The sequence below is a fragment of the Streptomyces sp. col6 genome, from assembly GCF_008042035.1.
Taxonomy (GTDB): Bacteria; Actinomycetota; Actinomycetes; order Streptomycetales; family Streptomycetaceae; genus Streptomyces.
The window spans coordinates 924,574-980,085 of the sequence record NZ_RDBL01000013.1 but is presented as its reverse complement, the minus strand read 5'-3'; the positions used below and the strand labels follow the sequence as shown (position 1 = coordinate 980,085).

The window sequence follows — 55,512 nt, the reverse complement described above, 5'->3', positions numbered from 1 at the left end:
ACGGTGAGGTTGGCGGCGACGACCGCGTCGGGAGCGCCCGCGAACGGCCCGAGCACCGCCTCGCGTACCGTGTCCGCCCCGGTGCACGGCAGCACCACCCCGTCCGCCACGGACAGGATGTGGCCGGGGTCGACGCCCACGTTGGCCCCGCAGCGGTACGGGGCGGGGTCGGCGTGCAGCAGCACCTGGAACCCCGGGGCCGCCGCCGCCCGGACCGCGCCGGTCACCGCTTCCTGGAGGCTTAGGGCCACCTCGGCGCGCCACCGCAGGGTGGTGTCCGCGAGATCGGCGCCGAGCAGCTTCCCGACCGTGTCCCAGCCGGCGTCCGGAGCACCGGCCCCGGCCCAGACCGGCTCCAGCGCCCGGCGCACGGCAGCACGCAGCTCCTCGGCGTCGAGGCCCTGCCCCGCGTACCCGGCCCGGCATACCGCGCAGAAGCAGAGCGACATCAGATACTGGGCCGCGTCCCCGAGCCCGACGCCCGTCACCTTGTCGTGGGCGTGCAGATGGGCGAAGCCGTACCAGCCGCAGGACTCCAGCTCGGTGCCCCGGGCCCCGTCGCGCACCGCCGCCTCCGCCGCGAGGTCCACCAGATACGCACGGACCTCCGGCCGGGCGACGCAGGGCGCCCACGGGTAGCGGTCCCCGTAGGCGTTGACCACCGAGGTGTCCGGGTGTTCCGCGCCGAGCCGGGAGTTGTGTGCGAGGACCACCCAGCTGTGCACGTCGAGACCGGCCCCGGCCAGTGCGTCGGCCGCCTCGGCGAAGGGGTCGTCCGAGGGCGTCCACGTCTGCGGGTACGGGCGCAGGGCACGCCCCGCCCAGCGCCCGGCGTCCGGTGGGTAGAGCACCGCCGCGTGCTCGGCGGTGACGATGCGGCGGACCGGGTGGCGCGGGGTGAGCGCCCGGGTCGAGTGGTAGGCGGCGGCGAGCGTCACCTGCTGGACGCCCAGGTCCGCGATGCGGGCGGGGGCGTCGGGGTCCCCGACGACGTCCCAGGGGTAGAGGAAGGCGGACGTCCTCATCCGCGCCGCTCCAGCAGCGCGCGGCCGGCGGCGACGATCTCCGTCAGCTCCTTGATGTGCGCGGCCGTCGGCTCGGTGAGCGGGCTGCGCACCTCCCCGACGTCCAGCCCGTGGAGCCGGACCCCCGCCTTGACCAGGGAGACGGCGTAGCCGCGGCCCCGGGAGCGCAGTTCGACGAGCGGCCGGTAGAACGTGTCCAGCAGCGCGTTGACCAGGGCGTCGTCGCCGGACTCCAGAGCCCGGTAGAAGGCGAGCGCGATGTCCGGGGCGAAGGCGAAGACCGCGGAGGAGTACAGCGTGACGCCGATGCCCCGGTAGGCGAGGCCGGTGAGTTCCGCGGTGGGCAGCCCGTTGAAGTAGAGGAAGTCCTCCCCCGGCAGCCCGGTGCGCACCGCGCTGACGATGCGCTGCATCAGGTCCAGGTCGCCGTAGCCGTCCTTGAGGCCGATGATCCCGGGGGTCCGGGCCAGCGCGAGCACGGTCTCGGGCGTGAAGACGGCGTTGTCCCGCTGGTAGACGATCGTCTCCAGGCCGGTGGCCCCCGCCAGCGCCGTGTAGTGCGCGAGCAGCCCCGCCTGGTCGGCGTGGACGAGGTACGGGGGCATGGCCAGCAGGCCGTCAGCGCCGGCCTCCTCGGCGAGTTCCGCGAACCGGACGGCGAGCGCGGTGCCGTATCCGGCGCCCGCGACGACCGGCACCTGTCCGGCGGTCTCCTCCACCGCGGCGGCGACGACGGTCCGGAACTCCTCCGGCGTCAGCGCGTGGAACTCCCCGGTGCCGCAGGCCGCGAACACCGCCGCCGCGCCTGCGTCGATGCCCTGGCGGACGTGCGCCCGGAAGGCGTCCACGTCGACGGAGCCGGCCGCGTCGTACGCGGTGACGGGGAAGAAGAGCGGCCCGGCAACGGCGGTGAGCCGGGCGGCCAGCGGGTCTGAGCTCACGGGCGCCTCCTGAGGCGTGCGCATCTCTGATTGATGTCCATACTTATGAACGCATCCTAAGCTAGGGTGCGGTGCCGCCGGGGTCAAGGCGATGACCACCCGCGCCCGGCGCAGGCCCTTTCCCCTCGATCCACCGAAGGGCCTGCCGCGCGACCCCCTTGACGCCCCCCGAGCCCCCGCATACCTTGTCCACGCATGTGAACTTGATCCAAGAGGAGACCCGCATGCCCGCCGCCACGCCCCGCACCGTCCTGCTCACCGGCGCCGCCGGCGGCCTCGGCACGCTGATGCGCGCACTGCTGCCCGCCCATGGCTACACCCTGCGCCTGTTCGACATGGTGCCGATCGAGGGCGAGCCGGACGCGATCACCGCCGACCTCGGGGACACGGACGCGCTGCGCGAGGCCGTGGCGGGGGTCGACGCGATCATCCACCTCGCGGGCATCTCCCTGGAAGCCCCCTTCGGCAAGATCCTCAGGGCGAACATCGAGGGCACGTACAACCTGTACGAGGCCGCCCGGGAAGCCGGGGTCCGCCGCATCGTGTTCGCCTCGTCCAACCACGCCGTGGGCTTCACCCCGCGCCCGCTCCCCGGCGACCCGCTGATCCCGGTGGACACCCCCCGCCGCCCCGACACCTTCTACGGCCTCTCGAAGTCGTTCGGCGAGGACCTCGCCCAGCTGTACTGGGACCGGCACGGCATGGAGACGGTGTCCGTCCGCATCGGCTCCTGCTTCCCCGAGCCCACATCCGTACGGATGCTGTCGGTGTGGATGAGCCCCGCCGACGGTGCCCGGCTGTTCGACGCCGCGCTGACCGCCGAGAACGTCGGGCACACCGTCGTCAACGGCTCCTCGGACAACACCCGGCTCTGGTGGGACCTGACCTCCGCCCGCGCGCTGGGCTACGAACCGCGGGACGACTCCGAGCCGTACGCGGCGAAGCTCATCGCGGAACAGGGCGAACTGGACCCGGACAACCCGGACCACGCCCACCTCGGCGGCCACTTCTGCACCAACCCGCCGGTCTGGCCGCACTGAGCACGCGAAAAGCCGTCGTCCCCGCGCACACCGGCGCGGCATGATGCGGGCATGGCGAGACCTTCGGGATTCCGGTACGAGCAGCACGGCGACGCGAGCGTCACCGTCACCCATCACGGCCGCCCGGCGGGCACCCTGCGCGGCGGCCGGGCGCAGAAGTTCCTGGCCGAGGTGGAGGCCGGCGACGCCCAGCTGGTGATGGCCCGCTGGACGGGGGCCTACAAGCACGGCAACGAGCGGACGGCACGCAACCACCCCAGAAACCGGTGACCCGGTCCGCTGCACCCGTACGGAACCAGTGCTTCCGCCGTACGGGCGAACCCGCCGAAAGGTAAGGGAACGGCAAAGCCAAGTCGTTCGTTCATCCGGACATGACCGCTATGACACCTGGCTCGAATCTTCCGCTCACCGCCGTCCGCGTGGCGGTGGACGTCGCAGCGCCCGTGCGGCTCGACGTGTCGGGCCTGCTGCTCGCCGCCGACGGCAAGGTGCGCTCCGACGACGACTTCATCTTCTACAACCAGCCCTCGGGCCCCGGTGTGACCTACCGCTCGGGCGGCGGCGGCGCGCCGGACGCCGTCATTGTGGACACCGCGTCGGTGCCCGCCGGCATCGAGAGGATCGTCGTCACGGCGAGCCCGGACGGCGCCGGTCAGACCTTCCAGGGCGTCGAGCCGACCGCCACCGTGCGCAACGCGGACGACAGCAGCGTGCTCGCGTCCTTCACCCCGCCCCGGCTGGGCGCCGAGACCGCGCTCGTGGTCATCGAGGTCTACCGGCGCGGCGGTGCCTGGAAGGTCCGCGCGGTCGGCCAGGGCTATGCGAACGGGCTGGCGGGCATCGCCACCGACTTCGGCGTCACGGTCGACGAGACCCCCGCCGCGCCCGCGCCGGGGCGGATCAACCTCGACAAGGGCCGGGTCAGCCTCCGGAAGAACGAGACCGTCTCGCTGGTCAAGGCGGGCCGCCCGCTGCTCTCCCAGGTCAAGATGGGCCTCGGCTGGGAGCCCGCGTTCCGCGGCAAGGACATCGACCTGGACGCCTCGGTCATTGCCTACGGGCCGCAGCGCAACCACCTGGACAGCTGCTACTTCGGCAAGCTGTCCATCCTGAACGGCGCGATCAAGCACTCCGGGGACAACCTCACCGGCGAGGGCGAGGGCGACGACGAGGTGATCGTCGTGGACCTGGGCCGGATTCCCGCCGAGGCGACCGGTCTGGTGTTCACGGTCAACTCGTTCACGGGCCAGAAGTTCACCGAGGTGGCCAAGGCCTACTGCCGGCTGGTCGACGCGGCCACCGACGAGGAGCTGGTCCGCTTCGACCTGACCGGGGCCGAGCCGCAGACCGGCGTGATGATGGCCAAGCTGATCAAGCAATTCTCCGGGGAGTGGGAGATGACCGCCATCGGCGACTTCGTGAAGTCGCGGACCGTCCGGGGCATGGTCAAGCCCGCCGCCCAGGCCCTGTAGGACCCCGCCGCAGGACCCCGCACATGGCTCAGGGGCCGTCCGCGCGGCCGGCGGACGGCCCCTGTGACGGCCTCAGAGCTTCGTGAGCTTGGAGTAAGGGCTCATGATGCGCCCCTGACGGCCGGCGAAGTCGATGAGCACCGCCTCGTTGTCGCCCTCGACGGCGAGGACGCGGCCGAGACCGAACTGGTCGTGCGAGACCCGGTCGCCCACGTCGAACAATTCGACCGGTGGGGCCGCCTGGGCCGGGCGGTTGAAGGGACTGGACGGCAGGTGGCGCCGGGAGCCGGCTGACTGTTTCATTGAGTCGAGTATGCGCCCCGGGGCGGCCCGACGCCATGCCCCGCAGTTAACGGTTGGGCTGCCGCTTCCACGGACCGGTGATCGCGACCATGATCCCCGGGGTCTGGATGTTGGCGAAGAGCGTCCTGCCGTCCGGCGAGAACGTGACCCCGGTGAACTCGCTGTACTCCGGCTCCTCGGCGCTGCCGATGTTCAGCTCGTTGCGCGCGATCGGGTAGGTGCGGCCGCTCTCGGTCGCCCCGAAGAGGTGCTGGACGCCCTCCCCGTCCTCGGCGATGACCAGGCCTCCGTACGGCGAGACGGTGATGTTGTCCGGGCCGTCGAAGGCGCCGTCCTTCGACGGGTCCGGGTTGACGCCGAGGAGCACCTTCAGGGTCAGCGTGCGGCGCTTCGGGTCGTAGAACCAGACCTGGCCGTCGTGCTGCACGGGGCTCTCGTCACGGGCGAAGGACGACACGACGTACGCGCCGCCGTCGGCCCACCACATGCCCTCCAGCTTGCGGGCGCGGGTGACCTCACCGTCCGCGAACTGCTTGCGCACCGAGACGGACTTCGCGTCGCGGTCCGGCACGTCCACCCAGTCCACGCCGTACACGGTGCCGGTCTTCGTGGCCCGCGAGAGGTCGTCGACGAACGTGCCGTGCTTGTCGAAGCACTTGAAGGCCTGGAGCACGCCCGCGTCGTCGGCGAGGGTGCGCAGCTTGCCGCGGCCGTGCCGGAAGCCGTGCGGCGGCACCCAGCGGTAGAGCAGGCCGTTGGGGCCCGAGGCGTCCTCGGTGAGGTAGGCGTGGCCCTGCTTGGGGTCGATGACGACCGCCTCGTGCGCGTACCGGCCGAAGGCCTTGATCGGGCGCGGGGAGCGGTTGGCGCGCCGGTCGTACGGGTCGACCTCGAAGACGTAGCCGTGGTCCTTCAGGAGGCCGTTCTTGCCGGCCTTGTCCTCGGTCTCCTCGCAGGTGAGCCAGGTGTCCCACGGGGTGGCGCCGCCGGCGCAGTTGGTGGAGGTGCCGGCGATGCCGACCCACTCGGCGGTGCGGCCGTCGCGGCGGGTCTCGACGACGGTGCAGCCGCCGGCCGCGACCGGGTCGTAGACAAGGCCGTCGGTGAGGGGCACGGGGTGCTCCCAGCCCGCCCGGGTGCCGCTCAGCTCGTGGTTGTTCACCAGCAGCGTCACTCCGCGCGGGCCCTCGAAGGCGGCCGTGCCGTCGTGGTTGGAGGGCGTGTACTCGCCGCTGTCCAGCTTGGTGACGCCGCAGTGCGTGATGATCCGGTACGAGAATCCGGCGGGCAGCGCGAGTATGCCCTTGGGGTCGGAGCGCAGCGGGCCGTAGCCCGGCTCGCGGTGGTGTCCGTGGCCGTGGTCGTCGTGGCCGTGTCCGTGGGGGTCCCCGGCGGCGAGGGCGCCGGGCGCGGTGGCCAGCGCGGCGACGGTTCCGGTGAGGGCGATGCCGGCGCCGGTGAGGGCGGACTGTCTGCTGAATTCCCTGCGCGTGAAGGCCATCACGTACTCCTGGTGCTGCGGGGGCGTGCTGTTGACGGGCTCACCGTTCCGTCCGTTCCCCAACACCAGTTGAACCGGCGACGACTTCGCGGCGCTCCTTTCGGTGAACATCGACGACGGGCGGGCGGCCCGTACCCGGCCGCCCGCCCGTCACCCCGCGCCGAAGTGCCTGCTCAGTCGGTGGAACCGGCGCGCGAGCGTGCCTTGAACGCGGCCTTGCGGGCGTCCTTCGCCTGCTTCTTGTCGCTGTGCAGCCGCCCCATCGCCTCCAGGACGTCCGCCGTCGCCGGGTGGTCGACGCGCCATGCCTCGTCGAAGAAGCCGCTGTGCTGGCCGGACAGGCCCTCGACCAGGCCCTGGAGTTCGTCGAGGTCGCCGTCCGCCTCCAGCTGGGCGGCGATCGTGTCGATGGCCAGCCAGAAGATCATCGTCTCCGAGGGCGCGGGGACGTCGCCCGCACCCCGTTCGGCGAGCCAGACCCGGGCCAGGCCGCCCAGCTCGGGGTCGTCGAGCACCGCGCGCACGGCGGGTTCGGCCTCCGCGCCGACCAGGGCGAGCGCCTGCTGGCAGTGCAGCCGGCGCAGCGGGGCCAACGGGTCCTCGCCCCGTGCGGCGTCCAGGAGTTCGGCGGCGGCGCCGTCGGAGCCCCGGCGCTCCAGCCACAGCTGGATCTCGGCGCGGGCGGCGGCCTCGGGGTAGTGGGCGACGCCGCCGAGGAGCACGTCGGCGCCCTTGTCCGTGAGGTCGCCGATCGCCGGGGCGTCCACCCCGGCCTCCAGCATGCGGGCGCGGATGCCGTAGAGGCCGAGAGGGGTCAGCCGGACCATGCCGTAGCGGGTGACGTCCTCCTCGTCGGCGGGCGGGACGTCCTCCTCGCCCTCCTCGACGAGCAACGCCTCGTCCACCGGGTGGTATTCGACGATGCCGATGGGTTCGAGCACCCGGAACTGGTCGTCCAGACGCATCATCGCGTCCGAGACCTGCTCCAGGACGTCGTCGGTGGGCTCGCCCATGTCGTCGGGGACGATCATCGAGGCGGCGAGCGCGGGCAGCGGCACGGGAGCCCCGTCCGCCCCTTCCCCGACGGTGAGCAGGTAGAGGTTGCCGAGGACCCCGTCCAGGAACTCCGTCTCGGTCTCCGGGTCCCAGTCGAGCGCGTCGAAGTCGATCGAGCCGTCCTCACCGACGAGGTCGGCGAAGTCGTCGAAGGCGGGCGCGGTGGCGTCGGCGTGGGCGGCCTCCAGGCCGTCGAGCCAGATCGCCAGGACGTCCGCCGGTGAACCGCCGGTCAGCAACGCGAGGTTCTCGCCCGCGGTGACGGTCCCCAGCGCCTCATCGGCCCCGGCCTCGTCGTCGTCCTCGTCGAAACCGGCCTCCAGGCCGTCGGTCTCCTGGGCCGGGTCCTCGATGTCGACGAGCCCGGTGTCGACGGCGAGCCGCCAGGCCTCACTGGCCTCCGCCGCGCCGTCCTCGTCCGGGGTGAGGCCCAGGTGCTCGGCGGCGGCGGGCAGCTGCGCATCGACGAGTTCGCCGCCGGCTCCGACCCTGGTGTCCGGGCCGGCCCAGCGGGCGAGCCGTGCGGCACGGGCGAGCAGCGGCGCGGCCAGCGCGTCCCGTGCCAGCTCGGCCTCGGTGTGCAGCCGGACCGGCGGCAGGGTCGGGCGCTCTGCGGACATCAGGGGGTCTCCTCGGAACGTACGGGGTTTCGGCCGCCGGGCCGGATACGGGCCGGGCGGCTCAGGACGTGTGCCGCGGGGCCTTGCCGTCCGCCCGGCGCCCGTGGCGGGGCGGGTGGAACATCCGGAACACGCCCTAAGCGTAGACGCATTTCGCCGCGTGCCGACCGGAATGCGGGCACCGCCCCCGGCGCCCCGGTCCGGGGCGGCTCCCCCGCCGCCGCCGTGCCAGAATCCGGGGCGTGACTCTGCGTACCGCCACCCGCTGCGACCTGCCCGCCGTGCTCGCTCTGCTCGCCGACGAGGAGGCGGTGGTGGATCCCGCGTCGCTCGTCGTCGGTGAGGCGCACGAGAAGGCGTTCGCCGACATCACGGCCGACCCGCGCAACGAGATCCTGGTGCTGGAGGACGGCGGGACGGTGGTGGGCTGTCTTCAGGCCACCTACATCCCGGGGCTCGGCAAGGGCGGCGCGGAGCGGGCGCTGATCGAGGCGGTGCGGATCAGGGCGGACCGCCGGGGCGGCGGCCTGGGGCGGCGGCTGATGGAGCAGGCGGTCGAGCGGGCCCGGCAGCGCGGCTGCGGGCTGGTGCAGCTGACCAGCAACCGGAGCCGGACGGACGCGCACCGCTTCTACGCCTCGCTGGGGTTCACCGCGAGCCACGAGGGCTTCAAGCTCGCCCTCTGAGCGCTCGGGCCGCCCGAGCCCCGGCTCCCGGAACACGATTGAGCGTTGCTTCACCTTCACCCGCAGAAGATCTAAGTAGACCTTCACGGTCCGGCGGGCCGACACTTCAGGAATGACGCCTTCCGCACCTTCGCGCCCGCGCCCCTTCGGCCGCGCCCTCTGCGCCATGATCACCCCGTTCACCGCCGACGACGCCCTCGACCGGGAGGCGGCGGCCGCGCACGCCGCCGCCCTGGTCGCGGGCGGCTGCGACGGGCTGGTGCTCAGCGGTACGACCGGCGAGTCCCCGACCACGTCCGACGCGGAGAAGGCGGACCTGCTGCGCGTGGTGCGCGAGGCGGTCGGCCCGGCCGTGCCGCTGGTCGCGGGCGTCGGCACCTCGGACACCCGGCACACGATCGAGCTGGCGCGCCAGGCCGAACGGGCGGGCGCGGACGGGCTCCTGGTGGTGACCCCGTACTACAGCAGGCCCCCGCAGGCGGCCGTGGAGGCGCACTTCCGCCGCATCGCCGACGCGGCGGGCCTGCCCGTGATGCTGTACGACATCCCCGGCCGCACCGGCACCCGCATCGAGCCGGAGACCATGCTGCGGCTGGCGGAGCACCCGCGCATCGTCGCGGTGAAGGACTGCGCGCAGGACCTGCTGGCGGCGACGCGGGTGATCGCGGCCGGCGGGCTCGCCTACTACTCGGGCTGCGAGGAGCTGAACCTGCCGCTGTACGCGCTGGGCGGCGCGGGGTACGTCAGCACGGTCGCCAACGTGGTGCCGGGCCGGATGCGGGCGGTGCTGGACGCCTTCGACGCCGGGGACACCGACGGGGCCGCCCGGCTGAACGCGCGGCTGGCCCCGCTGACCGCGCTGATGATGGCGTCCGGGCTGCCCGGCACGGTCACGGCGAAGGCGCTGCTGGCCGCGGGGCCGGTGCGCGAACCGCTGCAGCCCGCCGGGCGCGAGGCGTCCGACGGGCTGCGTGCGGCGTACGAGGAACTGCTTGTCCCCGCTTAGGGCCTGTCCGGCCTCAGTCGTTGCTGTGCAGGACGTCGTTGAGGCCGTCCCAGACCGCGTTGTTCGGGCGGGCCTCGACGGTGCCGGTGACCGAGTTGCGGCGGAAGAGGATGTTCGAGGCCCCGGAGAGCTCGCGGGCCTTGACCACCTGGCCGTCCGGCATGGTGACGCGCGTGCCGGCGGTGACGTAGAGACCGGCCTCGACGACGCACTCGTCGCCGAGCGCGATGCCGACCCCGGCCTCCGCGCCGACCAGGCAGCGCTCGCCGATCACGATGCGCTCCTTGCCGCCGCCGGAGAGCATGCCCATCGTGGAGGCGCCGCCGCCGATGTCCGAGCCGTCACCGATGACGACGCCGGCGGAGATGCGGCCCTCGACCATGGACGTGCCGAGCGTGCCGGCGTTGAAGTTGACGAAGCCCTCGTGCATGACGGTCGTGCCGGAGGCGAGGTGCGCGCCGAGGCGCACCCGGTCGGCGTCGGCGATCCGCACGCCCTTCGGCGCCACGTAGTCCGTCATGCGCGGGAACTTGTCCACGGAGGTGACCTGGAGGTGCAGGCCCTCGGCGCGGGCGTTGAGCCGCACCTTCTCCAGGTCGTCGACGGCCACCGGGCCGAGCGCGGTCCAGGCGACGTTGGCGAGGTGGCCGAAGATGCCGTCCAGGTTCTGCCCGTGCGGCTGGACCAGGCGGTGCGAGAGCAGGTGCAGGCGCAGGTAGACGTCGTGGGCGTCGAGCGGCTTGTCGTCGAGCGAGGCGATGACCGTGCGCACGGCGACGACCTCGACCCCGCGGCGGGCGTCCACGCCGATGGCCTTGGCGGCGCCCTCGCCGAGCAGGTTGACGGCCTGGTCGGGGTCGAGCCGCTCGGTTCCGGCGGGGCCGGGCTCGGCGGTGAGCTCGGGGGCGGGGAACCAGGTGTCGAGGACGGAACCGTCGCCGGCGATGGTGGCGAGGCCGGCGGCGACGGCGCCGGTGGTGCGGGTGGAAGTCGTGTCGGTCATGACCAGAAACCTAACCGGAGCGGGGCCGCGCGGGCGAACCGGTCTCAGCGTCCGGGCGTCGCGCCGCCGGCACCGGCACGGGGGACACGGGCAGCCGCCGCGCGGCGAGCACCGCGCAGCCCGCCAGACACGCCAGCACCGCACAGGCGGGCCAGAGCAGTGCGGGGGCGGTGGCGTAGAGGGCGCCGCCCAGCGGCGGGGCGAGGACCTGGCCGCTGATGGAGGCGCCCGCGTACAGGCTCTGGAAGCGGCCCTGCGCGTGTGCGGGGGCCTGGTCGGCGACGTACGCCGTGGCGGTGGTCTTGTACAGGATCTCGCCGAGGGTCAGGGAGACCATCATCAGGACGGCGAAGGCGGCCCCGTCCCCGGGGATCAGCAGCGCGTACCCGGCCCCGACCAGCAGCAGCCCGGTACCGACGATGCCCAGCGGCGCACGGGCGCGCAGGGCGTGGGCGGCGGGCAGTTCCAGGCAGAGGATGACCCCGCCGTTGACGGCGATGAGCCAGCCGTAGAAGGCGGTGCCGTGGCCGTGGTCCGCGAGGAAGACCGGCAGGGTGGAGTACTGCTGGCGGTATACGAGGTCCACGCAGACGATCGCGGCGAGCAGCACCGGCACGGCGGGCCTGGCCCGCAGTTCGCGCCACAGCCCCGGCGCGCCGGGCGGCGGGGGCGCGGGGCGGGAGTGCGCGGTGCCCCGGGCGGGGAGGATGCGGGCCGCGTAGCAGGCGAGGAGCAGGGTGCCCACGCCGTCGAGGAGGAACAGCCAGTCGTACGAGAAACGGGCGGCGATCAGGGCGCCCACGGGCGGTCCGACGGTGAAGCCGCCGTTGGAGGCGAAGCGGGTCAGCGCGAAGCTCTGGCGCCGGCCGCCCCCGGGCACGGAGACGGCCACCAGCGCGGAGTTCGCGGCGCGCACCACGCCGGTGGCGTACTGGGCGAGCGGCAGGACCGCGTACAGGGCGGGGAGCGGCAGCACCGGCAGGGCGACGAGCACGGCGCCGCCGGCGCAGGAGCCGAGCAGCAGCATCCGGCGGTGCCCGTAGCGGTCGCCGAACCAGCCGCCGGTGAAGTTGCCCGCGACCAGCCCGATGCCGCCGATGCCGGTGAGCAGCCCGGCCTGGGGGACGGTGAGCCCGCGCGGGCCCGTCAGATAGACGAAGAGGTAGACGAAGGTGAAGCTCACCATCGCGTTGAAGAACGCCCCGAGGGCGAGCAGCCGCACTGTGCGCGGAACGCCCGTCAGCATCCCCATCCGAAGCACCCTCCCCCAGCGGAACCCCGAGTGAGTTCCTTTTGGAAACTGACTATGGCAGCATGCATTCCGCAGGTCAACGTGGCCGATGGAGTTCAATGGCAGCCCCGGACGATCGAGGAGGCCCCATGCCCCAGCGCATCAGCCAGGCCGACGCGGACTGCGCCATCGCGCAGGCGCTCGACGTGGTCGGCGACTGGTGGACCCTGCTGATCGTGCGGGACACCGCACGCGGGGTGCACCGGTTCGACGCGCTCCAGCGGGAACTGGGCGTCTCCCGGAAGGTCCTCACGGAACGGCTGCGGCTGCTGGTCGACGCGGGGGTCCTGACCCGCGAGCCGTACCAGGAGCGGCCGGTGCGGTACGAGTACCGGCTGACCCCGCGCGGCCGCGCCCTGCTGCCGGTACTGATCGCGCTCCAGGACTGGGGCGACGCGTGGGTGATGGGAGACGGGGAGGCGATGGCGACCACGGAGGAGTCCTCACGGGAGGCCGCGCGGGTGCACGCACTGCGCGGCACCCGGGTGCCGGAACTGACCCTGGCCCGGAGCACCGGCGGCAGCCAGGACCCGGTGGCCGGCACCCCGTACACCGTCCTGTACTTCTTCCCCGGGGCCTACGCCCGCCAGGAGTCCTATCCGCCCGGCTGGTCCGGCATCCCCGGAGCCCGCGGCTGCACGCTCGAATCGTGCACCTACCGCGACCGGCTGGCGGACTTCACGGCGGCGGGCGCGAGCGTGCACGGCGTCTCCACGCAACGCCCCGACGAACAGCAGGCGTTCGCCGAGGCCGAGCGGCTGCGCTTCCCGCTCCTGTCGGACGCCGACCTGGAACTGACCGCCGCACTGCGCCTGCCGACGTTCCGCGCCGGCGGAGTCGTCCGCGCCAAGCGGCTGACCCTGGTGGTGGACCGGGAGCGCACGGTCCGCGAGGTGCTGTACCCGGTCACGGACATCGAGGACAGCGTGCGGACCGCCCTGGCGGCGGTGCGGGAGGCCGACGGCCGCTGACCGCGCCGGACGCCCTCAGCCGGCGACTCGGCCCAGCATCTCGCGGGCGTACGCCTCGTCGTACTCGCCGCCGGTGAGGAGCACCTGGAGACAGATGCCGTCCATCAGGGCGACCAGCGCCCGCGCGGTTCCCGGGCCGGTGCGCGGCTGCAGCAGGGCGGCGGTGGCGTCGGTCCACTCGGCGGCGACCGGGCGCAGGGCGGGCCTGCGCAGGGCGGCGAGGTACAGCTCGTACTCCAGCTCGGCCCGGCCGCGGCCGCCGGCGAAGAACCGCCCCAGCAGCCGGGCCAGTTCGGCCGCGAGGTCGGCGTCCGGGTCCGCCAGAGCCCGGCTCCCGCGCAGGACGGCGGCGAAGTTCTCGTTGGTCCGGCGCAGGGCGGCGGTCAGCAGCTCGTCGAGCGAGGCGAAGTGGTACGTCGTCGAGCCGAGCGGCACGTCGGCCTCGGCGGCGACGGAGCGGTGGCTGAGCCCGGCGATGCCCCGCTCGCCGACCACCCGGATCGCCGCGTCGATGATCCGGGAGCGCCGCTCGGGGTCGTACCGCCGTGCCATCAGTGCGCCCCGCCCAGGTTGAGCACCACCACACCGGCGATGACCAGCAGCACCCCCGCCACCTTCAGCGGGCCGGCGGACTCCCCCAGGAACACCATGCCGATGAGGGCGACGGCGGCGGTGCCGACGCCCGCCCAGATCGCGTAGGCGGTGCCCACCGACAGGGTCTTCAGGGTCCGGGCCAGCAGGGAGAAGGCCAGCAGATAGCCGGCGACGGTGATCAGCGAGGGCCACAGCCGGGTGAATCCCTCGCTGTACTTCATGGCGGTCGTCCCCGCCACCTCCGCCGCTATGGCCGCGGCGAGCAGTCCGTATCCCATGTGTACAAGTGTACGCAACGGCTGCCCGCGCACGGCCGGAGTCATCGGAATCCCGGGGCGCTACCGTGGTCCGTCCAGTACATGATCGACGGACCGACGGAGCAGCAGTGACGCAGGACGCAGGGTGGGGCGGCGGGGCCTACGGAGGCACGCCGTACGGGGGACCCGTCCGGGTGGGGCGGCTGGGGCGGCGGCTGGATGGCACCCAAGCCGGGGGTGATACCTCTGGGGCCGCTGGGCGTCGGGGAGATATTCGGCGGCGCGTTCTCCACCCTGGGCCGCTACGGCAAGCAGCTGCTCGCGGTGGGCGCGGCCCTCTACGGCGGGGCGCTGCTCGTGGTGGGCGCGGCGGTCGCCGTCGCGTACTCGGCCGTCTCGGACCATCTGGACCGGCTGTTCGCACTGAACGGGGACGAGGACCCGGCCTCGCGGGACCTGGTCCCGGTGCTCATCGCCTTCGGCGTGGTCGCGCTGCTCGCGATCCTCTCGATGGTGGTGGCCTCGGCCGTGGTCTACTCCGCGGTTCCGGCGGTCCTCCAGGAAGCGGTGCTGGGCCGGCCGACGACGTTCTCCGTGGTCTGGCGGCGGGCCTGGGCGCGAATGCCCGCGGTGGTCGGCGCGCTCCTGCTGACCGGGCTGATCACGATGGTGCCGATGCTGCTGGCCGTCGGCGCTCTCACCGCGGGCATCATCGGCGCGGTCGCCATGGACAGCGACGGCTCGGTGGCCCTGGTCCTGGCGGGCGTGGTCTGCTTCCTCGGCTTCGTCCCGGTGGCCACCTGGCTCTGGGTGAAGTTCTCGCTCGCCCCTTCGGCCGTCGTCCTGGAGGACCAGGGCCCGGTGGCCTCGCTCCGCCGCTCGGCCACGCTGATGCGCGGCGCCTGGTGGCGGGTCTTCGGGGTGACCCTGCTGGCGGGCGTCCTCGCCGCCGTGGCGAGCTACGTCATCCAGATCCCGTTCACCTTCCTCGGCATGTTCACCGGCATGATCGGCTCCGTCGGCCTCGGCGAGGACCCGAGCCCCGCCGCGATCCTCACCGCGATGAGCGGATACCTGGTGCTGATGCTGCTCGGTCAGCTGGTGAGCCAGCTGGTCGTGGCGGTGTTCCCGCCGCTGGTGACCGGCCTGCTCTACGTGGACCGGCGCATCCGCACCGAGAACCTGGGCCCGGTGCTCGCCGAGGCAGCCGCCGTACCGCCGCAGTACACGGCGTAGCGGCCGGGCTCAGTCGGTGAGCGTCTTCTTCGGGCGCAGGACGCAGAACTCGTTGCCCTCGGGGTCGGTCAGTACCACCCAGGTCGCGTCCGGCGTCTGGCCGACATCGGCGCGCCGGGCACCGAGCCCGATCAGACGCTCGACCTCGGCGTCCCGGTCGTCCGGGGAGAGGTCGATGTGCAGCCGGTTCTTGACCGCCTTGTCCTCCGGCACGGACAGGAAGCACATCCCGGGCAGTGCCGTCTCGTCGGCGCCGATGACGATCTCGTCCTCGTCCTCGTAGAGGACCCGCCAGTCCAGGGCCGCACTCCAGAAGCGGGCCTGGGCGGGCAGGTCGTGGGCGTCGACGGTGAGCTGGTAGAAGCGCAGGGTCATGACCCGAGTCTGCCAGGCGACGGCCGCCGGCGGGGCACTACGCCGAACGGCCCCGGCGGATGCCGGGGCCGTTCCTGCGCGTACGGGGTACGCGGACGCTCAGACGTTGAAGCCCAGCGCGCGCAGCTGCTCGCGGCCGTCGTCCGTGATCTTGTCGGGGCCCCACGGGGGCATCCAGACCCAGTTGATCCGGAGTTCGCTGACGATGCCGTCCGTCGCGGACTTCGCCTGGTCCTCGATGACATCGGTCAGCGGACAGGCCGCGGACGTCAGGGTCATGTCGAGGGTGGCGATGTTGGCGTCGTCGATGTGGATGCCGTAGATCAGCCCCAGGTTGACGACGTCGATGCCCAGCTCGGGGTCGACCACGTCGTACAGCGCTTCGCGGACCTCCTCCTCGGAGGCCGGCTTGGTCGTCACGGTCTCGTTGTCGCTCATGCGGTCTTCCCTTCGGACAGCGCCTGCGCCGTCGCGTCCTTCCACGCCATCCAGCTCAGCAGCGCGCACTTGACCCGGGCCGGGTACTTGGAGACACCGGCGAACGCGATCGCGTCCTCCAGCACCTCCTCCATCGCGTCGTCGGGCTCCAGCTGCCCCTTCGACTGCATCAGCTCCAGGAACGCGGCCTGGATCTTCTGCGCCTCGCCCAGTTCCTTGCCGACCAGCAGCTCGTTCAGTACGGAGGCGCTGGCCTGGCTGATGGAGCAGCCCTGGCCCTCGTAGCTCACATCGGCGATGGTCTCGCCCTCGTACCGCACCCGCAACGTGATCTCGTCACCGCACGTCGGATTGACGTGATGCACCTCGGCGTCGCCGTCCCGCAGGCCGCGCCCGTGGGGGTGCTTGTAGTGGTCCAGGATCACTTCCTGGTACATGGAGTCAAGCTTCACGAGTCAATCCCCAGCCGCTCTAACCGAAAAAGTTCCGGACGTGTTCCAGGCCGTCCACCAGGGCGTCGACCTCGGCGGGCGTGGAGTACAGATAGAACGACGCTCGCGTCGTCGCAGGAATTCCGTACCGCAGGCAGACCGGGCGGGCGCAGTGGTGGCCGACCCGGACCGCGATGCCCTGCTCGTCCAGCACCTGCCCCACGTCGTGCGGGTGGATGTCGCCGAGCGTGAAGGAGATCGTCGCGCCGCGGTCCTCCGCGGTGGCCGGGCCGATGATCCTGAGGTCCGGCACCTCCAGGAGCCGCTTCACCGCGTAGGCGGTGATGGCCTGCTCATGGCGGTGGATGTTCTCCATGCCGATCGCCGAGAGGTAGTCCACGGCCGCGCCGAGGCCGACGGCCTGGGCGATCGGGGGCGTACCGGCCTCGAACTTGTGCGGCGCGGGGGCGTAGGTCGAGGAGTGCATCGACACGGTCTCGATCATCTCGCCGCCGCCGAGGAACGGGGGCAGGTCCTCCAGGAGTTCCTGCCGTCCCCAGAGCACGCCGATGCCGGTCGGGCCGACCATCTTGTGACCGGTGAAGGCCACGAAGTCGGCCTGGAGCGCCTGCACGTCGAGCACCATGTGCGGGGCCGCCTGGGAGGCGTCGACGCAGACGAGCGCACCGACCTCCTGGGCGCGGCGGACGATCTGCTCGACCGGGTTGTGGGTGCCCATGATGTTCGAGACCAGCGTGAAGGAGACGATCTTCGTCTTCTCGGTGATGATCTCGTCGATGTTGGACAGGTCCAGCCGGCCGTCGTCGGTGATGCCGAACCACTTCAGCTTCGCGCCCGTGCGCTGCGAGAGCAGCTGCCAGGGAACGATGTTGGAGTGGTGCTCCATCTCCGTGGTGACGATCTCGGTCTCGTGGTCGACCCGGTAGGGCTCGTCGGCCCAGCCGAGCATATTGGCCACAAGGTTGAGCGACTCCGAGGCGTTCTTGGTGAAGATGACCTCGTCGCGGCTGGGCGCGTTGATGAACGCGGCGACCTTGTCACGGGCGCCCTCGTACAGCGCCGTGGCCTCCTCCGCGATCGTGTACACGCCCCGGTGCACGTTGGCGTTGTGCCGCTCGTAGTACGCGTTGAGGGCGTCGAGAACCTGGCGCGGCTTCTGCGAGGTCGCGGCACTGTCCAGGTAGACGATCTTCTTCCCGTCGTGGACCGTGCGGTCCAGCAGGGGGAAGTCCTTGCGGATCGCCTCGGTGTCGAGGAGGCCCGGCAGCTGTGTCACGCGGAAGCGCCACCCTTCACGTATGCCTCGTAGCCCTCGTTCTCCAGCTTGTCGGCCAGCTCGGCGCCACCGGACTCGGCGATCCGGCCGTTGGCGAACACGTGCACGAAGTCGGGCTTGATGTACCGGAGGATCCGGGTGTAGTGCGTGATCAGCAGGGTGCCGACCTCGCCGGTCTCGCGGACCCGGTTGACGCCCTCGGAGACGATGCGCAGCGCGTCGACGTCCAGACCGGAGTCGGTCTCGTCGAGGATGGCGACCTTCGGCTTGAGGAGCTCCAGCTGAAGGATCTCGTGGCGCTTCTTCTCACCGCCGGAGAAGCCCTCGTTGACGTTGCGCTCGGCGAAGGACGGGTCCATCTGGAGGCCGGCCATCGTCTCCTTGACCTCCTTCACCCAGGTACGCAGCTTGGGGGCCTCGCCGCGGACGGCGGTGGCGGAGGTGCGCAGGAAGTTGGAGACCGAGACACCGGGGATCTCGACCGGGTACTGCATGGCGAGGAACAGGCCGGCGCGGGCCCGCTCGTCGACGGACATCTCCAGGACGTCCTCGCCGTCCAGAGTGACCGTGCCACTGGTGATCGTGTACTTGGGGTGGCCTGCGAGGGAGTACGCGAGGGTGGACTTGCCGGACCCGTTGGGGCCCATGATGGCGTGGGTCTCGCCCTGCTTCACGGTCAGGTCGACGCCCTTGAGGATCTCCTTCGTGGCGTTGTCGGCCTCGACGGAAACGTGCAGGTCGCGGATTTCAAGCGTTGCCATGGGTGACTCAGGACTCCTGGGTGACGGAGACGAGCACATCGTCCCCTTCGATCTTGACGGGGTATACGGGGACGGGGCGCGTCGCGGGAAGACCGGACGGCTTGCCGGTGCGGAGGTCGAAGCTGGAACCGTGCAGCCAGCACTCGATCGAGCAGTCCTCGACCTCGCCCTCGGACAGCGAGACGTTCGCGTGCGAGCAGATGTCGTTGATCGCGAACACCTCGCCCTCGGTGCGGACGACGGAGACCGGCGTGCCGTCGAGCTCCACCCGCTTGGGGGTGTCGTCCTCCAGCTCGCTCAGCGCGCAGGCTTTCACGAAGGCCATCAGACCGACGCCTCCAGCTCGGCCTCGATCTTGTCGAGCAGCCGGGCCTCGACGTCGGGCAGACCGATCTGCTGGACCAGCTCGGCGAAGAAGCCGCGCACGACGAGGCGGCGGGCCTCCTCGGCCGGGATGCCGCGCGACTGGAGGTAGAACAGCTGCTCGTCGTCGAAGCGGCCGGTCGCCGAGGCGTGGCCGGCACCGACGATCTCGCCGGTCTCGATCTCCAGGTTCGGCACCGAGTCGACCCGCGCACCGTCGGTCAGGACCAGGTTGCGGTTCATCTCGTAGGTGTCGGTGCCCTCGGCGGCCGCCTGGATGAGCACGTCGCCGATCCACACCGCGTGCGCGTCGTCGCCCTGGAGCGCGCCCTTGTAGGCCACGTTGGACTTGCAGTGCGGGGTGTTGTGGTCGACCAGGAGGCGGTGCTCCTGGTGCTGGCCCTTGTCGGTGAAGTAGAGGCCGAACAGCTCGGCCTCGCCACCGGTGCCCGCGTACGCGATCCGGGGGTGCAGCCGGACCACGTCACCGCCGAAGGTGACGACGACGGACTTGAACGAGGCGTCCCGGCCGACCAGCGCGTTGTGCTGGCCGACGTGGACGGCGCGCTCGTCCCAGTCCTGCACGGAGACGACGGTCAGCTTGGCACCGTCACCCAGGACGTAGTCCACGTTGGCGGCGAGCACCGCGTCACCGGTGTGGTCGATGACGACGACGGCCTCGGCGAAGGCACCCAGCTCCACGACCTGGTGGCCGTAAGCGACACCGCCCTCGCCGTGGACGGCGATCCGGATCGGCTCGGTGAGCACGGCCTCCTTGGGGACCGTGACGACGTGGGCCTGCTCGAAGGACGAGTAGGCCTGCGCGGCCACCCGGTCGACCGGCTTGCCGGCCTTGCCCAGCCGGGCGTCGTCGCGGCCGACGGTCTCGACCACGACGCCCTCGGGGGCCTCGATGGCGACCTTTACACCGCTGCCGGTCGCGGCGGCGGTGCCGTCGTGCAGGCCGCGCAGCCGCGCCAGCGGGGTGAACCGCCACTCCTCCTCGCGGCCGTGCGGGACGGGGAAGTCCGCGACGTCGAAGGACGGGGGTGCGCTCATGCGGGTGGCGACGGTCGACTCCGCGGCCACCGCGATGGAACCGGCGGTGGTGGACCCCGCGGGGATGTTCTGAGCCTCAGCCATGGCTGTCGTAGTGCTCGCTTTCTCAGTCAAGAACTCTTCAGGACGCGTTCGGCGGCGTACTAGCCGACCGAACCCTCCATCTGCAGCTCGATCAGCCGGTTGAGCTCCAGGGCGTACTCCATCGGGAGCTCCTTGGCGATCGGCTCGACGAAGCCGCGCACGATCATCGCCATGGCCTCGAACTCGGTCATGCCGCGGCTCATCAGGTAGAAGAGCTGGTCCTCGGAGACCTTGGAGACGGTCGCCTCGTGGCCCATCGACACGTCGTCCTCGCGGACGTCGACGTACGGGTACGTGTCGGACCGGGAGATCGTGTCGACGAGCAGCGCGTCGCACAGGACGTTGGACTTCGCGCCCGGCGCGCCCTCACCGATCTCGATCAGACCGCGGTAGGAGGTGCGGCCGCCGCCTCGCGCCACCGACTTGGAGACGATGTTGGACGAGGTGTTCGGGGCCATGTGGACCATCTTGGCGCCGGCGTCCTGGTGCTGGCCCTCGCCCGCGAAGGCGATGGACAGGGTCTCGCCCTTGGCGTGCTCGCCCATCAGGTAGACGGCCGGGTACTTCATGGTGACCTTGGAGCCGATGTTGCCGTCGACCCACTCCATGGTCGCGCCCTCGTAGGCCACGGCGCGCTTGGTGACCAGGTTGTAGACGTTGTTCGACCAGTTCTGGATCGTCGTGTAGCGGCAGCGGCCGCCCTTCTTCACGATGATCTCGACGACCGCGGAGTGCAGCGAGTCGGAGGAGTAGATCGGGGCGGTGCAGCCCTCGACGTAGTGGACGTAGGCGTCCTCGTCGACGATGATCAGCGTCCGCTCGAACTGGCCCATGTTCTCCGTGTTGATACGGAAGTAGGCCTGGAGCGGGATGTCCACGTGGACACCCTTGGGCACGTAGATGAAGGACCCGCCGGACCACACGGCCGTGTTCAGCGACGCGAACTTGTTGTCGCCGACCGGGATGACGGTGCCGAAGTACTCCTTGAAGAGCTCCTCGTGCTCCTTCAGCGCGGTGTCGGTGTCGACGAAGATGACGCCCTGCTCCTCCAGGTCCTCGCGGATCTGGTGGTAGACGACCTCGGACTCGTACTGCGCGGCGACACCGGCGACGAGGCGCTGCTTCTCCGCCTCCGGGATGCCGAGCTTGTCGTACGTGTTCTTGATGTCCTCGGGCAGGTCGTCCCAGGAGGCCGCCTGCTTCTCCGTCGAACGCACGAAGTACTTGATGTTGTCGAAGTCGATGCCCGAGAGGTCCGAGCCCCAGTTCGGCATCGGCTTCTTGCCGAAGAGCTTGAGGCCCTTGAGCCGCAGCTTCAGCATCCACTCGGGCTCGTTCTTCTTCTCCGAGATGTCGCGGACGACGGCCTCGGAGAGGCCGCGCTTGGCCGCCGCGCCTGCCGCGTCGGAGTCGGCCCAGCCGAATTCGTACGTGCCCAGGCCCTCGAGCTCAGGGTGGGCAGTCTCCGTGGGGAGCGTCATGCGGGGTTCCTCCCGGCCGTGCTTGCAGATGCTGAATCGGTGGTCTGTGGGGTGGGGTGTCCGCTGCGCGGAATGTACGTCGTGCACACCCCGTCGCCGTGGGCGATGGTGGCCAGACGCTGCACATGGGTCCCCAGGAGGCTGGAGAAGATCTCCGTCTCCGCCTCGCACAGCTGCGGGTACTGCTCGGCGACATGGGCGACCGGGCAGTGGTGCTGGCACAGCTGCTCACCCTGCTGCGGGCCCGGCGCGCTGCGCGCCGTAGCAGCGTACCCGTCGGCGGACAGCGCCTTGGCCAGCGCCTCCGTACGGGCTTCGGGCTCCGCGGCCTCGATCGCCGCGCGGTAGGCCGCCGACTGCTCGGCGGTCCTGGCACGGGCGAACGCCATGACCGCCTCGTCGCCCGCGGTCTCGGCGATCCAGCGCAGGGCGTCGGCGGCAAGCGAGTCGTAGGACTGGTCGAAGGCGTCCCGGCCGCAGTCGGTGAGGGCGAACACCTTGGCCGGACGGCCCCGGGTCCGCGCCCCGTACACCCGCTGGTCGCGGGCCTCGACGACACCGTCGCAGGCGAGGGCGTCGAGATGGCGGCGGACGGCCGCCTGGGTGAGACCCAGGCGCTTCGCCAGGTCGGCGACCGTGGACGGGCCGTGGTCCAGGATGGAGCGCGCGACCCGGTTGCGCGTCGAGCGCTCACCGGTCGCGAGTTCCTCCTGAGGAGCCTCGCCCACGTATTTCACAACGCCATTGTTGCGTAATTCATCCGCCCCTGACAACCACGGTCCGAAACGATCAACGGTGCTTTCCATCACTTAGGGTTACCTAATCAAGCCCCGGGACCGGGGTGCGCCGGACGGCTGCCTACACTCGTTTGCCATGAACAGCGAGCCCCGCCCGGCCGTCCGGATCAGCGGCCTGGTGAAGCGGTACGGCGACAAGACCGCGGTGGACGGCCTCGACCTGGAGATCCCGGCCGGCGCGGTCACCGCCGTCCTCGGCCCCAACGGCGCCGGCAAGACCACCACCATCGAGACCTGCGAGGGCTACCGCCGCCCGGACGGCGGGACGGTCCGGGTCCTGGGCCTCGACCCCGTCGCCGACGCCGCGCGGCTGCGCCCCAGGATCGGCGTGATGCTCCAGTCGGGCGGGATCTACTCCGGCGCCCGCGCCGACGAGATGCTCCGCCACATGGCCAAGCTGCACGCCCACCCGCTGGACGTCGACGCGCTGATCGAACGCCTCGGCCTCGGCTCCTGCGGCCGCACCACCTACCGCAGGCTCTCCGGCGGCCAGCAGCAGCGGCTCGCCCTGGCCATGGCCGTCGTCGGCCGGCCCGAGCTGGTCTTCCTGGACGAGCCCACCGCGGGCCTCGACCCGCAGGCCCGCCGCTCCACCTGGGACCTCGTCCGGGAACTGCGCGCCGACGGTGTGAGCACCGTGCTCACCACCCACTTCATGGACGAGGCCGAGGAGCTGGCCGACGAGGTCGCCGTCATCGACGCCGGCCGGATCGTCGCCCAGGGCTCCCCCGAGGCCCTGTGCCGGGGCGGCGCCGAGAACACCCTGCGCTTCACCGGCCGCCCCGGGCTCGACCTCGGCTCGCTGCTCAAGGCACTTCCCGACGGCACCCTGGCCGACGAGCTGAGCACCGGCGCGTACCGCATCACCGGCGACATCGACCCCCAGCTGCTGGCCACCGTGACCTCCTGGTGCGCGCAGCACGGCGTGATGCCCTCCGGCATCTCCGTGGAGCGCCACACCCTGGAGGACGTCTTCCTCGAACTGACCGGCAAGGAGCTGCGCGCATGAGCGCCGGTACGTACACCCCCCGGCCGGGCGCCGCCCCGCTGCCGCGCATGATCGCCGCGCAGACCGCGCTGGAGACGCGGATGCTGCTGCGCAACGGCGAGCAGCTCCTGCTGACCGTGGTCATCCCGACGCTGCTGCTCGTGCTGTTCAGCTCGGTCGACATCGTGGACACCGGCTCGGGCGAGCCGGTCGACTTCCTGACGCCGGGCGTGCTGGCGCTGGCGGTGATGTCGACGGCCTTCACCGGCCAGGCCATCGCCACCGGTTTCGAGCGGCGCTACGGGGTACTCAAGCGCCTCGGCGCCTCCCCGCTGCCGCGCTGGGGCCTGATGACCGCGAAGACGCTGGCCGTGCTGGTGACCGAGGTCCTCCAGGTGGTCCTGCTGACGGTGATCGCGTTCGCGCTGGGCTGGTCGCCGCAGGGCAGTCCGCTCGCGGTGCTGCTGCTCCTGGTGCTGGGGACGGCCGCGTTCTCCGGGCTCGGGCTGCTGATGGCCGGGACGCTGAAGGCGGAGGCGACGCTGGCCGCCGCCAACCTGGTCTTCCTGCTGCTGCTGGTGGGCGGCGGGGTGATCGTGCCGCTGGAGAAGTTCCCGGACGCGGTGCAGTCGGTGCTGGGGCTGCTGCCGATCGCGGCCCTCTCGGACGGGCTGCGGGACGTGCTCCAGCTCGGGGCCGGGATGCCGTGGGGCGATCTGGGCATCCTCGCGGTATGGGCGGTGCTGGGGCTCGGCGCGGCGGCCCGGTTCTTCCGCTGGGAGTGAGCCGGCGGACGCGTTCCGTTGCCGTTTGGAGCAACTCGTCCCCCTCGTGAAAGCTTGCACAAGCGGCGTCCTACGATGGTGCGCGTGCCCAAGCTGACCCGAGCCGAAGTCGCTCAAGCCCTGCGCAACCCGCTGCTGTACATCGCCGAGCGCTGGACGCCCCAGCCGCGGACGGTGCGCCGCGCGGCCATGTCCGCCGTCGTGATGGCCGTCGTCATCGTCGTGACCGGCGGCGCCGTCCGGCTGACCGGCTCCGGCCTCGGCTGCCCGACCTGGCCCAAGTGCACCGACGAGAGCCTGACGGCGACGAGCGCGATGGGCTTCCACGGCGCCATCGAGTTCGGCAACCGCATGCTCGCGTACGTGCTGTGCGCGGCGGTCGGCTGGGCGATCATCGCGGCCCGGTCCGCGAAGCCCTGGCGGCGCAGCGTCACTCTGCTCGGCTGGGTGCAGTTCTGGATCGTGATGGGCAACGCGGTGCTCGGCGGCATCGTGGTGCTCGTCGGGCTGAACCCGTACACCGTCGCGGCGCACTTCCTGCTGTCCACCGCGCTGCTCACGGTCGCCGTGCTGACCTGGCAGCGGACCCGTGAGGGCGACGAGGCGCCGCGCCCGCTGGTGGGCAAGGCGGTCGCCCAGCTGGCCTGGCTGCTGGCCGTCGCGGCGGGCCTGCTGATCACCGTGGGCACGGTGGTCACGGGCGCAGGCCGGCACGCGGGCGACTCCAGCGACGTCCACCGCATCCCGATCGACTGGAAGATGATCGCCCAGCTGCACGCCGACCTGGCGTGGGTCGTGGTGGCGCTCACCGTCGCGCTCTGGTTCGTCCTGAAGGCCGTGGACGCACCGGTCGGGCCGCTGCACCGGACCCGCGAGCTGTTTTTGATCCTGCTGGGCCAGGGCGTGATCGGCTATGTGCAGTACTTCACCGACACGCCGGAGATCCTGGTCGGCCTGCACATGTTCGGCTCGTGCCTGGTGTGGATCGGGGTCGTACGCGTGGTGCTGTCGCTCCGGGAGCGGCCGGTGGCGGTGGCCCGGGTGCCGGAACCGGCGGTCGAGCAGACGGAGCCCGCCACGGCCGGCTGAGGCGGGCCGAACGGACAACGGACCGGGGCCCCCGCTCCGACGGCGTGAAAGCCGTGGAGCGGGGGCCCCGGTCCGTTGCGGTCTCAGGCCTTGTTCGACGGCCCGCCGACCTGGATGCCGGCCATCCGGGTCCACTCGTACGCGCCCGTGCGCACCTTCGCCGCGAACTCGCCGTCGAAGGACTCGTGCAGGGTGATCCCCGACTTCTGCGCGGCGCTCTCGGCGATCTCGTACGAGGGGGCGACCAGATCGCCCCAGCCGCCGTCCTCGCCCACCAGGACGATGCGGGCGCCCATCTGACCGAGGTAGGCGATCTGCCCCTCGGCCCCGCCGTGGGCCTTCGCGAAGGCCCCGATCTCCTTGGCCAGCCGGGCCGCCCTGCGCTCCGCGCGCGCCGCCCGCCTGCCGTCCACCTGCTGGGTCCCAGCCTCTGCCGTCTCTGCCATGGACAGGATGCTACCGGCGGGTAGATCAACCGGCGACGGGCGGGGAGCGTGGCTTGTGCCACGCTCCCCGCCCGTCGGCCGGAGCAGGGGTTCTACCGGAGGAAGGGGTCCACCGCCACGGCGACGAAGAGCAGCGACACATAGGTGATCGACCAGTGGAACAGCCGCATCTCCTTGAGCTTCGCGCCCGTCACCCCGGCCTTGGCCCGGCTGAGCAGCCCGTGCGCCTCCCAGAGCCAGAAGCCGCCGGTGAGCAGCGCCACGGCCGTGTAGAACCAGCCGGTGTAGCCCAGCGGGGTGAGCAGCAGCGAGACCGCGACCATCACCCAGCTGTAGGCGACGATCTGGCGGGCGACCACCCGGTTGGAGGCGATGACCGGGAGCATCGGGACGCCGACGCGCGCGTAGTCGTCCTTCACCTTCATGGACAGCGGCCAGTAGTGCGGGGGCGTCCAGAAGAAGATGACGGCGAAGAGGATCACCGCGGCCCAGGAGACCTCGTTCGTCACGGCCGACCAGCCGATGAGGACGGGCATGCAGCCCGCGATACCGCCCCAGACGATGTTCTGCGCGGTCCGGCGCTTCAGCAGCATCGTGTAGATCACGACGTAGAAGAGCAGGGCGCCCAGCGACAGGGCCGCCGACAGCCAGTTGACCAGCAGACCGAACCAGACCGTCGAGACCACCGCGAGGCCGATGCCGAAGGCCAGGCACTCGCGCGGGCTCACCATGCCGGTGACCAGCGGGCGCTGCGACGTACGGTCCATCAGCGCGTCGATGTCGCGGTCGATGTACATGTTCAGTGCATTGGCACCGCCGGCGGACAGATAGCCGCCGATGGTGGTAGTGAGCACGAGCCACAGGTCGGGTACACCCTGAGCGGCCAGGAACATCACCGGAACAGTGGTGATCAGCAACAGCTCGATGATCCGAGGCTTGGTCAGTGCCACGAATGCCTTGACACGGGCCCCGAACGGGCGTTGGCCCCCTGGGCTCGGAGTCAAGGCGACCCCTGCGGGTCGGGACTCGACGGCCGTCACGCACACCCCTGACAGAGAAATCCCAGCAAGCTCCGGGCGTAAGGACCCGGTGAAGACTTGCGCGAACCCGACCACTGTAGACGTTGGGGACAGGCCGCCCTTCGCGGGGGTGGGGTCGTGTTGATGTGGCGTGGACGGCCGTCGCGGACCGGCCGCGGGGCGGCTCGTACGCACGAGTGACGTACTGGTGTCGCAGCGTTCGCCCGGACCGCTTCCGAAGGCTCCGCAACCGCGCTCCGGACCGCTCTTCGGAGCGCCCAGGAGTGGGTCCCCGCGCTCATCGGAGAAGCCCATCGGTGAGCCCTTCCGCTCATACGGGAGGCGGATTCCGCGGGCCGCCCGCACCCTGGTAGGAGCCGGAAAACGCGGGTACGGACGGGGGTAGGCTCGACAGCATCCGGTGCGGTCGAAGTCACCGGTCTACAACAGTTGGAGAGGAGCCCTGACTCAGGGTGAGCACCAAGCCGACCACCACAGACCTCCAGTGGACCGAATTGGACCAGCGGGCCGTGGACACCGTCCGCGTCCTCGCCGCGGACGCCGTACAGAAAGTCGGAAACGGCCACCCGGGTACGGCCATGAGCCTGGCTCCCGCCGCGTACACCATCTTCCAGAAGGTGATGCGGCACGACCCCGCGGACGCGGACTGGACCGGTCGCGACCGGTTCGTGCTCTCGGCGGGCCACAGCAGCCTGACCCTGTACATCCAGCTCTACCTGGCCGGCTACGGCCTGGAGCTCGATGACCTGAAGGCCTTCCGCACCTGGGGCTCCAAGACCCCGGGCCACCCGGAGTACGGCCACACCACCGGCGTGGAGACGACGACCGGCCCGCTGGGCCAGGGTGTCGCCAACGCCGTGGGCATGGCCATGGCCGCCCGCTACGAGCGCGGTCTGTTCGACCCGGAGGCGGCCGCCGGCACCTCCCCCTTCGACCACATGGTGTGGGTCGTCGCCGGTGACGGCTGCCTCCAGGAGGGCATCTCGGCCGAGGCGTCCTCGCTGGCCGGGCACCAGAAGCTGGGCAACCTGGTCCTGCTGTGGGACGACAACCACATCTCCATCGAGGGCGACACGGAGACCGCGGTCTCCGAGGACACCGTCAAGCGCTACGAGGCGTACGGCTGGCACGTCCAGCGCGTCGACCAGCTGCCCAACGGCGACCTGGACCCCGAGGGCCTCTACCACGCGCTGCTGGCCGCCAAGGCCGAGACCGAGCGCCCCTCGTTCATCGCGGCCCGCTCGATCATCGCCTGGCCCGCCCCGCACGCCCAGAACACCGAGGCCTCGCACGGCTCCGCGCTCGGCGACGACGAGGTCGCCGCGACCAAGAAGGTGCTGGGCTTCGACCCGGAGAAGTCCTTCGAGGTCTCCGACGAGGTCATCGCGCACACCCGTGCCGCCCGGGACCGGGGTCGCGAGGCCAAGGCCGAGTGGCAGAAGGGCTTCGACGCCTGGCGCGCCGCCAACCCGGAGCGCGCCGCCGACTTCGACCGCATCGCCGCGGGCGAGCTGCCCAAGGGCTGGGAGGACAGCCTGCCGGTCTTCGAGACCGGTAAGGCCGTCGCCACCCGCGCCGCGTCCGGCAAGGTGCTCCAGGCGCTCGGCGGGATCATCCCCGAGCTGTGGGGGGGCTCCGCCGACCTGGCGGGCTCGAACAACACCACGATCGACAAGACGTCGTCGTTCCTCCCCGCGGGCAACCCGCTGCCGGAGGCCGACCCGTACGGCCGCACGATCCACTTCGGCATCCGCGAGCACGCCATGGCCGCCGCCATGAACGGCATCGCGCTGCACGGCAACACCCGCATCTACGGCGGCACCTTCCTGGTGTTCTCCGACTACATGCGCAACGCGGTGCGGCTGTCCGCGCTGATGCACCTGCCGGTGACCTACGTGTGGACGCACGACTCGATCGGTCTCGGCGAGGACGGCCCGACCCACCAGCCGGTGGAGCACCTGGCCTCGCTGCGCGCCATCCCGGGCCTCAACGTCGTGCGCCCGGCCGACGCCAACGAGACCGCCATCGCCTGGCGCGAGATCCTGCGCCGCTACACCAAGGTGTTCGGCGTGGGCGCCCCGCACGGTCTGGCGCTGACCCGCCAGGGCGTGCCGACGTACGAGGCGAACGAGGACGCGGCCAAGGGCGGCTACGTGCTCTTCGAGGCCGAGGGGGGCGAGCCGCAGGTCGTCCTGATCGGCACGGGCTCCGAGGTCCAGCTCGCCGTCGAGGCGCGCGATGAGCTCCAGGCGGCCGGAATTCCGACCCGTGTGGTCTCGATGCCGTGTGTCGAGTGGTTCGAGGAGCAGGAACAGGGTTACAAGGACAGCGTTCTGCCGCCGTCGGTGAAGGCCCGCGTGGCCGTGGAGGCGGGCATCGGCCTGACCTGGTACCGGTACGTCGGCGACGCCGGCCGGATCGTCTCACTGGAGCACTTCGGCGCTTCGGCGGACGCCAAGGTCCTGTTCCGGGAGTTCGGTTTCACCGGCGAGCACGTCGCCGAGGCCGCCCGGGAATCCCTCGCCGCCGCCACGCGCTGACGCCGTTATACGACTAGTAGGAGATGCAATTCTCATGACAGACGCACTCAAGCGCCTCTCCGACGAGGGCGTGGCGATCTGGCTCGACGATCTCTCGCGCAAGCGGATCACGTCGGGCAATCTGGCGGAGCTGATCGACCAGAGCCACGTCGTGGGGGTCACGACCAACCCCTCGATCTTCCAGAAGGCCATCTCGCAGGGCGACGGCTACGACCAGCAGCTCGCCGACCTCGCGGCCCGCAAGGTGACCGTCGAGGAAGCGATCCGCATGATCACCACCGCGGACGTCCGTGACGCGGCCGACATCCTGCGTCCGGTCTTCGACGCGACGGACGGCCAGGACGGCCGGGTCTCCATCGAGGTCGACCCGCGCCTGGCGCACAACACGACGGCCACGGTCGCCGAGGCCAAGCAGCTGGCCTGGCTGGTGGACCGCCCGAACACCCTCATCAAGATCCCGGCGACCAAGGCGGGCCTGCCCGCGATCACCGAGACGATCGGCCGGGGCATCAGCGTCAACGTCACGCTGATCTTCTCGCTGGAGCGCTACCGCGCGGTCATGGACGCCTACCTGGCGGGCCTGGAGAAGGCGAAGGCCGCGGGCCTGGACCTCTCCAGGATCCACTCGGTGGCGTCCTTCTTCGTATCCCGCGTGGACACCGAGATCGACAAGCGCCTGGACGCCATCGGCGGCGAGGAGGCGAAGGCCGCGAAGGGCAAGTCCGCCCTGGCCAACGCGCGCCTGGCCTACGAGGCGTACGAGGAGGTCTTCGCCGGTCAGCGCTGGGCCGCCCTGGACAAGGCGCACGCCAACAAGCAGCGTCCGCTGTGGGCCTCGACCGGCGTGAAGGACCCGGCCCTCAAGGACACCCTGTACGTCGTCGACCTCGTCGCCCCGAACACGGTCAACACCATGCCCGAGGCGACTCTGGACGCGGTGGCGGACCACGGCGAGGTCACCGGCAACACCGTCGCCGGTTCGTACGACCAGGCGCGCGCCGACCTCGACACCATCAAGAAGCTCGGTGTCGACTACGACGACGTCGTCCAGCTCCTGGAGGACGAGGGCGTCGAGAAGTTCGAGGCCGCCTGGACCGACCTGCTCAACTCGACCGAGGCGGAGCTCAAGCGCCTCGCCCCTTCGGAGGGCTGACCACTTTGTCTGGTGTTCCCGGAGCCAACCCGCTCCGTGACGCCCAGGACCGACGGCTCCCGCGCATCGCGGGGCCGTCGGGCCTGGTCATCTTTGGCGTCACGGGCGATTTGTCCCGTAAAAAGCTGATGCCCGCCGTCTACGACCTGGCCAACCGCGGTCTGCTGCCGCCGGGCTTCTCGCTCATCGGCTTCGCGCGCCGCGACTGGGAGGACGAGGACTTCGCCCAGGTCGTGCACGACGCCGTCAAGGAGCATTCCCGTACGCCCTTCCGCGAGGAGGTCTGGCAGCAGCTGAGCCAGGGCATGCGCTTCGTGCAGGGCAACTTCGACGACGACGTGGCCTTCGAGACCCTCAGGGCCACGATCGAGGAGCTGGACAAGGCGCAGGGCACGGGCGGCAACTTCGCCTTCTACCTGTCCGTCCCGCCGAAGTTCTTCCCCAAGGTGGTCCAGCAGCTCAAGAAGCACGGGCTGGCCGACCAGAAGGACGGCAGCTGGCGCCGCGCCGTCATCGAGAAGCCGTTCGGCCACGACCTGAAGAGCGCGCAGGAGCTGAACCAGCTCGTGCACGACGTCTTCCCGCCGAACGAGGTCTTCCGGATCGACCACTACCTCGGCAAGGAGACGGTCCAGAACATCCTGGCGCTGCGCTTCGCCAACACGATGTGGGAGCCGATCTGGAACCGGTCGTACGTCGACCACGTGCAGATCACGATGGCCGAGGACATCGGCATCGGCGGCCGGGCCGGCTACTACGACGGCATCGGCGCCGCCCGTGACGTCATCCAGAACCACCTGCTCCAGCTGCTCGCGCTGACCGCCATGGAGGAGCCCGGCTCCTTCCACCCCAAGGCCCTGGTCGCCGAGAAGCTCAAGGTGCTCACGGCGGTGGAGCTGCCCGAGGACCTGGGCAAGCACACCGTGCGCGGCCAGTACACGCACGCCTGGCAGGGCGGCGAGGAGGCCGTGGGCTATCTGGAGGAGGACGGTATCGACCCCAAGTCGAAGACCGACACCTTCGCCGCGATCAAGCTGACGATCAACAACCGCCGCTGGGCGGGCGTCCCCTTCTACCTGCGCACCGGCAAGCGTCTCGGCCGCCGGGTCACGGAGATCGCGGTCGTCTTCAAGCGCGCCCCGTACCTGCCCTTCGAGTCCGGCGCGACGGAGGAGCTTGGCGGCAACGCCCTGGTCATCCGGGTGCAGCCGGACGAGGGTGTCACGGTGCGGTTCGGCTCCAAGGTGCCCGGCACCTCGATGGAGGTCCGGGACGTCACGATGGACTTCGCCTACGGCGAGTCCTTCACGGAGTCCAGCCCGGAGGCGTACGAGCGGCTCATCCTCGACGTCCTGCTCGGCGACGCCAACCTCTTCCCGCGCCACCAGGAGGTCGAGCTCTCCTGGAACATCCTCGACCCGATCGAGGAGTACTGGGACAAGCACGGCAAGCCCGCCCAGTACCCGGCCGGCACCTGGGGTCCGGCCGAGGCGGACGAGATGCTCGCACGCGACGGACGGAGCTGGCGCCGGCCATGAAGATCGATCTCACGGAAACCACGTCCAGCAAGATCAACCAGGCGCTCATCTCGGCCCGGCGCGCCGTCGGCGCCCCGGCGATCGGGATGGTGCTCACCCTCGTCATCGTCACCGACGAGGAGAACGCCTACGACGCGCTGAAGGCGGCCAGCGACTCCTCGCGCGAGCACCCCTCGCGGATCATCGCGGTCATCAAGCGGCTCAGCCGTTCGCCGCGCACCCGCCGCGACGCGCGGCTCGACGCCGAGATCCGGGTCGGGTCCGACTCGGGCTCCGGCGAGACCGTGGTGCTGCGGCTCCACGGCGAGCTGGCCAACCACGCCCAGTCGGTCGTCCTGCCGCTGCTGCTGCCGGACGCCCCGGTGGTCGTGTGGTGGCCGCAGGACTCCCCGGCCGACCCGGCGAGGGACGCGCTCGGCGCACTGGCCCAGCGCCGGATCACCGACACCTACTCGGCCGAGCACCCGCTCGAAGAGCTGGCGATGCGTGCCCAGACCTATCGGCCCGGTGACACGGACCTGGCGTGGACGCGCATCACGCCGTGGCGCTCGATGCTGGCGGCGGCGCTCGACCAGCAGCCGGCCGAGGTCGTCTCGGCCACGGTCGAGGGCGAGTCGGACAACCCGAGCTGCGAGCTGCTGGCCATGTGGCTCGCGGACCGCCTCGGCGTCCCGGTGGAGCGCACCACGTCCGGCGGCCCCGGCCTCACGGCCGTCCGGATGACCACCAAGAACGGCGACATCGTCCTGGACCGGGCCGACGGCTCGCTCGCCACGCTCTGCATGGTGGGCCAGCCGGACCGCGCGGTGGCGCTCAAGCGCCGCGAGACGGCGGAGCTGCTCGCGGAGGAGCTCCGCCGCCTCGACCCGGACAACATCTACGAGTCGACGGTGAAGTTCGGCGTGGAGCGCCTGGACCAGGCGGAGCCGTCCGCCCCGGCCAAGAAGGCCGCGGACGCCACTCCCCCCGCGAAGAAGGCCGCCCCGGCCAAGAAGGCGGCGGCGAAGTGACCGGAGTACCGCAGCTCGTCGTGCACCGCGACAAGGAGCTGATGGCGCAGGCCGCGGCGGCCCGGCTGATCACGAAGATCGTGGACGCCCAGGCCGCGCGCGGCAACGCCTCGGTGGTGCTCACCGGCGGGCGCAACGGCAACGGCCTGCTGGCCGCTCTCGCCGCCGCGCCCGCCCGGGACGCGATCGACTGGTCGCGGCTCGACCTGTGGTGGGGCGACGAGCGGTTCCTGCCCGAGGGCGACCCGGAGCGCAATGTCACCCAGGCCCGCGAGGCCCTGCTCGACGCGGTGCCGCTGGACCCGTCCCGGGTGCACGTCATGCCCGCGTCGGACGGCCCCTACGGCCCGGACGCCGACGCCGCGGCCGCCGGATACGCGGCCGAACTGGCGGCCGCCTCGGCACCGCAGGACCACGGCCCGGTGCCGGAGTTCGACGTGCTGATGCTGGGCGTCGGCCCCGACACCCATGTCGCCTCGCTCTTCCCCGAGCTGCCGGCGGTACGGGAGACCGAGCGCACCGTCGTCGGTGTGCACGGCGCCCCCAAGCCGCCGCCGGTCCGGGTCTCGCTGACGCTGCCCGCCATCCGGGCGGCGCGCGAGGTATGGCTGCTGGCCGCGGGCGAGGACAAGGCGGAGGCGGTGGCCATCGCCCTGTCGGGGCCCGGGGAGATCCAGGCCCCGGCTGCCGGTGCGTACGGCCGGGGCCGCACGCTGTGGCTGCTGGACGCGGCGGCGGCCTCCCGCCTCCCCCGCGCCCTGTACCCGCCGGCCTCCGCCTGACCGGCCGTCAGCGGGTTTCCGCACGGGCCCGGTCCGCCCCTCGGGGCGGACCGGGCCCGCCGCGTTTCCGGGGCCGGGGCCTTTCGCCGGCCTGATCCGAACGAAAGGCCCTGACGTGAAAGGCTCGGCCCATGCATATCGGAACCGTGGTGATGGGCGCGTCGGACGTGGCGCGGGCGGCGGCCTTCTGGAAGGCGGCACTGGGGTACGTGGAGCGGGAACCGGCCACGGAGGACTGGGTGGTCCTGGTCCCCGCCGAGGGGCCGGGCGCCGGGCTCTCCCTCGGGCGCAGCGACGCACCGGTGCAGGAGGTCCCCCGGGTCCACCTCGACCTGTACACCGAGGAGCAGGACGCCGAGGTGGCCCGGCTGCTCGCACTCGGCGCGGCGGAGGTGGACTGGGAGCTGTATCCCGAGGACCCGGACTTCGTGGTGCTGGCGGACCCGGAGGGCAACCGCTTCTGCGTCATCGACACGACGCACGGCTGAGGGGCCCCGCCGCTCCGGCCGGGGCCCCTCGGGCGGGACTCAGCGCCCGCGCAGCTCGCGGTACTTGGAGGCGAGCGCGGCGGTCGAGCTGTCCAGCTGCTCGCCGCCCTTGCCCTCGGTCAGGACGGGCTCGATCTTCTTGGCCAGGACCTTGCCGAGCTCGACGCCCCACTGGTCGAAGGAGTCGATGTTCCAGATCGCGCCCTGGACGAAGACCTTGTGCTCGTACAGCGCGATCAGCTGGCCGAGCACGGACGGGGTGAGCCGGTCGGCGAGGATCGTCGTCGTCGGGTGGTCGCCCCGGAACGTCTTGTGCGCCACCAGCTCCTCGGGGACGCCCTCGGCGCGCACCTCGTCCGGCGTCTTGCCGAAGGCGAGGGCCTGGGTCTGGGCGAAGAAGTTGGCCATCAGCAGGTCGTGCTGGGCGACCAGGCCGGGCAGCAGGTCGTCGACCGGCTGCGCGAAGCCGATGAAGTCGGCCGGGATGACCTTCGTACCCTGGTGGATCAGCTGGTAGTAGGCGTGCTGTCCGTTGGTGCCCGGGGTGCCCCAGACGACCGGGCCGGTCTGCCAGTCGACCGGATTGCCGTCCCGGTCCACGGACTTGCCGTTGGACTCCATGTCCAGCTGCTGGAGGTACGCGGTGAACTTGGACAGGTAGTGGCTGTACGGCAGCACGGCGTGCGACTGGGCGTCGAAGAACGCGCCGTACCAGACACCCAGCAGGCCGAGCAGCAGCGGGGCGTTCTCCTCGGCGGGGGCGGTGCGGAAGTGCTCGTCGACGAGGTGGAAGCCGTCGAGCATCTCGCGGAACCGGTCCGGGCCGATGGCGATCATCAGCGAGAGCCCGATGGCGGAGTCGTACGAGTAGCGGCCGCCGACCCAGTCCCAGAACTCGAACATGTTGTCGGTGTCGATGCCGAAGTCCGCGACCTTGCCGGCATTCGTCGACAGCGCCACGAAGTGCTTGGCGACGGCGTCCTGACCGGCCCTCAGGCCGGTGAGCAGCCAGTCGCGGGCGGAGGTGGCGTTGGTGATCGTCTCGATCGTGGTGAAGGTCTTCGACGCGATGATGAACAGCGTCTCGGCCGGGTCCAGGTCGTGGAGGGCCTCGTGCAGGTCGGCGCCGTCCACGTTGGAGACGAACCGGAAGGTGAGCGAGCGGTCCGTGAAGGAGCGCAGCACCTCGTAGGCCATGGCGGGGCCGAGGTCGGAGCCGCCGATGCCGATGTTGACGATGTTCTTGATCGGCTTGCCGGTGTGACCGGTCCACTCCCCCGACCTGACCCGGTCGGAGAAGGCCGCCATCTTGTCGAGCACCGCGTGCACGGCCGGCACCACGTTCTCGCCGTCGACCTCGATCACGGTGTCGCGCGGAGCGCGCAGCGCGGTGTGCAGGACGGCGCGGTCCTCGGTGGTGTTGATCTTCTCGCCACGGAACATGGCGTCGCGCAGCCCGGCGACGTCGGTGGCGACGGCCAGCTCGCGCAGCAGCCCCAGCGTCTCGTCGGTGACCAGGTGCTTGGAGTAGTCGAGGTACAGGTCGCCGACCCGCAGGGTGTACCCGGTGCCACGCGCCGGGTCGTCCGCGAACAGCCGGCGCAGGTGGGTCGACCCGAGCTGCTCACGGTGCTTGCCCAGCGCGGCCCATTCCGGCGTCTGGTTGAGCCTGGTACGGCTTGTTGCGTTCATCCCGGACATCAGCCCACTTCTCTCGTAACCGCAGTTCCCCGCTGCCCCTCCAACCTAATTGATCAGGCGGCCGGACGTGACAACGGCGGGCTGCGGCACAAGATCCTGTCCGGAGTTCCAGCGCCGCGACGCCGCGGGGGAACTCCGGACAGGATCTGGGAAGCACTCCGGCCGGGCACCCGAGGGTGTCCGGCCGGTGAACGTCTCTAGATCTCGCCGCGGAGTTTCGCGAGGGCCTCGGCGAGGATGGCCTCGCCGTCCGCGTCGCTGCGCCGCTCGCGTACGTACGCGAGGTGCGTCTTGTACGGCTCGGTGCGCGGCGGGTCCGGCGGGCTCTCCGGGTCCTGGCCGGCCGGGAAACCGCAGCGCGGGCAGTCCCAGGTGTCCGGCACCTGCGCGTCATGGGCGAAGCTGGGCTGCGTCTCGTGCCCGTTCGAGCACCAGAAGGAGATGCGGAGCCGTGGCGCGGACTCGCCGCGCTCGGCCTCCCCCATCGGCCCCGCTCCGACCCGGCTTCCCCGGATCGCGTTGCCACTTGCCACGGTCGTAACTCCCTGCGTGATGGTGCTCGAAGATGCCCCAGTCTACGTAAGGCCCAACGCGCGTCCAGTGAAAGGAGTTACACCGTCACCGGGAATCGCGTACGACGGGTCAGTTGTCCAGCTTGATGAGCAGACCAAGCACCACGATGCACGCGAACCAGCCCAGACCGACCACCACGGTGATGCGGTCGAGGTTGCGCTCGGCGACCGAGGAACCGCCGACGGAGGACTGCATGCCGCCACCGAACATGTCGGAGAGACCGCCGCCCTTGCCCTTGTGCATCAGCACCAGCAGCATCAGCAGCAGGCTGAAGACGATCAGGGCGATCTCGAACCCCAGAATCACGGCTGGTCCCTACTTTCCGGAAATACCGACTGCTAGTGCGAACAACGGGGGCCGGGAGGCTGCCCTCCCCGGCCCCCGCAAGGGTACGACGGATCCGCGCTACCGCATACTCACTGGTCGCGGAAGCGGACGATCTTGACGAACTCGTCCGCGTCCAGCGCCGCGCCGCCGATCAGGGCGCCGTCGACGTCGGGCTGGGCCATGATCGCGGCCACGTTGCCGGACTTGACCGAGCCGCCGTACTGGATGCGGACCGCGTCGGCCAGCTCCTGCGAGTACAGCTCGGCGAGGCGGACGCGGATCGCACCGCAGACCTCCTGCGCGTCCTCGGGGGTGGCGACCTCGCCGGTGCCGATGGCCCAGACCGGCTCGTAGGCGATCACGATGGACTCGGCCTGCTCGGCCGGGATGTCCTTCAGGGCGCCGTCGAGCTGCGCGAGGGTGTACGCGACCTGGTCGCCGGCCTTGCGGACGTCCAGGCCCTCGCCGACGCACAGGATCGGGGTCAGGCCGTGCTTGTACGCGGCCTTCACCTTGGCGTTGCAGACCTCGTCGGTCTCGGCGTGGTACTGGCGGCGCTCGCTGTGGCCGACGGCGACGAAGGTGCACTTCAGCTTGGCGAGCATCGGGCCGGAGATCTCACCGGTGTACGCGCCGGAGTCGTGCGCCGAGATGTCCTGGGCGCCGTACTTGATCTTCAGCTTGTCGCCGTCGACCAGCGTCTGCACGGAGCGCAGGTCGGTGAAGGGCGGCAGGACGGCGACCTCGACGGCGTCGTAGTCCTTGTCGGCCAGGGCGAAGGCGAGCTTCTGGACGTGGGCGATGGCCTCGAGGTGGTTGAGGTTCATCTTCCAGTTGCCCGCCATCAGCGGGGTGCGAGTGGTCATGAAAGGTCAGTCCTCCAGAGCGGCGAGGCCGGGAAGCGTCTTGCCCTCGAGGTATTCGAGGCTGGCACCGCCACCGGTCGAGATGTGTCCGAACGCGTTCTCGTCGAAGCCCAGGATGCGGACCGCGGCGGCGGAGTCGCCACCGCCGACCACGCTGAAGCCCGAGGAGTCGACGAGGGCCTGGGCGACGGCCCGGGTGCCCTCGGCGAAGTCGGGGTGCTCGAAGACGCCCATCGGGCCGTTCCAGAAGACGGTGGCCGCGTCGGCGAGCTTCGATGCGTAGAGCTTGTTGGTCTCCGGACCGTTGTCCAGACCCATCTGCCCGGCCGGCATGGCGTCCGCGGGGACGGTGTCCGGGTGGGCCGGGGCCTTGGTCTTGAGGTCGGGGAAGGAGGGCGCGACTACGACGTCGACGGGGAGGACGAACTCCACACCCTTCTCCTCGGCGCGCCGCAGGTACTCCTGGACGGCCGGGATCTGGTCCTCCTGGAGCAGCGAGCTGCCGACCTCGTGGCCCTGGGCCTTGAGGAAGGTGTACGCCATGCCGCCGCCGATCAGGATGCGGTCGGCGCGCTCCAGCAGGTGGTCGATGACACCGAGCTTGTCGGAGACCTTGGCGCCGCCGAGGACCACCGCGTAGGGGCGCTGGACGTCGTCGGTGAGCTTCTTCAGGACGCCGACCTCGGTGGCGATGAGATCGCCGGCGGCGTGCGGGAGCCGGGCCGGGAGGTCGAAGACCGAGGCGTGCTTGCGGTGGACGGCGCCGAAGCCATCGCCCACGTACAGGTCGGCCAGCTCGGCGAGCTGATCGGCGAACGCGCCGCGCTCGGCGTCGTCCTTGGAGGTCTCGCCGGGGTTGAAGCGCAGGTTCTCGATGACGGCGACCTGGCCGTCGGTGAGCGCGGCGACGGCGGCGCGGGCGGACTCGCCGACCGTGTCGCTCGCGAACGCCACTTCGGTGCCGAGCAGTTCACCGAGCCGGGTGGCGGCGGGAGCCAGCGAGAACGCCGGGTCCGGGGCACCCTTGGGGCGGCCCAGGTGGGAGGCGACGACGACCCGGGCGCCGGCGTCGGCGAGCTTCCGGACGGTCGGGGTGACCGCGCGGATGCGGCCGTCGTCGGTGATGGTGGTGCCGCTGAGCGGCACGTTGAGGTCGGCGCGGACGAATACCCGCTTGCCGGCGACCCCTTCGGCGAGAAGTTCGTCGATCGTCTTCATCTGTCTGGACTCCTTGGAGGACGAGAGAGCATGCGAGGGGGCTCGAACGGCGCGGCGTTGCGCTGTTCGAGCCCCGTGCTCACATCGAGATGCCTGCCGGTGCGGCGGTGCTCAGAGCTGGCCGCCGACGAAGACGGTGAGGTCGACGAGACGGTTGGAGTAACCCCACTCGTTGTCGTACCAGCCGAGGATCTTCACCGTGTTGCCCTCCTGGACCATGGTCAGGGAGGAGTCGAAGGTGCAGGACGCCGGGTCGCTGACGATGTCCGAGGACACGATCGGGTCCTCGGTGTAGTACAGGATGCCCTTGAGGTCGCCGTCGTCGGCGGCCTTCTTGAACGCGGCGTTGACCTCGTCCTTCGTGACCTCGCGCTCAAGCGTCACGACCAGGTCGGTGGCCGAGCCGGTCGGGACCGGGACGCGCATCGCGATGCCGTCGAGCTTGCCCTTGAGCTGCGGCAGGACCAGAGCGGTGGCCTTGGCGGCACCGGTCGTGGTCGGGATGATGTTCTCGGCGGCGGCGCGGGCGCGGCGCAGGTCCGAGTGCGGGAAGTCCAGGATGCGCTGGTCGTTCGTGTACGCGTGGACCGTCGTCATGAGGCCCTTGACGATGCCGAAGTTCTCGTCGAGAACCTTGGCCATCGGCGCCACACAGTTGGTCGTGCAGGACGCGTTGGAGATGATGTTGTGCTGGGCGGCGTCGTACTTGTCCTGGTTGACGCCCATCACGATGGTGATGTCCTCGTCCTTGGCCGGAGCCGAGATGAGGACCTTCTTCGCGCCACCGGCGAGGTGCTTCTCGGCGTCGGCCTTCTTGGTGAAGATGCCGGTCGACTCGATGACGATGTCGACGCCCAGCTCACCCCAGGGGATGTCGGCCGGGTTGCGCTCGGAGAGCACCTTGATGGTGTGGCCGTCGACGGTGATGGTGTCGGCGGTGTGGCTGACCTCTGCCTTGAGACGACCCAGGATGGTGTCGTACTTCAGCAGGTGGGCCGTGGTCGCGGTGTCACCCAGGTCGTTGACAGCCACGATCTCGATGTCCGCACCCTGCTCCAGCAGCGCGCGGAAGTAGTTACGACCGATGCGGCCAAAGCCGTTGATGCCTACGCGGATCGTCACGAACCGATCTCCTCGTTAGGTACGCCGGTTTTCGACGCCGGCGAGTTGTATGGGATGTCCCCGACCGCCTACGACCCTACCTCTCCGAAGCCGCCGGGGTGACATCGAGCGGGGCCGTAAGAACGCGGAAAGCCCCTACTCCCCAGTAGGAGCAAGGGCTTCCGGTTGCCCTCGGGCGTTCCCTGCGGCGATTACGCAGCGTCAACGCCCGCGGGCCGACGGGCCGTTCCCCTCGCGGGGCGCGTACCGCCGGTACGGCTCAGCCGACCAGGCCGTCGGCCAGCTCTTCGCTGAGAGTGGATTCCGTGCCGGGGATGCCCAGGTCCTGGGCCCGCTTGTCGGCCATCGCGAGGAGCCGGCGGATACGCCCCGCGACGGCGTCCTTGGTCAGCGGCGGGTCGGCGAGCGCGCCCAGCTCCTCCAGGGAGGCCTGCTTGTGCTCCATGCGCAGCCGGCCGGCCGCCGCCAGGTGCTCCGGGACCTCCTCACCCAGGATCTCCAGCGCACGGCCCACCCGGGCGCCCGCGGCGACCGCGGCCCGCGCCGAGCGGCGCAGGTTCGCGTCGTCGAAGTTGGCGAGGCGGTTGGCCGTGGCGCGGACCTCGCGGCGCATCCGGCGCTCCTCCCAGGCCAGCACCGACTCATGGGCGCCGAGCCGGGTGAGCAGGGCGCCGATGGCGTCGCCGTCGCGGACGACGACACGGTCCACGCCGCGCACCTCGCGGGCCTTCGCGGCGATGGAGAGCCGGCGGGCGGCGCCGACCAGCGCGAGGGCGGCCTCCGGGCCGGGGCAGGTGACCTCCAGCGAGGAGGAGCGGCCGGGCTCGGTGAGCGAGCCGTGCGCCAGGAAGGCCCCGCGCCAGGCGGCCTCCGCGTCGCAGGTGGCCCCCGAGACCACCTGCGGGGGCAGGCCGCGGATGGGGCGGCCCCGGCCGTCGACCAGACCGGTCTGGCGCGCCAGCTGGTCGCCGCCGGCCACCACCCGTACGACGTAGCGCGAACCGCGCCGCAGTCCTCCGGGTGCCATCACGATCAGCTCCGAGCTGTGCCCGAAGATCTCCAGGATGTCCCGCTTGAGCCGGCGCGCCGCCATCGCGGTGTCCAGCTCCGCCTCGATCACGATCCGGCCGCTCACCAGGTGGAGGCCACCCGCGAACCGAAGAATCGCCGAGACCTCCGCCTTCCTGCAGCAGGTCCGGGTCACGGGAAGCCGAGAGACTTCGTCCTTCACCGCCGGCGTCATCGCCATGGGCCGATCCTTCCATGCATCCGAAAAATACGGTCGTACGCGGCGGCCAACAGCTCCGGATCATGGATCGGAACGCCGTCGGGTGAGGCCACGGGCGCCAGCTCGACCGCGGCGCCGAGCCGCTTTGCTGCGTCGGCGAGGGACTCGCGGTCGGGCACGGCGGCCTCGTCGGCCAGCACCACGTCCAAGGCGAGTTTAGGGGCGTGTCGTCCCAAAACCTCCAAATGACGCTGCGGTGAGAAGCCTTCTGTTTCGCCGGGCTGCGGCGCGAGATTCAGCGAGAGGACCTTGCGGGCCTTCGTCTCGATCAGCGCGTCCAGCAGTTCGGGGACGAGCAGGTGCGGGATGACCGAGGAGAACCAGGAGCCGGGGCCGAGGACCACCCAGTCCGCGTCCCGGACGGCGGCGACCGCCTCGGGAACGGCCGGCGGGTCGGCCGGGACCACGTGCACGGACTGCACCTCGCCCGGGGTGAGGGCGACGGTGGCCTGGCCGCGGACGGTGTCCACGTCGTCCGGGCGCTCGGGGTCGTGGCCCTTGACGAGGGCCTGGAGCTCCAGCGGCACGGCGGACATGGGCAGCACCCGGCCGTGCGCGCCGAGGAGCTTGCCGACCAGGTCCAGGGCCTGGACGTGGTCGCCGAGCTGTTCCCACAGGGCGACGATGAGCAGATTGCCGACCGCGTGTTCGTGCAGGTCGCCCTTGGACTGGAAGCGGTGCTGGATGACCTGGGCCCAGGTCCGGCCCCACTCGTCGTCGCCGCACAGGGCGGCCAGCGCCTTGCGCAGGTCGCCGGGGGGCAGGACGCCCAGCTCCTCGCGCAGCCGCCCGCTGGAGCCTCCGTCGTCGGCGACGGTGACCACGGCGGTCAGGTCACCGGTGATCCGCCGCAGCGCGGTGAGGGAGGCGGACAGGCCCATGCCGCCGCCGAGGGCGACGACCTTGGGCTGGGCGCCGCGCTTGCGCACGGAGAGCGTGGGCGCCGCTCCCCGCAGCCGGCGCAGGCGCAGATTGCGACTGGTCACTCGCGCCCCATGTCCCTGTGTACGAGCACGGTCTCGATCCCCTCCGTGGCGAGCCGGGCCGCCAGCTTCTCCGACATGGCCACCGAGCGGTGCTTGCCGCCCGTGCAGCCCACCGCGATGGTCACATAGCGCTTGCCCTCGCGGCGGTAGCCCGCGGCAACGAGCTGGAGCAGTTCGGTGTACTGGTTGAGGAACTCCTTGGCGCCCGGCTGGTCGAAGACGTACGCGGACACCTCCTCGTTGAGCCCGGTGAAGGGGCGCAGCTCCGGGACCCAGTGCGGGTTGGGCAGGAAGCGGCAGTCCACCACCAGGTCGGCGTCGACCGGCAGGCCGTACTTGAAGCCGAACGACATCACCGTGGCGCGCAGCTCCGGCTCCTCGTCGCCGGCGAACTGGGCGTCCATCTTGGCGCGCAGCTCGTGCACGTTGAGGCTGGAGGTGTCGATCACCAGGTCGGCGTCGCCGCGCAGCTCGCGCAGCAGGTCGCGCTCGGCGGCGATGCCGTCGACGATGCGGCCGTCGCCCTGGAGGGGGTGCGGGCGGCGGACCGACTCGAAGCGGCGGACCAGCGCGTCGTCGGAGGACTCCAGGAAGACCACCCGGCGGGTGACGCCCTTGGCGTCCAGGTCGGCGAGGGATTCGCGCAGGTTGTCGAAGAAGCGGCGGCCGCGTACGTCGACGACGACGGCGATCCGGGCCACGTTGCCCTGGGAGCGGGCGCCGAGCTCCACCATGGTGGGGATCAGCGCGGGCGGCAGGTTGTCGACGACGAACCAGCCGAGGTCCTCCAGACACTTGGCGGCGGTGCTGCGTCCGGCGCCGGACATCCCGGAGATGATCACCAGCTCCGGGATGGCCGCCCCGGTGTCGCCCGTCTCGGTCGAGGTGCCCGTACTCACGTGTGCTGCTCCGTCTGCTCGGTCGGTGCGGTCGTGCTCGTGTGCGTGTTCGTGCTCGGTCATGTCGTGCTGCCCCCGTCGTCCTCTTCCATGATCTCTCCTGTGGCCGTGTTCACGGCGGGTGCGGCCGGGGCGGCCGCCGCGAGGGCGACGGCCACGGACTCCGCGGTCCTGCGGCCTATCCCGGGCACCTCACAGATCTCGTCGATTGTCGCCTGCCGCAGCTTCTTGACGGAGCCGAAATGCTTGATCAGGGCCTGTTTCCGGGTGTCGCCGAGGCCGGCGACGGCGTCCAGGGGGCTGGAGCGGATGCGCTTGGCCCGCTTGGCGCGCTGGTAGGTGATGGCGAAGCGGTGCGCCTCGTCGCGGACGCGCTGGAGGAGGTAGAGGCCCTCGCTGGAGCGGGGCAGGACCACCGGGTCGTCGTCATCGGGCAGCCAGACCTCTTCGAGGCGCTTGGCGAGGCCGCAGACCGCGATGTCGTCGATGCCCAGCTCGTCCAGGGCCCGCTTGGCGGCGGCCACCTGCGGCTGCCCGCCGTCGACGACGAGGAGCTGCGGCGGGTACGCGAACCGCTTGGGGCGTCCGTCGTCCTCGCGGGACTCGCCGTCGGCCGGGGCGCTCCCGTCGCCGGGGACGGCGTCGGGGGCCGGGACCGGGCCGGAGACGGCGGGCCCCGCCGGGACCGGGCCCGTGGCGGCCGGGGTCTCCTCCCACTCCCCCGTGCGCTCCTTCTCCTGGAGGTAGCGGCGGAAGCGGCGGCTGATCACCTCGTGCATCGAGCGGACGTCGTCCTGGCCCTCGAAGCCCTTGATCTGGAAGCGGCGGTACTCCCCCTTGCGGGCGAGGCCGTCCTCGAAGACCACCATGGAGGCCACGACGTCGTCGCCCTGGAGATGGGAGATGTCGAAGCACTCGATGCGCAGCGGGGCGGTGTCCAGGCCCAGGGCCTCGGCGATCTCCTCCAGGGCCCGGGAGCGGGTGGTGAGGTCGGAGGCGCGCTTGGTCTTGTGCAGTCCGAGCGCCTGCTGGGCGTTGCGCTGGACCGTGACCATCAGGTCCTTCTTGTCGCCGCGCTGCGGGATGCGCAGGCTGACCTGGGAGCCGCGCCGGTCCGCGAGCCACTGGGACACCGCGTCGGGGTCCTCGGGAAGCGCCGGGACCAGGACCTCCTTGGGGACGGCGTCGCCGCTCTCCTCCCCGTACAGCTGCTGGAGGGCGTGCTCCACGAGGCCGGAGGTGTCGACGTTCTCCACCTTGTCGGTGACCCAGCCGCGCTGGCCGCGCACCCGGCCGCCGCGGACGTGGAAGATCTGGACGGCGGCCTCCAGCTCGTCCTCGGCGACCGCGATGAGGTCGGCGTCGGTGGCGTCGGCGAGGACGACCGCGCTCTTCTCCATCGCGCGCTTGAGCGCCTCGACGTCGTCGCGCAGCCGCGCGGCCCGCTCGTACTCCATCTCCTCGGCCGCCGCCATCATGTCCTTCTCCAGGCGGCGGATGTACGTACCGGTGCGGCCGGCCATGAAGTCGCAGAAGTCGTCGGCCAGTTCGCGGTGTTCCTCGGGGGTGACGCGACCGACGCAGGGGGCCGAGCACTTGCCGATGTAGCCGAGGAGGCAGGGGCGGCCGGTGCGCGCGGCGTTCTTGAAGACGCCCGCGGAGCACGTACGGACGGGGAAGACGCGGAGCATCAGGTCGACCGTTTCGCGGATCGCCCAGGCGTGTCCGTAGGGGCCGAAGTAGCGCACGCCCTTCTTCTTGGCGCCGCGCATCACCTGGACGCGGGGGAACTCCTCGTTCAGCGTGACCGCGAGGTACGGATAGCTCTTGTCATCGCGGTACTTGACGTTGAACCGGGGGTCGAACTCCTTGATCCAGGAGTACTCCAGCTGGAGCGCCTCGACCTCGGTGGACACCACGGTCCACTCCACGGAGGCGGCCGTGGTCACCATCGTGCGCGTGCGCGGATGCAGACCGGCCAGGTCCTGGAAGTAGTTGGCCAGGCGCTGGCGCAGGTTCTTGGCCTTCCCGACGTAGATCACCCGGCGGTGCTCGTCGCGGAATTTGTAGACCCCCGGGGAGTCGGGGATCTGTCCCGGCCTGGGGCGGTAGCTGGAGGGGTCTGCCATGCCTCCCACCCTACTTGCGGGCAGTGACAGCGCGGGGTCGGGGGGCCGGCGGGTCAGCCGGTCCGGCGGCGGCTCCTGAGGCGCAGCGCGGTGACTCCGCACAGGGCGAGCACGGCGAGGGCGCCGCCCGCGGCCGCCAGGGAACCGGCGGTCAGCGCGGTCCCGGTGGTGGAGGACGCGGCGATGGCGGGGCCGGAGCGCGCCTTCGCCCCGGGCCCGTAGCCGCCGGCCTCGCCCTTGCGGGCGTAGGCGGAGCCGGGGAGCTTGTCGGCGTAGGCCGCGTGGACCCGGGTGCGGTAGGCGGACAGGCTCGTCCCCTGCTTGCCGACCGCCCGGACGGCGTCCTGGTCGAGCGGGAGGACCCGGTCGCCCTTCTGCACGTACCAGGCGTCGATCTGGGGCTCGTGGAAGACGGTGCCGCCGGGCAGCTTGCGGGCGCCCGCCGCGGTGTAGCGGGCCTCGTCGTCGCCGGTGGCGATGTTCACCACCTGCCAGGCGCCGTCCTTGCCGGGCTCGGGCAGCGTCCACAGGGACGCCTTCTGCCCGTCCGAGGAGACCGCCGTGCTGGCCAGGTAGTCCAGCGAGGAGACCGCGGCTCCGGGCTCACCCGCGACGAACTGTGCCGACAGGGTGCGTACGGGGACGGCGGCGCCCTGGATGCGGGGCGCGGCCTCCGCCTCGGCGACGGTGCCCTCCCGGGCGAAGAACCGGGACAGCGTGTCCAGGGTGGTGGCGTCGGTGGCCGCGTCGTGGGCCGCCGCCAGGGCGGCGGGGCCGGCCGAGGGGCCGTCGGCGGCGGCCGCCTGCGGGGCGGCGGAGAGCAGGGCCGCGCCGGCGAGCACACCGGCGGCGGCCAGGGCCGCGGCGAGTGAGCGGGCCGGGGAACTGGTGGAGGTCATGCCGTCACGCCCCGATCCGGTAGAGCGAGTGGGTCCAGGAGAACTCGCTGTTGTTCACGTACCAGGAGTGGGAGGCCCAGTTGTAGCGGTTGCTGGAGGGCCAGGGGTCGCCCCAGTAGACGAGGCTGTTGGCGTCGTCGTAGCCGTACAGGACATGCATGTGGCCGCCGCCCGAGGACCACTGGATGCGGGTCTCGACCGGGCGTCCGGCGGCTATCTCGGCCTGCACGGTGGGGTAGCGCAGCCAGCCGTTGACGTACGAGCCGGGGCTGATGCCGGCCCAGTACAGCGCGTTCTGGACGTTGTCGAGCGCGGCCTGCGAGTTGGGGCACTCGTAGCCCTGGGCGCGGTTGAAAGCGGCGTTGCAGAACTGGTTCTGGCTGTAATTGCGGCCGTACCAGGTGGCGATGGTGTTGCCGGACGCGGCCCAGCACCAGTTGGTCTTCTGCTGCGCCTGCATCGTGATGTTCAGCCGCTTGGTGGCGGCGAGGGCGGCCGTCGGCGCGGCCGTCGTCCGGCCGGGGACCGCCGCGGCGGTGACGGTACGGCCCTGGAACGCGGCAGTGGTGGTACGGGACTGGTCGGCGGTGGCGGTCGCCGTGGGTGCGGCGAGCAGCAAGGCGGCGAGTACGGCTGTCACCGAAATCCGGGCGGACCGGATTCTTCGGTTGCGCATGGGGTTCCTCCCGGGCGGGGGGTGGGGGTTCCTAGGAGCGCGTCCGGACGCTGTGGAGGAGCATCAACCGTTGTCGGGGACGGGTCAACACGCTTGAATGCGGGTGAACACCGCGGTGTGAACGCCCGGGGCCCCGGTGTGAACGCGCGCCCCCGGCCACCTGCGGGCCGGCACCCGTCGGCGCGGCCCCGTGCCCGGCCGGCGTGAACGTTCACCTGGAGGACCCATGCGGCACACCGAGGCCGAACTGGCGCAGGTGCTGCACACCGGACCGTTCCACCTGGCGCTGCGAACCGCGCTCTCGGTGCGCGGGCTGCCGCTCCAGCGGGTCCGGCACCATCTGGCGCATCGCGGGGTCAAGGTCGGGGTGACCAGCCTGAGTTACTGGCAGCAGGGTGCCCGCCGCCCGCAGCGCCCGGAGTCGCTGCGGGCGGTGAAGGCCCTGGAGGAGGTCCTGGACCTGCCGGTGAACTCGCTGCTCGGGCTGCTGGGCGCCGAGGAGCCCCGCCCGGACGCCGACCGTCCGCCCGCCCGCACCTACCGCTCGCTGGTGGAGGCGTCCGGGGCGGTGGAGCGGCTGCTCGCGGGGATGGAGTCACCGGCGGACGGCGGGCTGCACACCGTGGGCCACCAGGAGCGGGTACGGATCGGGCCGGGGCGCCAGATGCAGTACCGGGCCTCCCAGCATGTGGTGCGCGCCCATCGGGACGGCATCGACCGCTATCTCGCGGTGTACGTCGGCGATCCGGGCTGCGATCCGGCTCAGGTCGCCGTGCACGCCCGGGAGAACTGCCGGACGGGCCGGATCCGCTGGGACCGGGAGACGGGGGTGCTGGTCGCCGAGCTGCTGTTCGACACCCGGCTGCGGGCGGGCGACACGTACCTGTTCGGCTACGGCTTCGAGGACGGTACGGGCGGGCCCTGCGACGAGTACATGCGCGGCTTCACCTTCGGCGGCGGGCAGTACGTGCTCCAGGTCGGGTTCGACGAGGAGGCGCTGCCGGTGCGGTGCCGCAGCTTCGCCCAGGCGTCGGCGGGCGCGCCCCGGGGCGCGCGGGCGGACCTGACGCTGACCGGCCGGCACCGGACCGTGCATCTGGTGGAGCAGGGGGTGCGGCCGGGGCTGGTGGGGATCGACTGGGACTGGGAGTGAGACCGGCGGGCCGGCCGGGGCCGGATCAGGCCTCCGGTCCGGCGACCAGCCTTCCGTCCTCGACGCGGACCGGGACGGAGGGCAGCGGCACGGTCGCGGGGCCGTGCACGGCCTTGCCGGTCGTCGTGTCGAAGCGGCTGCCGTGGCAGGGGCAGTGGCCCTCGTTCTTCTCGACCCGGTCCAGCAGGCAGCCGGCGTGGGTGCACTGGGCGCTGAACGCCTTGAACTCGCCCTTGGCCGGGCAGGCGACGACGACGCGCTGCTCGCGGTAGAGCTTGGACTCGCCGACGGGAATCTCGTCCGGGGTGCCGAGCTCGACGGGGGCGGTGGGGGTCGGCGTCTGGGCGTGGCCGAGCTTCGAGTCGGTCGAGCAGGCGGCCGCCCCCAGCCCGGCGACGCCCGCGAGGGCGGCGCCCTTCAGCACGGTGCGGCGGGCGGCGGGCTGGCCGGACATACGGTCTCCACGGGTCGGGGCGTCAGGGGCAGAGCGGAGGACCGTGCCGGAGCTGCCCGGGGCGGCGGCGGCATCGGTGACGTAAGCGACGATACCGGCGGAGGCGCGCGCCTCCGCGCGCGGCCCGGCCCGGCCGGGTCGGTCGGTCGGTCCGTCGGTCGGTCGGTCGGTCGATCGGCGGAAACGCGGCCCGGGGCGGCGGGGGCGGAAACGCGGCGAGGCGGCGCCCCCTCGCAGGGGTCGCCGCCTCGCACCGTGTGCCCCCGGTGTCAGGCCTTGCGGGCGCGGGCCGTCTTCTTGGCCGCGGGCTTCTTGGCGGCCGTCTTCTTCACCGCGGAGGCCTTGGCCGTCGCCGTCCTCGTCGCCGAGGCGGACTTGGCGGCGGCCGTCTTCTTCGCGGCCTTCTTCCCGACGGGCTTGCGGGCACCCGGCACGGCGGCCTCGCTCACCCGGTCGGCGTCCAGGATGTCCTGGAGGAACTTGCCGGTGTGGCTGGCGGGGACGCCTGCCACGTACTCCGGGGTGCCCTCGGCGATGACCAGGCCGCCGCCGCTGCCGCCCTCGGGGCCCATGTCCACGACCCAGTCGGCGGTCTTGATGACGTCGAGGTTGTGCTCGATGACGATCACCGAGTTCCCCTTGTCGACCAGACCGGACAGCACCTTGATCAGCTTGGAGATGTCCTCGAAGTGCAGACCGGTGGTCGGCTCGTCCAGGACGTAGACCGTGCGGCCGGTGGAGCGCTTCTGGAGCTCGCTGGCGAGCTTGACCCGCTGGGCCTCGCCGCCGGAGAGCGTGGGCGCGGACTGGCCGAGCCGCACGTATCCGAGGCCGACCTCGTTGAGCGTGCGCAGGTGGCGCGCGATGGTGGGGACGGCCTCGAAGAACTCCAGGCCCTCCTCGATCGGCATGTCCAGCACCTCGGCGATGGACTTGCCCTTGTAGTGGACCTCCAGGGTCTCCCGGTTGTAGCGCGCACCGTGGCAGACCTCGCACGGGACGTATACGTCGGGCAGGAAGTTCATCTCGATCTTGATCGTGCCGTCGCCGGAGCAGTTCTCGCAGCGGCCGCCCTTGACGTTGAAGGAGAACCGGCCCGGCAGATAGCCGCGGACCTTGGCCTCCATCGTCTCGGCGAACAGCTTGCGGACGTGGTCGAAGACACCGGTGTACGTGGCCGGGTTGGACCGGGGCGTACGCCCGATGGGCGACTGGTCGACGTGCACCACCTTGTCGACGAGGTCGTCGCCGTCGACCCGGGTGTGCCGGCCGGGCACCGACTTGGCCCCGTTCAGCTCGCGGGCCAGGTGGGTGTAGAGGATGTCGTTGACCAGCGTCGACTTTCCGGAGCCGGAGACGCCGGTGACGGCGGTCAGCACGCCGAGCGGGAAGGAGACGTCGATGTCCCGGAGGTTGTTCTCCCGGGCGCCGTGCACCGTGAGCAGCCGCGAGGGGTCCACTGGACGCCGCACGTCGGGCACGGGGATCGACCGCTTGCCCGTGAGGTACTGGCCGGTGACCGACTTGTCGTTGGCCAGCAGTTCCTTGAGCGAGCCGGAGTGGACTACCTTGCCGCCGTGCTCACCGGCACCGGGGCCGATGTCGACGACCCAGTCGGCGACCTTGATGGTGTCCTCGTCGTGCTCCACGACGATGAGCGTGTTGCCCATGTCGCGGAGGCGGACCAGGGTCTCGATCAGCCGGTGGTTGTCGCGCTGGTGCAGCCCGATGGAGGGCTCGTCGAGCACATAGAGCACGCCGACGAGACCGGAGCCGATCTGGGTGGCGAGCCTGATGCGCTGGGCCTCGCCGCCGGACAGGGTGCCCGCCGCGCGGTTCAGCGAGAGGTAGTCCAGGCCGACGTCGACCAGGAACTTCAGCCGCTCGTTGACCTCCTTGAGGACCCGCTCGGCGATCTTCTTGTCGCGGGCGTTCAGCTTGAGGCGGCCGAGGAACTCGGCGCACTCGCTGATCGACATCGCGGAGACCTCGGCGATGGACTTCTCCATCACCGTGACCGCGAGGACGATCGGCTTGAGCCGGGTGCCCTCGCAGGTCGGGCAGGGGACCTCGCGCATGTACCCCTCGAAGCGCTCCCGGCTGGAGTCGCTCTCGGCCTCGGAGTGCCGCCGCTTGACGAACTGGACGGCGCCCTCGAAGGACGGGGTGGTGTAGGCGCGCTCGCGCCCGTACCGGTTGCGGTAGCGGACCTCGGTCTGGATCTTGTGGCCGTGCAGCAGGGCCTTCTTGGCGCGCTGCGGCAGCCCCGCCCACGGGATGTCCGTGCGGAAGCCGAGGGCTTCGGCCAGGGCGTTGATCTGGCGGCCGAAGTACTCCTTGGTGTGGCCGTGCGACCAGGGGTGGATCGCGCCCTCGTCGAGGGACTTCTCCTCGTCCGGGACGATCAGCTCCGGGTCGACCTCCATGCGCGTACCGATGCCGGTGCAGTCGGGGCAGGCGCCGAACGGGGAGTTGAAGGAGAAGGAGCGCGGCTCCAGCTCCTCGAAGGAGAGGTCGTCGTACGGGCAGTAGAGGTGCTCCGAGTACATCCGCTCGCGCTCGGGGTCGTCCTCGGGGAGGTCGACGAAGTCGAGCACGACCATGCCGCCGGAGAGGCCGAGCGCGGTCTCGACGGAGTCCGTCAGCCGACGCTTGGCGCTGTCCTTCACGGTGAGGCGGTCGATGACCACCTCGATGGTGTGCTTCTCCTGCTTCTTGAGCGCGGGCGGCTCGGAGAGCTGGATGGTCGCGCCGTCCACCCGGGCGCGGCTGTAGCCCTTGGTCTGGAGATCGGAGAACAGGTCGACGAACTCGCCCTTGCGCTCGCGCACCAGCGGCGAGAGCACCTGGAAGCGGCTGCCCTCGGGCAGGCCGAGGACCTTGTCCACGATGGCCTGCGGCGACTGGCGCGAGATCGGGCGGTGGCACTCGGGGCAGTGCGGCTTGCCGATCCTGGCGAAGAGCAGCCGGAGGTAGTCGTAGACCTCCGTGATGGTGCCGACCGTCGAGCGCGGGTTGCGCGAGGTCGACTTCTGGTCGATGGAGACGGCGGGCGACAGACCCTCGATGAAGTCGACGTCCGGCTTGTCCATCTGGCCGAGGAACTGCCGGGCGTACGAGGAGAGCGACTCCACGTAGCGCCGCTGGCCCTCGGCGAAGATCGTGTCGAACGCGAGCGACGACTTGCCCGACCCGGAGAGCCCGGTGAAGACGATGAGGGAGTCGCGGGGGAGGTCGAGCGAGACGTTCTTGAGGTTGTGCTCGCGAGCGCCACGGACGATGAGACGGTCGGCCACGCCGGTCCGCACCTTTCTGGAGAGAAGCGGGGGAACTGAGCCCCTGGCCCAGGTTATGGGGGGCGCCACAGCGGTGTACGAAGCTTTCGACTTCGAGCGTATAGCACGCACATTCGAATTGCGGACGGCTGCGGACTCCTTCACCCGAACGAGTGGTCGGGGCTAGGCTCCGCCCCATGACTGATCATGCGCACGACCTGGCAGCACTGCGTGAAGCGACCGATCGGCTGCTCACCGCCACCGCGAAAATCGACGACGCGGCCCTGGCCGAACCGTCGCGCCTGCCGGGCTGGAGCCGCGGTCATGTCGTCGCGCACCTCTCCCGTAACGCCGACGCCCTCGTAAATGTTCTCCGGGGCCTGCCGATGTACGCAGACAGCGAAACCCGCGACCGTGACATCGAGCGGGACGCCTCCCGGCCGCGGGCGGAGCAGCAGGCCGACCTGACGGCGACCGCGGCCCGCTTCGTCGAGGCGGCCTCGGATCCCGCGGACTGGTCGCGCACGGTGACCCTGCGCAACGGCGTGACGGACTCGGCCTCCCGGGTGCCCTTCCGGCGCCGCGTCGAGGTGGAGCTGCATCACGTCGACCTGAACGTGGGCTACGAGCTGGAGGATCTGCCGGACGAGTTCGTCGCGCGGGAGATCGACTTCCTGGCCGAGCGGTTCGGCGGGCACCCCGACGTCGTGTCGACGGGGCTGGCCGACGACACCGGGCGCCTCTGGACGACCGGAGGCGGCGCGGAGGGCGGGCCCGTCGCGGTCCGGGGCACGGCCGCCGAGCTGGTGGGATGGCTCAGCGGGCGGCGCGACGGCGCGGCGCTGACGGTCGAGGGCGGAACGCTTCCGGCGCTGCCCCCGCTATAGGCTGACGTACATGACGTACAGCGGAGCGGTGAGGGTCGGCGGGCCCGCCGACGTGCACGAACTGACGGATCTGATGATCTCGAAGGTCGCCGTCGGCCCGATGGACAACAACGCCTATCTGCTGCGCTGCCGGGCCACCGGCGAGCAGCTGCTGATCGACGCGGCCGCCGACGCCGGGACGCTGCTGCGGCTGATCGGTGACGACTCGATCGTCTCGGTCGTCACCACCCACCGGCACCGCGACCACTGGACGGCACTGGCCGAGGTGGTCGCGGCCACCGGGGCCCGCACCTACGCCGGGCGGTACGACGCCGAGGGCGTCGAGGTACCGACGGAGGTGCTCGTCGAGGACGGCGACACCATCCGGGTGGGTGAGATGGCGCTCACCGCCCGCCACCTCACCGGGCACACCCCGGGCTCGATCACGCTCCTGTACGACGACCCGCACGGCCCGCCGCACCTGTTCACCGGGGACTGCCTCTTCCCCGGCGGAGTCGGCAACACGCACAAGGACCCCGAGGCGTTCGCGAGCCTGCTGCACGACGTGGAGACCAAGCTCTTCGCCCCGCTGCCCGACGAGACCTGGGTCTACCCGGGCCACGGGCGCGACACCACGCTGGGGGACGAACGTCCCCACCTGTCCGAGTGGCGCGCCCGGGGCTGGTGAGCGGGGCCGCTAGACGCGGTCTCCGGCCTTTTCGCGGGCCTCTGCCTCGGCCTGCTTCTTACTGGCCATCAGGCTGGTGATCGTGGTGATCACCAGCACCCCGCAGATGACACCGAGCGAGACCGGGATGGAGATCTCGGGGACGTGCACCCCGGACTCGTGCAGTGCGTGCAGCACCAGCTTGACGCCGATGAAGCCGAGGATCACCGACAGCCCGTAGCTGAGGTGGACCAGCTTCTTCAGCAGACCGCCGATCAGGAAGTACAGCTGCCGCAGACCCATCAGGGCGAACGCGTTGGCGGTGAAGACGATGTACGGGTCCTGGGTGAGGCCGAAGATCGCCGGAATGGAGTCCAGCGCGAACAGCACGTCCGTGGTGCCGATGGCGAGCATGACGACCATCAGGGGGGTCATGACGCGCTTGCCGTTGTTGCGGATGAAGAGCTTCGTGCCGTGGTACCGGTCGGCGACGCCGAAGCGGCGCTCGATGTTCTTCAGGAGGCGGTTCTCCTCGAACTCCTCGTCCTCCTCGTCGGCCCGCGCCTCCTGGATGAGCTTCCAGGCGGTGTAGATCAGGAACGCGCCGAAGATGTAGAAGACCCACGAGAAGTTGGCGATGACCGCGGCGCCGGCGGCGATGAAGATCGCCCGCAGCACCAGTGCGATCAGCACACCGATCAGCAGCACCCGCTGCTGGAGGTGGGAGGGCACCGAGAACTTCGCCATGATCAGCACGAAGACGAAGAGGTTGTCGACGCTGAGCGACTTCTCGGTGATGTAGCCCGCGAAGAACTCGCCCGAGGCCTGGCTCTCACCGGCCACGAGCAGCGCGAGCCCGAAGAGGGCGGCCAGCACGATCCAGACGATCGTCCAGATCCCGGCTTCCTTGGTCGACACGTCATGGGGCTTGCGCCCGATGAAGAAGTCGACGGCGATGAGGGCGCACAGACCAAGGATGGTCAGCGCCCAGAGGGTCCATGAAACGTCCACTGCGCCTCCGGCAGTTCGCTACGGGCTACTGATCAGCGTCGTCGCTGCCGGAGGTCTCTTCCACCCGGACACGCGGGCTGCGCGCCTGGGCCGACGCCCCGGGACCGGTCACAGTCCGTACTGACGGGAACGCCGCGTATGGGAGTACTCCCCTCCGCTCCATGAACGGTACAGGAAATACCAAAGAAAGGTAAAGAGAAACCTAAAGAATCCCCAAAGGGCCAGGTCAGGGGCTGTTTGCCAAGAGCTTTACGAGGGTCGGCCGGTCAACGGCCCCCGGTGCGACGGGCATGGGCCACCCGGGCCAGCACCTGGTCCAGGACCGCGCTGCCCGGCGGCGTCCGCGGCGGTTCGTACGTCCACGCGTGACCGACCCAGGGGTCGGCCAGATGGTCGTCGGCGACCGGGGTGACCCGCAGCAGCGAACGCCACAGCGGGTCGAGGATCGGGCCGTACTCGGAGGCCTCCTCCCGGTCCGCGACCATCATCAGATGGACGCCCACGGAGGGGCCCTCGTCGGCGAGGTAGCGCAGCTGGGTGACCGCGCGGTCGTCGAAGCCGTGCGGGAAGTCGTTGACGATCAGCAGCTGCTCGGCCGGGTCCAGGTCCGGCGGCAGCGAGTCGGCGGCGCCCGCCCGGATCGCCATCTGCACCAGGTCCACCCGCCGGGTGAGGTGGGCGAGGACCGTCGAGACGCCCTGTGCCCCGGTCGCGGGCGGCGACGGCAGGACGCCGGACCGGACCAGCGGCGCGAGCGCCCCGGCGGCCGAGCCGGCCGGGTCGATGACGTGGACCGTGAACTCGTTCGGCGGGTAGACGGCCAGCAGCCGCGCCGCGTGCAGCACGGCGGTCTCCATCGCGAGCCGGCGCAGCTGGTCCGTGCCGGCCAGTACGGCGGCCTCGGAGGCGGTGCGCCCGCTGTCGATCCACATGCCCCGTTCCAGCGGCAGCCGGACGAGCAGCGGGATGCGCAGGTCGGTGCTCTCGGGCAGGTGGAGGTCGCCGATCCGCAGCGCCATGGGGATCTCCATCGGCACCTGGTAACCGTGCCAGACGGGGTTGTCCCAGCCCGCGTAGGAGGCCGGGAGCGCGGGCTCAACGACGGCGGACTCGGCGGCCAGCTGGGCGAGGTCGCGGTCCAGCGACTCCCGGGCGCGGGCGGTCAGCTCGTCGCGCTTGGCGCGGGCCTCCTCGCGGGCCCGGTCGCCCGCGCCCCCGATGCGGCTGCGCGGGTCGGACAGGGTCCGCTCCAGCTCCTGGTCCATCCGGGACTCGGCGAAGTCGACGGCGCTGCGGTACGCGGCGGCGGCACGGGCCAGGTCCTCGAACATGCCCCACACCTGGTTGTACAGGCGCTCGTCCATGGACCAGCCGGTCGCGTCACCCGCCACGGGCTGGGCGGGCCGGCCCGGCTCGGCCGGCCCGCCCAGCCCGTGGCGGGTGACGCGACCGGCT

At 71.2% G+C, this 55,512-nt stretch carries 54 protein-coding genes and 1 pseudogene (1 of these 55 only partly in view); 19 read left to right on the top strand and 36 right to left on the bottom strand.

What is annotated here, in order from left to right:
* Nucleotides 1–1,025 carry the 5' portion of a hypothetical protein gene (locus tag EAO73_RS21080; protein ID WP_147973041.1) on the bottom strand. 154 nt of this gene lie to the left of the window's left edge, so only the first 1,025 of its 1,179 coding nucleotides appear in the window; the start codon lies at nt 1,023–1,025; the stop codon falls past the left edge of the window.
* Entirely contained in the window at nt 1,022–1,966 is a 945-nt protein-coding gene (locus EAO73_RS21075; protein ID WP_147973040.1) for a 5-dehydro-4-deoxyglucarate dehydratase, read from the bottom strand. The genes EAO73_RS21080 and EAO73_RS21075 overlap by 4 nt, the downstream gene beginning before the upstream one ends.
* Before the next feature lie 224 nt (nt 1,967–2,190).
* Here EAO73_RS21075 and EAO73_RS21070 point away from each other — a divergent pair, with 224 nt between their 5' ends.
* The 3 genes from EAO73_RS21070 (at nt 2,191) to EAO73_RS21060 (ending at nt 4,478) form a co-directional block, all read left to right on the top strand.
* Nucleotides 2,191–3,006: an NAD-dependent epimerase/dehydratase family protein gene (locus EAO73_RS21070; RefSeq protein WP_147973039.1), complete on the top strand. Its 816-nt coding sequence runs from the start codon at nt 2,191–2,193 to the stop codon at nt 3,004–3,006.
* Nucleotides 3,007–3,057: 51 nt separating this feature from the next.
* Nucleotides 3,058–3,276 carry a hypothetical protein gene (locus EAO73_RS21065; RefSeq protein WP_147973038.1) on the top strand — a complete coding sequence of 73 codons (219 nt, stop codon included), beginning with the start codon at nt 3,058–3,060 and terminating at the stop codon, nt 3,274–3,276.
* Between the two features lie 101 nt (nt 3,277–3,377).
* Nucleotides 3,378–4,478, top strand: a complete 1,101-nt coding sequence (locus EAO73_RS21060) for a TerD family protein (RefSeq protein WP_147973037.1) — start codon at nt 3,378–3,380, stop codon at nt 4,476–4,478.
* Between the two features lie 72 nt (nt 4,479–4,550).
* Here EAO73_RS21060 and EAO73_RS21055 read toward each other — a convergent pair whose 3' ends face one another.
* From EAO73_RS21055 to EAO73_RS21045, 3 genes are all read right to left on the bottom strand, one after another.
* The gene (locus tag EAO73_RS21055; protein ID WP_147973036.1) at nt 4,551–4,781 is read right to left on the bottom strand and encodes a CarD family transcriptional regulator; all 231 of its coding nucleotides are present in this window, start codon (nt 4,779–4,781) and stop codon (nt 4,551–4,553) included.
* A gap of 46 nt (nt 4,782–4,827) precedes the next feature.
* Nucleotides 4,828–6,282 carry an alkaline phosphatase PhoX gene (locus EAO73_RS21050; protein ID WP_147973035.1) on the bottom strand — a complete coding sequence of 485 codons (1,455 nt, stop codon included), beginning with the start codon at nt 6,280–6,282 and terminating at the stop codon, nt 4,828–4,830.
* Between the two features lie 173 nt (nt 6,283–6,455).
* Nucleotides 6,456–7,958: a hypothetical protein gene (locus tag EAO73_RS21045; protein WP_147973034.1), complete on the bottom strand. Its 1,503-nt coding sequence runs from the start codon at nt 7,956–7,958 to the stop codon at nt 6,456–6,458.
* A 242-nt stretch (nt 7,959–8,200) separates the two neighbouring features.
* Here EAO73_RS21045 and EAO73_RS21040 point away from each other — a divergent pair, with 242 nt between their 5' ends.
* Both EAO73_RS21040 and dapA read left to right on the top strand, forming a co-directional pair.
* Nucleotides 8,201–8,644, top strand: coding sequence for a GNAT family N-acetyltransferase (locus EAO73_RS21040; protein WP_147973033.1), 444 nt, complete (start codon nt 8,201–8,203; stop codon nt 8,642–8,644).
* 112 nt (nt 8,645–8,756) lie between these two features.
* Nucleotides 8,757–9,650 (top strand): 4-hydroxy-tetrahydrodipicolinate synthase, encoded by an 894-nt coding sequence (gene dapA / locus EAO73_RS21035; RefSeq protein ID WP_147973032.1) that lies wholly within the window; start codon nt 8,757–8,759, stop codon nt 9,648–9,650.
* A 13-nt stretch (nt 9,651–9,663) separates the two neighbouring features.
* On the opposite strand, the gene dapD is transcribed toward dapA, so the two are convergent.
* Both dapD and EAO73_RS21025 read right to left on the bottom strand, forming a co-directional pair.
* A complete protein-coding gene (dapD, locus tag EAO73_RS21030) occupies nt 9,664–10,653 on the bottom strand; it encodes a 2,3,4,5-tetrahydropyridine-2,6-dicarboxylate N-succinyltransferase (RefSeq protein ID WP_147973031.1) in 990 nt (329 codons plus the stop codon).
* A gap of 10 nt (nt 10,654–10,663) precedes the next feature.
* Nucleotides 10,664–11,905, bottom strand: coding sequence for an MFS transporter (locus EAO73_RS21025; RefSeq protein ID WP_147973030.1), 1,242 nt, complete (start codon nt 11,903–11,905; stop codon nt 10,664–10,666).
* Between the two features lie 128 nt (nt 11,906–12,033).
* Between EAO73_RS21025 and EAO73_RS21020 the strand changes: the two genes are divergently transcribed.
* Complete coding sequence (locus tag EAO73_RS21020) at nt 12,034–12,915, top strand: winged helix-turn-helix transcriptional regulator (protein WP_147973029.1); 882 nt, start codon at nt 12,034–12,036, stop codon at nt 12,913–12,915.
* Nucleotides 12,916–12,930: 15 nt separating this feature from the next.
* Here the strand turns inward: EAO73_RS21020 and EAO73_RS21015 are convergent, their stop codons facing one another.
* Together EAO73_RS21015 and EAO73_RS21010 are read right to left on the bottom strand one after the other, a co-directional pair.
* Nucleotides 12,931–13,467 (bottom strand): TetR/AcrR family transcriptional regulator, encoded by a 537-nt coding sequence (locus tag EAO73_RS21015; protein WP_147973028.1) that lies wholly within the window; start codon nt 13,465–13,467, stop codon nt 12,931–12,933.
* Nucleotides 13,467–13,787, bottom strand: a complete 321-nt coding sequence (locus EAO73_RS21010; protein ID WP_147973027.1) for a DMT family transporter — start codon at nt 13,785–13,787, stop codon at nt 13,467–13,469. The genes EAO73_RS21015 and EAO73_RS21010 overlap by 1 nt, the downstream gene beginning before the upstream one ends.
* A 198-nt stretch (nt 13,788–13,985) precedes the next feature.
* On the opposite strand from EAO73_RS21010, the gene EAO73_RS21005 reads away from it, so the two are divergent.
* Nucleotides 13,986–15,002, top strand: a complete 1,017-nt coding sequence (locus EAO73_RS21005; RefSeq protein ID WP_191134158.1) for a hypothetical protein — start codon at nt 13,986–13,988, stop codon at nt 15,000–15,002.
* 9 nt (nt 15,003–15,011) lie between these two features.
* Here the strand turns inward: EAO73_RS21005 and EAO73_RS21000 are convergent, their stop codons facing one another.
* The 9 genes from EAO73_RS21000 to EAO73_RS20960 all read right to left on the bottom strand — a co-directional run bounded on the left by EAO73_RS21000 (nt 15,012) and on the right by EAO73_RS20960 (nt 22,028).
* The gene (locus tag EAO73_RS21000) at nt 15,012–15,377 is read right to left on the bottom strand and encodes a VOC family protein (RefSeq protein ID WP_147973026.1); all 366 of its coding nucleotides are present in this window, start codon (nt 15,375–15,377) and stop codon (nt 15,012–15,014) included.
* A gap of 99 nt (nt 15,378–15,476) precedes the next feature.
* On the bottom strand, nt 15,477–15,815 hold the full coding sequence (locus tag EAO73_RS20995) for a metal-sulfur cluster assembly factor (protein ID WP_147973025.1): 339 nt from the start codon (nt 15,813–15,815) through the stop codon (nt 15,477–15,479).
* On the bottom strand, nt 15,812–16,267 hold the full coding sequence (sufU, locus tag EAO73_RS20990) for a Fe-S cluster assembly sulfur transfer protein SufU (RefSeq protein WP_147973024.1): 456 nt from the start codon (nt 16,265–16,267) through the stop codon (nt 15,812–15,814). Before sufU ends, EAO73_RS20995 begins: the two co-directional genes overlap by 4 nt.
* 19 nt (nt 16,268–16,286) lie before the next feature.
* Complete coding sequence (locus EAO73_RS20985; RefSeq protein ID WP_147973023.1) at nt 16,287–17,543, bottom strand: cysteine desulfurase; 1,257 nt, start codon at nt 17,541–17,543, stop codon at nt 16,287–16,289.
* The gene (gene sufC / locus EAO73_RS20980; RefSeq protein ID WP_147973022.1) at nt 17,540–18,304 is read right to left on the bottom strand and encodes a Fe-S cluster assembly ATPase SufC; all 765 of its coding nucleotides are present in this window, start codon (nt 18,302–18,304) and stop codon (nt 17,540–17,542) included. Before sufC ends, EAO73_RS20985 begins: the two co-directional genes overlap by 4 nt.
* Before the next feature lie 7 nt (nt 18,305–18,311).
* Nucleotides 18,312–18,629 (bottom strand): bifunctional 3-phenylpropionate/cinnamic acid dioxygenase ferredoxin subunit, encoded by a 318-nt coding sequence (locus tag EAO73_RS20975; RefSeq protein WP_018555702.1) that lies wholly within the window; start codon nt 18,627–18,629, stop codon nt 18,312–18,314.
* Nucleotides 18,629–19,810 carry a Fe-S cluster assembly protein SufD gene (gene sufD / locus EAO73_RS20970; RefSeq protein WP_147973021.1) on the bottom strand — a complete coding sequence of 394 codons (1,182 nt, stop codon included), beginning with the start codon at nt 19,808–19,810 and terminating at the stop codon, nt 18,629–18,631. The genes EAO73_RS20975 and sufD overlap by 1 nt, the downstream gene beginning before the upstream one ends.
* A 59-nt stretch (nt 19,811–19,869) precedes the next feature.
* A complete protein-coding gene (sufB, locus tag EAO73_RS20965; protein WP_018104622.1) occupies nt 19,870–21,291 on the bottom strand; it encodes a Fe-S cluster assembly protein SufB in 1,422 nt (473 codons plus the stop codon).
* Nucleotides 21,288–22,028 carry a helix-turn-helix transcriptional regulator gene (locus EAO73_RS20960; protein WP_147973020.1) on the bottom strand — a complete coding sequence of 247 codons (741 nt, stop codon included), beginning with the start codon at nt 22,026–22,028 and terminating at the stop codon, nt 21,288–21,290. Before EAO73_RS20960 ends, sufB begins: the two co-directional genes overlap by 4 nt.
* 136 nt (nt 22,029–22,164) lie before the next feature.
* Here EAO73_RS20960 and EAO73_RS20955 point away from each other — a divergent pair, with 136 nt between their 5' ends.
* The 3 genes from EAO73_RS20955 to EAO73_RS20945 all read left to right on the top strand — a co-directional run bounded on the left by EAO73_RS20955 (nt 22,165) and on the right by EAO73_RS20945 (nt 24,950).
* A complete protein-coding gene (locus EAO73_RS20955) occupies nt 22,165–23,097 on the top strand; it encodes an ABC transporter ATP-binding protein (RefSeq protein ID WP_147973019.1) in 933 nt (310 codons plus the stop codon).
* Nucleotides 23,094–23,861 carry an ABC transporter permease gene (locus tag EAO73_RS20950; protein WP_147973018.1) on the top strand — a complete coding sequence of 256 codons (768 nt, stop codon included), beginning with the start codon at nt 23,094–23,096 and terminating at the stop codon, nt 23,859–23,861. The genes EAO73_RS20955 and EAO73_RS20950 overlap by 4 nt, the downstream gene beginning before the upstream one ends.
* 75 nt (nt 23,862–23,936) lie before the next feature.
* Entirely contained in the window at nt 23,937–24,950 is a 1,014-nt protein-coding gene (locus EAO73_RS20945; RefSeq protein ID WP_147973017.1) for a COX15/CtaA family protein, read from the top strand.
* An 83-nt stretch (nt 24,951–25,033) separates the two neighbouring features.
* Here the strand turns inward: EAO73_RS20945 and EAO73_RS20940 are convergent, their stop codons facing one another.
* Together EAO73_RS20940 and EAO73_RS20935 are read right to left on the bottom strand one after the other, a co-directional pair.
* Nucleotides 25,034–25,396, bottom strand: a complete 363-nt coding sequence (locus tag EAO73_RS20940) for a hypothetical protein (RefSeq protein ID WP_147973016.1) — start codon at nt 25,394–25,396, stop codon at nt 25,034–25,036.
* Nucleotides 25,397–25,488: 92 nt separating this feature from the next.
* Nucleotides 25,489–26,442: a heme o synthase gene (locus tag EAO73_RS20935; RefSeq protein WP_191134157.1), complete on the bottom strand. Its 954-nt coding sequence runs from the start codon at nt 26,440–26,442 to the stop codon at nt 25,489–25,491.
* A gap of 446 nt (nt 26,443–26,888) precedes the next feature.
* Between EAO73_RS20935 and tkt the strand changes: the two genes are divergently transcribed.
* The 6 genes from tkt (at nt 26,889) to EAO73_RS20905 (ending at nt 33,947) form a co-directional block, all read left to right on the top strand.
* Nucleotides 26,889–28,976 (top strand): transketolase, encoded by a 2,088-nt coding sequence (gene tkt, locus EAO73_RS20930; RefSeq protein ID WP_147973015.1) that lies wholly within the window; start codon nt 26,889–26,891, stop codon nt 28,974–28,976.
* Between the two features lie 34 nt (nt 28,977–29,010).
* Nucleotides 29,011–30,129, top strand: a complete 1,119-nt coding sequence (gene tal / locus EAO73_RS20925) for a transaldolase (RefSeq protein WP_147973014.1) — start codon at nt 29,011–29,013, stop codon at nt 30,127–30,129.
* 5 nt (nt 30,130–30,134) lie between these two features.
* The gene (gene zwf, locus EAO73_RS20920) at nt 30,135–31,667 is read left to right on the top strand and encodes a glucose-6-phosphate dehydrogenase (RefSeq protein WP_018518823.1); all 1,533 of its coding nucleotides are present in this window, start codon (nt 30,135–30,137) and stop codon (nt 31,665–31,667) included.
* On the top strand, nt 31,664–32,677 hold the full coding sequence (gene opcA / locus EAO73_RS20915) for a glucose-6-phosphate dehydrogenase assembly protein OpcA (RefSeq protein ID WP_147973013.1): 1,014 nt from the start codon (nt 31,664–31,666) through the stop codon (nt 32,675–32,677). Before zwf ends, opcA begins: the two co-directional genes overlap by 4 nt.
* Nucleotides 32,678–32,718: 41 nt before the next feature.
* Complete coding sequence (pgl, locus tag EAO73_RS20910) at nt 32,719–33,459, top strand: 6-phosphogluconolactonase (protein WP_412075093.1); 741 nt, start codon at nt 32,719–32,721, stop codon at nt 33,457–33,459.
* Between the two features lie 131 nt (nt 33,460–33,590).
* A complete protein-coding gene (locus tag EAO73_RS20905) occupies nt 33,591–33,947 on the top strand; it encodes a VOC family protein (protein WP_147973011.1) in 357 nt (118 codons plus the stop codon).
* Between the two features lie 39 nt (nt 33,948–33,986).
* On the opposite strand, the gene pgi is transcribed toward EAO73_RS20905, so the two are convergent.
* The 12 genes from pgi to EAO73_RS20845 form a co-directional block, all read right to left on the bottom strand.
* A complete protein-coding gene (pgi, locus tag EAO73_RS20900) occupies nt 33,987–35,639 on the bottom strand; it encodes a glucose-6-phosphate isomerase (protein WP_147973574.1) in 1,653 nt (550 codons plus the stop codon).
* A gap of 206 nt (nt 35,640–35,845) precedes the next feature.
* On the bottom strand, nt 35,846–36,181 hold the full coding sequence (locus EAO73_RS20895) for an RNA polymerase-binding protein RbpA (RefSeq protein WP_073864697.1): 336 nt from the start codon (nt 36,179–36,181) through the stop codon (nt 35,846–35,848).
* Between the two features lie 109 nt (nt 36,182–36,290).
* Nucleotides 36,291–36,527 (bottom strand): preprotein translocase subunit SecG, encoded by a 237-nt coding sequence (gene secG, locus EAO73_RS20890; RefSeq protein WP_018104607.1) that lies wholly within the window; start codon nt 36,525–36,527, stop codon nt 36,291–36,293.
* 110 nt (nt 36,528–36,637) lie between these two features.
* A complete protein-coding gene (gene tpiA / locus EAO73_RS20885; protein ID WP_147973010.1) occupies nt 36,638–37,414 on the bottom strand; it encodes a triose-phosphate isomerase in 777 nt (258 codons plus the stop codon).
* A 6-nt stretch (nt 37,415–37,420) separates the two neighbouring features.
* Nucleotides 37,421–38,632 carry a phosphoglycerate kinase gene (locus EAO73_RS20880; protein ID WP_147973009.1) on the bottom strand — a complete coding sequence of 404 codons (1,212 nt, stop codon included), beginning with the start codon at nt 38,630–38,632 and terminating at the stop codon, nt 37,421–37,423.
* Nucleotides 38,633–38,743: 111 nt separating this feature from the next.
* Entirely contained in the window at nt 38,744–39,754 is a 1,011-nt protein-coding gene (gap, locus tag EAO73_RS20875) for a type I glyceraldehyde-3-phosphate dehydrogenase (RefSeq protein ID WP_147973008.1), read from the bottom strand.
* A 259-nt stretch (nt 39,755–40,013) separates the two neighbouring features.
* Nucleotides 40,014–41,003 carry a DNA-binding protein WhiA gene (whiA, locus tag EAO73_RS20870; protein WP_018104603.1) on the bottom strand — a complete coding sequence of 330 codons (990 nt, stop codon included), beginning with the start codon at nt 41,001–41,003 and terminating at the stop codon, nt 40,014–40,016.
* Nucleotides 40,994–42,028 carry a gluconeogenesis factor YvcK family protein gene (locus EAO73_RS20865; protein ID WP_147973007.1) on the bottom strand — a complete coding sequence of 345 codons (1,035 nt, stop codon included), beginning with the start codon at nt 42,026–42,028 and terminating at the stop codon, nt 40,994–40,996. Before EAO73_RS20865 ends, whiA begins: the two co-directional genes overlap by 10 nt.
* Nucleotides 42,025–42,990, bottom strand: a complete 966-nt coding sequence (rapZ, locus tag EAO73_RS20860) for an RNase adapter RapZ (protein ID WP_147973006.1) — start codon at nt 42,988–42,990, stop codon at nt 42,025–42,027. The genes EAO73_RS20865 and rapZ overlap by 4 nt, the downstream gene beginning before the upstream one ends.
* The gene (uvrC, locus tag EAO73_RS20855; protein WP_147973005.1) at nt 42,987–45,056 is read right to left on the bottom strand and encodes an excinuclease ABC subunit UvrC; all 2,070 of its coding nucleotides are present in this window, start codon (nt 45,054–45,056) and stop codon (nt 42,987–42,989) included. Before uvrC ends, rapZ begins: the two co-directional genes overlap by 4 nt.
* 53 nt (nt 45,057–45,109) lie before the next feature.
* Entirely contained in the window at nt 45,110–45,955 is an 846-nt protein-coding gene (locus tag EAO73_RS20850; protein ID WP_147973004.1) for a hypothetical protein, read from the bottom strand.
* Nucleotides 45,956–45,959: 4 nt separating this feature from the next.
* Nucleotides 45,960–46,631, bottom strand: coding sequence for a papain-like cysteine protease family protein (locus EAO73_RS20845; protein ID WP_147973003.1), 672 nt, complete (start codon nt 46,629–46,631; stop codon nt 45,960–45,962).
* A 226-nt stretch (nt 46,632–46,857) separates the two neighbouring features.
* On the opposite strand from EAO73_RS20845, the gene EAO73_RS20840 reads away from it, so the two are divergent.
* Complete coding sequence (locus EAO73_RS20840; RefSeq protein WP_147973002.1) at nt 46,858–47,784, top strand: hypothetical protein; 927 nt, start codon at nt 46,858–46,860, stop codon at nt 47,782–47,784.
* Nucleotides 47,785–47,809: 25 nt separating this feature from the next.
* Here the strand turns inward: EAO73_RS20840 and EAO73_RS20835 are convergent, their stop codons facing one another.
* Both EAO73_RS20835 and uvrA read right to left on the bottom strand, forming a co-directional pair.
* Complete coding sequence (locus EAO73_RS20835; protein ID WP_147973001.1) at nt 47,810–48,238, bottom strand: Rieske (2Fe-2S) protein; 429 nt, start codon at nt 48,236–48,238, stop codon at nt 47,810–47,812.
* 269 nt (nt 48,239–48,507) lie between these two features.
* On the bottom strand, nt 48,508–51,534 hold the full coding sequence (uvrA, locus tag EAO73_RS20830) for an excinuclease ABC subunit UvrA (protein ID WP_147973000.1): 3,027 nt from the start codon (nt 51,532–51,534) through the stop codon (nt 48,508–48,510).
* A 176-nt stretch (nt 51,535–51,710) separates the two neighbouring features.
* Here uvrA and EAO73_RS20825 point away from each other — a divergent pair, with 176 nt between their 5' ends.
* Together EAO73_RS20825 and EAO73_RS20820 are read left to right on the top strand one after the other, a co-directional pair.
* The gene (locus tag EAO73_RS20825; protein ID WP_147972999.1) at nt 51,711–52,400 is read left to right on the top strand and encodes a maleylpyruvate isomerase family mycothiol-dependent enzyme; all 690 of its coding nucleotides are present in this window, start codon (nt 51,711–51,713) and stop codon (nt 52,398–52,400) included.
* Nucleotides 52,401–52,410: 10 nt separating this feature from the next.
* On the top strand, nt 52,411–53,067 hold the full coding sequence (locus tag EAO73_RS20820) for an MBL fold metallo-hydrolase (protein WP_147972998.1): 657 nt from the start codon (nt 52,411–52,413) through the stop codon (nt 53,065–53,067).
* Between the two features lie 9 nt (nt 53,068–53,076).
* Here the strand turns inward: EAO73_RS20820 and EAO73_RS20815 are convergent, their stop codons facing one another.
* Both EAO73_RS20815 and EAO73_RS20810 read right to left on the bottom strand, forming a co-directional pair.
* Nucleotides 53,077–54,057: a TerC family protein gene (locus EAO73_RS20815; RefSeq protein ID WP_147972997.1), complete on the bottom strand. Its 981-nt coding sequence runs from the start codon at nt 54,055–54,057 to the stop codon at nt 53,077–53,079.
* A gap of 266 nt (nt 54,058–54,323) precedes the next feature.
* Nucleotides 54,324–55,512, bottom strand: a pseudogene (locus EAO73_RS20810) (export associated protein); the annotation flags it as partial.

Coding starts and splice junctions, on each gene's coding strand:
- EAO73_RS21070 (WP_147973039.1), top strand. CDS start 2,191: ATGCCCGCCGCCACGCCCCGCACCGTCCTGCTCACCGGCGCCGCCGGC.
- EAO73_RS21065 (WP_147973038.1), top strand. CDS start 3,058: ATGGCGAGACCTTCGGGATTCCGGTACGAGCAGCACGGCGACGCGAGC.
- EAO73_RS21060 (WP_147973037.1), top strand. CDS start 3,378: ATGACCGCTATGACACCTGGCTCGAATCTTCCGCTCACCGCCGTCCGC.
- EAO73_RS21055 (WP_147973036.1), bottom strand. CDS start 4,781: ATGAAACAGTCAGCCGGCTCCCGGCGCCACCTGCCGTCCAGTCCCTTC.
- EAO73_RS21050 (WP_147973035.1), bottom strand. CDS start 6,282: ATGGCCTTCACGCGCAGGGAATTCAGCAGACAGTCCGCCCTCACCGGC.
- EAO73_RS21045 (WP_147973034.1), bottom strand. CDS start 7,958: ATGTCCGCAGAGCGCCCGACCCTGCCGCCGGTCCGGCTGCACACCGAG.
- dapA (WP_147973032.1), top strand. CDS start 8,757: ATGACGCCTTCCGCACCTTCGCGCCCGCGCCCCTTCGGCCGCGCCCTC.
- dapD (WP_147973031.1), bottom strand. CDS start 10,653: ATGACCGACACGACTTCCACCCGCACCACCGGCGCCGTCGCCGCCGGC.
- EAO73_RS21025 (WP_147973030.1), bottom strand. CDS start 11,905: ATGGGGATGCTGACGGGCGTTCCGCGCACAGTGCGGCTGCTCGCCCTC.
- EAO73_RS21020 (WP_147973029.1), top strand. CDS start 12,034: ATGCCCCAGCGCATCAGCCAGGCCGACGCGGACTGCGCCATCGCGCAG.
- EAO73_RS21015 (WP_147973028.1), bottom strand. CDS start 13,467: ATGGCACGGCGGTACGACCCCGAGCGGCGCTCCCGGATCATCGACGCG.
- EAO73_RS21010 (WP_147973027.1), bottom strand. CDS start 13,787: ATGGGATACGGACTGCTCGCCGCGGCCATAGCGGCGGAGGTGGCGGGG.
- EAO73_RS21005 (WP_191134158.1), top strand. CDS start 13,986: ATGGCACCCAAGCCGGGGGTGATACCTCTGGGGCCGCTGGGCGTCGGG.
- EAO73_RS21000 (WP_147973026.1), bottom strand. CDS start 15,377: ATGACCCTGCGCTTCTACCAGCTCACCGTCGACGCCCACGACCTGCCC.
- EAO73_RS20995 (WP_147973025.1), bottom strand. CDS start 15,815: ATGAGCGACAACGAGACCGTGACGACCAAGCCGGCCTCCGAGGAGGAG.
- sufC (WP_147973022.1), bottom strand. CDS start 18,304: ATGGCAACGCTTGAAATCCGCGACCTGCACGTTTCCGTCGAGGCCGAC.
- EAO73_RS20975 (WP_018555702.1), bottom strand. CDS start 18,629: ATGGCCTTCGTGAAAGCCTGCGCGCTGAGCGAGCTGGAGGACGACACC.
- sufD (WP_147973021.1), bottom strand. CDS start 19,810: ATGGCTGAGGCTCAGAACATCCCCGCGGGGTCCACCACCGCCGGTTCC.
- sufB (WP_018104622.1), bottom strand. CDS start 21,291: ATGACGCTCCCCACGGAGACTGCCCACCCTGAGCTCGAGGGCCTGGGC.
- EAO73_RS20955 (WP_147973019.1), top strand. CDS start 22,165: ATGAACAGCGAGCCCCGCCCGGCCGTCCGGATCAGCGGCCTGGTGAAG.
- EAO73_RS20950 (WP_147973018.1), top strand. CDS start 23,094: ATGAGCGCCGGTACGTACACCCCCCGGCCGGGCGCCGCCCCGCTGCCG.
- EAO73_RS20945 (WP_147973017.1), top strand. CDS start 23,937: ATGGTGCGCGTGCCCAAGCTGACCCGAGCCGAAGTCGCTCAAGCCCTG.
- EAO73_RS20940 (WP_147973016.1), bottom strand. CDS start 25,396: ATGGCAGAGACGGCAGAGGCTGGGACCCAGCAGGTGGACGGCAGGCGG.
- tal (WP_147973014.1), top strand. CDS start 29,011: ATGACAGACGCACTCAAGCGCCTCTCCGACGAGGGCGTGGCGATCTGG.
- opcA (WP_147973013.1), top strand. CDS start 31,664: ATGAAGATCGATCTCACGGAAACCACGTCCAGCAAGATCAACCAGGCG.
- pgl (WP_412075093.1), top strand. CDS start 32,719: ATGGCGCAGGCCGCGGCGGCCCGGCTGATCACGAAGATCGTGGACGCC.
- EAO73_RS20905 (WP_147973011.1), top strand. CDS start 33,591: ATGCATATCGGAACCGTGGTGATGGGCGCGTCGGACGTGGCGCGGGCG.
- pgi (WP_147973574.1), bottom strand. CDS start 35,639: ATGAACGCAACAAGCCGTACCAGGCTCAACCAGACGCCGGAATGGGCC.
- tpiA (WP_147973010.1), bottom strand. CDS start 37,414: ATGACCACTCGCACCCCGCTGATGGCGGGCAACTGGAAGATGAACCTC.
- EAO73_RS20880 (WP_147973009.1), bottom strand. CDS start 38,632: ATGAAGACGATCGACGAACTTCTCGCCGAAGGGGTCGCCGGCAAGCGG.
- whiA (WP_018104603.1), bottom strand. CDS start 41,003: ATGGCGATGACGCCGGCGGTGAAGGACGAAGTCTCTCGGCTTCCCGTG.
- rapZ (WP_147973006.1), bottom strand. CDS start 42,990: ATGACCGAGCACGAACACGCACACGAGCACGACCGCACCGACCGAGCA.
- uvrC (WP_147973005.1), bottom strand. CDS start 45,056: ATGGCAGACCCCTCCAGCTACCGCCCCAGGCCGGGACAGATCCCCGAC.
- EAO73_RS20850 (WP_147973004.1), bottom strand. CDS start 45,955: ATGACCTCCACCAGTTCCCCGGCCCGCTCACTCGCCGCGGCCCTGGCC.
- EAO73_RS20845 (WP_147973003.1), bottom strand. CDS start 46,631: ATGCGCAACCGAAGAATCCGGTCCGCCCGGATTTCGGTGACAGCCGTA.
- EAO73_RS20840 (WP_147973002.1), top strand. CDS start 46,858: ATGCGGCACACCGAGGCCGAACTGGCGCAGGTGCTGCACACCGGACCG.
- EAO73_RS20835 (WP_147973001.1), bottom strand. CDS start 48,238: ATGTCCGGCCAGCCCGCCGCCCGCCGCACCGTGCTGAAGGGCGCCGCC.
- EAO73_RS20825 (WP_147972999.1), top strand. CDS start 51,711: ATGACTGATCATGCGCACGACCTGGCAGCACTGCGTGAAGCGACCGAT.
- EAO73_RS20820 (WP_147972998.1), top strand. CDS start 52,411: ATGACGTACAGCGGAGCGGTGAGGGTCGGCGGGCCCGCCGACGTGCAC.